At 49.4% G+C, this 56,861-nt stretch carries 55 protein-coding genes (1 of these 55 running past the window's edge); 44 read left to right on the top strand and 11 right to left on the bottom strand.

The window, feature by feature from the left end; all coding sequences use genetic code 11:
• From ACXAF9_RS13895 to ACXAF9_RS13860, 8 genes are all read left to right on the top strand, one after another.
• On the top strand, positions 1 to 278 hold the 3' portion of the coding sequence (locus ACXAF9_RS13895; protein ID WP_475075285.1) for an NADH:ubiquinone reductase (Na(+)-transporting) subunit D. It extends 388 nt beyond the left edge of the window; 278 of the gene's 666 nt are visible here — the last part of the coding sequence; its start codon lies beyond the left edge, outside the window; the stop codon is at positions 276 to 278.
• The gene (gene nqrE / locus ACXAF9_RS13890; RefSeq protein ID WP_475075284.1) at positions 278 to 886 is read left to right on the top strand and encodes an NADH:ubiquinone reductase (Na(+)-transporting) subunit E; all 609 of its coding nucleotides are present in this window, start codon (positions 278 to 280) and stop codon (positions 884 to 886) included. The genes ACXAF9_RS13895 and nqrE overlap by 1 nt, the downstream gene beginning before the upstream one ends.
• Positions 887 to 926: 40 nt before the next feature.
• A complete protein-coding gene (nqrF, locus tag ACXAF9_RS13885) occupies positions 927 to 2,156 on the top strand; it encodes an NADH:ubiquinone reductase (Na(+)-transporting) subunit F (RefSeq protein WP_475075283.1) in 1,230 nt (409 codons plus the stop codon).
• A 6-nt stretch (positions 2,157 to 2,162) separates the two neighbouring features.
• Positions 2,163 to 3,203 (top strand): FAD:protein FMN transferase, encoded by a 1,041-nt coding sequence (locus ACXAF9_RS13880; protein WP_475075282.1) that lies wholly within the window; start codon positions 2,163 to 2,165, stop codon positions 3,201 to 3,203.
• 58 nt (positions 3,204 to 3,261) lie between these two features.
• Complete coding sequence (gene nqrM / locus ACXAF9_RS13875; protein WP_475075343.1) at positions 3,262 to 3,471, top strand: (Na+)-NQR maturation NqrM; 210 nt, start codon at positions 3,262 to 3,264, stop codon at positions 3,469 to 3,471.
• 57 nt (positions 3,472 to 3,528) lie between these two features.
• Positions 3,529 to 4,929, top strand: coding sequence for a Si-specific NAD(P)(+) transhydrogenase (sthA, locus tag ACXAF9_RS13870; protein WP_475075281.1), 1,401 nt, complete (start codon positions 3,529 to 3,531; stop codon positions 4,927 to 4,929).
• A gap of 81 nt (positions 4,930 to 5,010) precedes the next feature.
• Positions 5,011 to 6,051, top strand: coding sequence for a hypothetical protein (locus ACXAF9_RS13865; RefSeq protein ID WP_475075280.1), 1,041 nt, complete (start codon positions 5,011 to 5,013; stop codon positions 6,049 to 6,051).
• Positions 6,048 to 7,457: an MBOAT family O-acyltransferase gene (locus tag ACXAF9_RS13860; RefSeq protein WP_475075279.1), complete on the top strand. Its 1,410-nt coding sequence runs from the start codon at positions 6,048 to 6,050 to the stop codon at positions 7,455 to 7,457. The genes ACXAF9_RS13865 and ACXAF9_RS13860 overlap by 4 nt, the downstream gene beginning before the upstream one ends.
• Here ACXAF9_RS13860 and ACXAF9_RS13855 read toward each other — a convergent pair.
• Together ACXAF9_RS13855 and ACXAF9_RS13850 are read right to left on the bottom strand one after the other, a co-directional pair.
• Positions 7,438 to 7,713, bottom strand: coding sequence for a hypothetical protein (locus tag ACXAF9_RS13855; protein ID WP_475075278.1), 276 nt, complete (start codon positions 7,711 to 7,713; stop codon positions 7,438 to 7,440). The two genes, ACXAF9_RS13860 and ACXAF9_RS13855, sit on opposite strands and share 20 nt — an antisense overlap.
• 4 nt (positions 7,714 to 7,717) lie before the next feature.
• The gene (locus tag ACXAF9_RS13850; RefSeq protein ID WP_475075277.1) at positions 7,718 to 8,587 is read right to left on the bottom strand and encodes a DNA replication terminus site-binding protein; all 870 of its coding nucleotides are present in this window, start codon (positions 8,585 to 8,587) and stop codon (positions 7,718 to 7,720) included.
• 142 nt (positions 8,588 to 8,729) lie between these two features.
• Between ACXAF9_RS13850 and ACXAF9_RS13845 the strand changes: the two genes are divergently transcribed.
• Positions 8,730 to 9,974, top strand: coding sequence for a lipoprotein-releasing ABC transporter permease subunit (locus ACXAF9_RS13845; RefSeq protein ID WP_475075276.1), 1,245 nt, complete (start codon positions 8,730 to 8,732; stop codon positions 9,972 to 9,974).
• Positions 9,967 to 10,656: a lipoprotein-releasing ABC transporter ATP-binding protein LolD gene (lolD, locus tag ACXAF9_RS13840; RefSeq protein ID WP_475075275.1), complete on the top strand. Its 690-nt coding sequence runs from the start codon at positions 9,967 to 9,969 to the stop codon at positions 10,654 to 10,656. Before ACXAF9_RS13845 ends, lolD begins: the two co-directional genes overlap by 8 nt.
• Before the next feature lie 19 nt (positions 10,657 to 10,675).
• Here lolD and ACXAF9_RS13835 read toward each other — a convergent pair whose 3' ends face one another.
• Positions 10,676 to 11,191, bottom strand: coding sequence for a DUF2062 domain-containing protein (locus tag ACXAF9_RS13835; protein ID WP_475075274.1), 516 nt, complete (start codon positions 11,189 to 11,191; stop codon positions 10,676 to 10,678).
• 73 nt (positions 11,192 to 11,264) lie between these two features.
• Here ACXAF9_RS13835 and ACXAF9_RS13830 point away from each other — a divergent pair, with 73 nt between their 5' ends.
• The 6 genes from ACXAF9_RS13830 to kdsB all read left to right on the top strand — a co-directional run bounded on the left by ACXAF9_RS13830 (position 11,265) and on the right by kdsB (position 16,727).
• Positions 11,265 to 13,598, top strand: coding sequence for a DNA internalization-related competence protein ComEC/Rec2 (locus ACXAF9_RS13830; RefSeq protein ID WP_475075273.1), 2,334 nt, complete (start codon positions 11,265 to 11,267; stop codon positions 13,596 to 13,598).
• A 61-nt stretch (positions 13,599 to 13,659) separates the two neighbouring features.
• On the top strand, positions 13,660 to 14,283 hold the full coding sequence (locus tag ACXAF9_RS13825; RefSeq protein WP_475075272.1) for a MotA/TolQ/ExbB proton channel family protein: 624 nt from the start codon (positions 13,660 to 13,662) through the stop codon (positions 14,281 to 14,283).
• Between the two features lie 14 nt (positions 14,284 to 14,297).
• Entirely contained in the window at positions 14,298 to 14,729 is a 432-nt protein-coding gene (locus ACXAF9_RS13820) for an ExbD/TolR family protein (RefSeq protein ID WP_475075271.1), read from the top strand.
• A complete protein-coding gene (gene lpxK, locus ACXAF9_RS13815; protein WP_475075270.1) occupies positions 14,729 to 15,742 on the top strand; it encodes a tetraacyldisaccharide 4'-kinase in 1,014 nt (337 codons plus the stop codon). Before ACXAF9_RS13820 ends, lpxK begins: the two co-directional genes overlap by 1 nt.
• Before the next feature lie 11 nt (positions 15,743 to 15,753).
• Positions 15,754 to 15,948 carry a Trm112 family protein gene (locus ACXAF9_RS13810; protein WP_475075268.1) on the top strand — a complete coding sequence of 65 codons (195 nt, stop codon included), beginning with the start codon at positions 15,754 to 15,756 and terminating at the stop codon, positions 15,946 to 15,948.
• A 20-nt stretch (positions 15,949 to 15,968) separates the two neighbouring features.
• Complete coding sequence (kdsB, locus tag ACXAF9_RS13805) at positions 15,969 to 16,727, top strand: 3-deoxy-manno-octulosonate cytidylyltransferase (RefSeq protein WP_475075266.1); 759 nt, start codon at positions 15,969 to 15,971, stop codon at positions 16,725 to 16,727.
• Position 16,728: 1 nt separating this feature from the next.
• Here kdsB and ACXAF9_RS13800 read toward each other — a convergent pair whose 3' ends face one another.
• Entirely contained in the window at positions 16,729 to 17,847 is a 1,119-nt protein-coding gene (locus ACXAF9_RS13800; protein WP_475075264.1) for a zinc-binding metallopeptidase family protein, read from the bottom strand.
• Positions 17,848 to 18,009: 162 nt separating this feature from the next.
• Between ACXAF9_RS13800 and ACXAF9_RS13795 the strand changes: the two genes are divergently transcribed.
• Positions 18,010 to 18,429 (top strand): MAPEG family protein, encoded by a 420-nt coding sequence (locus tag ACXAF9_RS13795; protein ID WP_475075261.1) that lies wholly within the window; start codon positions 18,010 to 18,012, stop codon positions 18,427 to 18,429.
• Here the strand turns inward: ACXAF9_RS13795 and ACXAF9_RS13790 are convergent.
• Entirely contained in the window at positions 18,426 to 20,783 is a 2,358-nt protein-coding gene (locus ACXAF9_RS13790) for a fatty acid cis/trans isomerase (RefSeq protein WP_475075258.1), read from the bottom strand. The two genes, ACXAF9_RS13795 and ACXAF9_RS13790, sit on opposite strands and share 4 nt — an antisense overlap.
• A gap of 186 nt (positions 20,784 to 20,969) precedes the next feature.
• Between ACXAF9_RS13790 and ACXAF9_RS13785 the strand changes: the two genes are divergently transcribed.
• The 9 genes from ACXAF9_RS13785 to ACXAF9_RS13745 all read left to right on the top strand — a co-directional run bounded on the left by ACXAF9_RS13785 (position 20,970) and on the right by ACXAF9_RS13745 (position 31,256).
• The gene (locus ACXAF9_RS13785) at positions 20,970 to 21,263 is read left to right on the top strand and encodes an encapsulin-associated ferritin-like protein (RefSeq protein WP_475075256.1); all 294 of its coding nucleotides are present in this window, start codon (positions 20,970 to 20,972) and stop codon (positions 21,261 to 21,263) included.
• 84 nt (positions 21,264 to 21,347) lie between these two features.
• A complete protein-coding gene (gene gloA2, locus ACXAF9_RS13780) occupies positions 21,348 to 21,731 on the top strand; it encodes an SMU1112c/YaeR family gloxylase I-like metalloprotein (RefSeq protein ID WP_475075254.1) in 384 nt (127 codons plus the stop codon).
• A gap of 54 nt (positions 21,732 to 21,785) precedes the next feature.
• Complete coding sequence (gene fldB, locus ACXAF9_RS13775) at positions 21,786 to 22,319, top strand: flavodoxin FldB (protein WP_475075251.1); 534 nt, start codon at positions 21,786 to 21,788, stop codon at positions 22,317 to 22,319.
• A 37-nt stretch (positions 22,320 to 22,356) separates the two neighbouring features.
• A complete protein-coding gene (locus ACXAF9_RS13770; RefSeq protein ID WP_475075249.1) occupies positions 22,357 to 22,830 on the top strand; it encodes a low molecular weight protein-tyrosine-phosphatase in 474 nt (157 codons plus the stop codon).
• Positions 22,827 to 23,864: a UDP-N-acetylmuramate dehydrogenase gene (gene murB, locus ACXAF9_RS13765; RefSeq protein ID WP_475075247.1), complete on the top strand. Its 1,038-nt coding sequence runs from the start codon at positions 22,827 to 22,829 to the stop codon at positions 23,862 to 23,864. The genes ACXAF9_RS13770 and murB overlap by 4 nt, the downstream gene beginning before the upstream one ends.
• Positions 23,865 to 23,954: 90 nt before the next feature.
• Positions 23,955 to 24,818 carry a cache domain-containing protein gene (locus tag ACXAF9_RS13760; protein WP_475075245.1) on the top strand — a complete coding sequence of 288 codons (864 nt, stop codon included), beginning with the start codon at positions 23,955 to 23,957 and terminating at the stop codon, positions 24,816 to 24,818.
• Between the two features lie 90 nt (positions 24,819 to 24,908).
• The gene (locus ACXAF9_RS13755) at positions 24,909 to 26,315 is read left to right on the top strand and encodes a sensor domain-containing diguanylate cyclase (RefSeq protein WP_475075243.1); all 1,407 of its coding nucleotides are present in this window, start codon (positions 24,909 to 24,911) and stop codon (positions 26,313 to 26,315) included.
• 9 nt (positions 26,316 to 26,324) lie between these two features.
• A complete protein-coding gene (locus ACXAF9_RS13750) occupies positions 26,325 to 28,259 on the top strand; it encodes a DNA topoisomerase III (protein ID WP_475075241.1) in 1,935 nt (644 codons plus the stop codon).
• A 165-nt stretch (positions 28,260 to 28,424) separates the two neighbouring features.
• Positions 28,425 to 31,256: a UvrD-helicase domain-containing protein gene (locus ACXAF9_RS13745; protein ID WP_475075239.1), complete on the top strand. Its 2,832-nt coding sequence runs from the start codon at positions 28,425 to 28,427 to the stop codon at positions 31,254 to 31,256.
• Here the strand turns inward: ACXAF9_RS13745 and ACXAF9_RS13740 are convergent.
• Positions 31,214 to 31,801: a DNA topoisomerase I gene (locus tag ACXAF9_RS13740; protein WP_475075236.1), complete on the bottom strand. Its 588-nt coding sequence runs from the start codon at positions 31,799 to 31,801 to the stop codon at positions 31,214 to 31,216. The two genes, ACXAF9_RS13745 and ACXAF9_RS13740, sit on opposite strands and share 43 nt — an antisense overlap.
• Positions 31,802 to 32,160: 359 nt before the next feature.
• Between ACXAF9_RS13740 and topA the strand changes: the two genes are divergently transcribed.
• Genes topA through ACXAF9_RS13725 form a run of 3 tightly spaced genes read left to right on the top strand, consistent with a single transcriptional unit; the run spans position 32,161 to position 35,638 of the window.
• Positions 32,161 to 34,800: a type I DNA topoisomerase gene (gene topA, locus ACXAF9_RS13735; RefSeq protein ID WP_475075234.1), complete on the top strand. Its 2,640-nt coding sequence runs from the start codon at positions 32,161 to 32,163 to the stop codon at positions 34,798 to 34,800.
• Between the two features lie 39 nt (positions 34,801 to 34,839).
• Positions 34,840 to 35,361 (top strand): DUF6586 family protein, encoded by a 522-nt coding sequence (locus ACXAF9_RS13730; protein ID WP_475075232.1) that lies wholly within the window; start codon positions 34,840 to 34,842, stop codon positions 35,359 to 35,361.
• Between the two features lie 10 nt (positions 35,362 to 35,371).
• Positions 35,372 to 35,638, top strand: a complete 267-nt coding sequence (locus tag ACXAF9_RS13725) for a hypothetical protein (protein WP_475075230.1) — start codon at positions 35,372 to 35,374, stop codon at positions 35,636 to 35,638.
• Positions 35,639 to 35,665: 27 nt separating this feature from the next.
• Here ACXAF9_RS13725 and ACXAF9_RS13720 read toward each other — a convergent pair whose 3' ends face one another.
• Together ACXAF9_RS13720 and lexA are read right to left on the bottom strand one after the other, a co-directional pair.
• Positions 35,666 to 36,169 carry a SulA-like leucine-rich domain-containing protein gene (locus ACXAF9_RS13720; protein WP_475075227.1) on the bottom strand — a complete coding sequence of 168 codons (504 nt, stop codon included), beginning with the start codon at positions 36,167 to 36,169 and terminating at the stop codon, positions 35,666 to 35,668.
• On the bottom strand, positions 36,169 to 36,795 hold the full coding sequence (gene lexA, locus ACXAF9_RS13715; protein ID WP_475075225.1) for a transcriptional repressor LexA: 627 nt from the start codon (positions 36,793 to 36,795) through the stop codon (positions 36,169 to 36,171). Before lexA ends, ACXAF9_RS13720 begins: the two co-directional genes overlap by 1 nt.
• 140 nt (positions 36,796 to 36,935) lie before the next feature.
• Here lexA and dinG point away from each other — a divergent pair, with 140 nt between their 5' ends.
• From dinG to ACXAF9_RS13670, 9 genes are all read left to right on the top strand, one after another.
• Positions 36,936 to 39,053 (top strand): ATP-dependent DNA helicase DinG, encoded by a 2,118-nt coding sequence (dinG, locus tag ACXAF9_RS13710; RefSeq protein ID WP_475075223.1) that lies wholly within the window; start codon positions 36,936 to 36,938, stop codon positions 39,051 to 39,053.
• A gap of 7 nt (positions 39,054 to 39,060) precedes the next feature.
• The gene (gene rhlB / locus ACXAF9_RS13705) at positions 39,061 to 40,878 is read left to right on the top strand and encodes an ATP-dependent RNA helicase RhlB (protein WP_475075219.1); all 1,818 of its coding nucleotides are present in this window, start codon (positions 39,061 to 39,063) and stop codon (positions 40,876 to 40,878) included.
• A gap of 130 nt (positions 40,879 to 41,008) precedes the next feature.
• Positions 41,009 to 42,040, top strand: a complete 1,032-nt coding sequence (locus tag ACXAF9_RS13700; protein ID WP_475075217.1) for an NAD(P)H-dependent glycerol-3-phosphate dehydrogenase — start codon at positions 41,009 to 41,011, stop codon at positions 42,038 to 42,040.
• Entirely contained in the window at positions 42,040 to 42,498 is a 459-nt protein-coding gene (gene sixA, locus ACXAF9_RS13695; RefSeq protein ID WP_475075215.1) for a phosphohistidine phosphatase SixA, read from the top strand. The genes ACXAF9_RS13700 and sixA overlap by 1 nt, the downstream gene beginning before the upstream one ends.
• A gap of 31 nt (positions 42,499 to 42,529) precedes the next feature.
• On the top strand, positions 42,530 to 43,375 hold the full coding sequence (locus ACXAF9_RS13690) for an alpha/beta hydrolase (protein WP_475075212.1): 846 nt from the start codon (positions 42,530 to 42,532) through the stop codon (positions 43,373 to 43,375).
• Positions 43,376 to 43,458: 83 nt separating this feature from the next.
• Positions 43,459 to 44,304 carry a DUF4892 domain-containing protein gene (locus ACXAF9_RS13685; protein WP_475075210.1) on the top strand — a complete coding sequence of 282 codons (846 nt, stop codon included), beginning with the start codon at positions 43,459 to 43,461 and terminating at the stop codon, positions 44,302 to 44,304.
• 10 nt (positions 44,305 to 44,314) lie between these two features.
• Positions 44,315 to 45,178 carry a patatin-like phospholipase family protein gene (locus ACXAF9_RS13680; RefSeq protein WP_475075208.1) on the top strand — a complete coding sequence of 288 codons (864 nt, stop codon included), beginning with the start codon at positions 44,315 to 44,317 and terminating at the stop codon, positions 45,176 to 45,178.
• Positions 45,179 to 45,267: 89 nt separating this feature from the next.
• A complete protein-coding gene (locus tag ACXAF9_RS13675; RefSeq protein WP_475075206.1) occupies positions 45,268 to 47,520 on the top strand; it encodes a putative bifunctional diguanylate cyclase/phosphodiesterase in 2,253 nt (750 codons plus the stop codon).
• Positions 47,521 to 47,549: 29 nt separating this feature from the next.
• Positions 47,550 to 49,544, top strand: coding sequence for a sensor histidine kinase (locus ACXAF9_RS13670; protein ID WP_475075203.1), 1,995 nt, complete (start codon positions 47,550 to 47,552; stop codon positions 49,542 to 49,544).
• A 101-nt stretch (positions 49,545 to 49,645) separates the two neighbouring features.
• Here ACXAF9_RS13670 and folE read toward each other — a convergent pair whose 3' ends face one another.
• Positions 49,646 to 50,185 carry a GTP cyclohydrolase I FolE gene (gene folE / locus ACXAF9_RS13665; RefSeq protein ID WP_475075201.1) on the bottom strand — a complete coding sequence of 180 codons (540 nt, stop codon included), beginning with the start codon at positions 50,183 to 50,185 and terminating at the stop codon, positions 49,646 to 49,648.
• Positions 50,186 to 50,264: 79 nt separating this feature from the next.
• A complete protein-coding gene (locus tag ACXAF9_RS13660; protein WP_475075199.1) occupies positions 50,265 to 50,855 on the bottom strand; it encodes a Smr/MutS family protein in 591 nt (196 codons plus the stop codon).
• Positions 50,856 to 50,942: 87 nt separating this feature from the next.
• Here ACXAF9_RS13660 and prmB point away from each other — a divergent pair, with 87 nt between their 5' ends.
• Both prmB and aroC read left to right on the top strand, forming a co-directional pair.
• Complete coding sequence (gene prmB / locus ACXAF9_RS13655; protein ID WP_475075196.1) at positions 50,943 to 51,860, top strand: 50S ribosomal protein L3 N(5)-glutamine methyltransferase; 918 nt, start codon at positions 50,943 to 50,945, stop codon at positions 51,858 to 51,860.
• A gap of 65 nt (positions 51,861 to 51,925) precedes the next feature.
• A complete protein-coding gene (gene aroC / locus ACXAF9_RS13650; protein WP_475075194.1) occupies positions 51,926 to 53,020 on the top strand; it encodes a chorismate synthase in 1,095 nt (364 codons plus the stop codon).
• Positions 53,021 to 53,085: 65 nt separating this feature from the next.
• On the opposite strand, the gene ACXAF9_RS13645 is transcribed toward aroC, so the two are convergent.
• Positions 53,086 to 54,048: an integron integrase gene (locus ACXAF9_RS13645; protein WP_475075191.1), complete on the bottom strand. Its 963-nt coding sequence runs from the start codon at positions 54,046 to 54,048 to the stop codon at positions 53,086 to 53,088.
• A 343-nt stretch (positions 54,049 to 54,391) separates the two neighbouring features.
• On the opposite strand from ACXAF9_RS13645, the gene ACXAF9_RS13640 reads away from it, so the two are divergent.
• The 4 genes from ACXAF9_RS13640 (at position 54,392) to ACXAF9_RS13625 (ending at position 56,691) form a co-directional block, all read left to right on the top strand.
• Positions 54,392 to 55,396, top strand: coding sequence for a GxxExxY protein (locus ACXAF9_RS13640; RefSeq protein WP_475075189.1), 1,005 nt, complete (start codon positions 54,392 to 54,394; stop codon positions 55,394 to 55,396).
• Positions 55,397 to 55,424: 28 nt separating this feature from the next.
• Positions 55,425 to 55,679, top strand: a complete 255-nt coding sequence (locus ACXAF9_RS13635; protein ID WP_475075187.1) for a YdeI/OmpD-associated family protein — start codon at positions 55,425 to 55,427, stop codon at positions 55,677 to 55,679.
• Positions 55,680 to 55,794: 115 nt separating this feature from the next.
• Positions 55,795 to 56,196: a hypothetical protein gene (locus tag ACXAF9_RS13630; RefSeq protein ID WP_475075185.1), complete on the top strand. Its 402-nt coding sequence runs from the start codon at positions 55,795 to 55,797 to the stop codon at positions 56,194 to 56,196.
• A 108-nt stretch (positions 56,197 to 56,304) separates the two neighbouring features.
• The gene (locus tag ACXAF9_RS13625) at positions 56,305 to 56,691 is read left to right on the top strand and encodes a hypothetical protein (protein WP_475075183.1); all 387 of its coding nucleotides are present in this window, start codon (positions 56,305 to 56,307) and stop codon (positions 56,689 to 56,691) included.
• Positions 56,692 to 56,861 lie beyond the last annotated feature (170 nt).

Here is a 56,861-nt window from a genome sequence, read left to right as displayed (position 1 = left end):
TCATGGACGGTATCGGTAACGGTCTAGGCTACGGTGCGGTACTGCTGTTTGTTGGCTTCTTCCGTGAACTGTTCGGTTCTGGCAAGTTGTTCGGCATTGAGGTGCTGCCTCTGGTCAATGATGGCGGTTGGTATCAAGCGAACGGTTTGATGTTGCTTCCTCCAAGTGCGTTCTTCGTTATCGGCCTGATGATCTGGTTGATTCGTACGTACGACAAGAAGCAAGTCGAAGAGCCTGAGTTTGAGATTGCTCCTAACAGCAAGGGAGGCCATGCGTAATGGAACAGTACATTAGCTTGTTCGTAAAAGCGGTGTTCGTTGAGAACATGGCATTGGCTTTCTTCTTGGGGATGTGTACGTTTTTGGCGATCTCCAAGAAAGTACAAACGGCGATTGGTCTGGGTATTGCGGTTATCGTAGTACTGGCGATCACTACGCCGGTTAACAACCTGTTGTACAACGGTCTGCTGCGTGAAGGCGCACTGGCTTGGGCGGGTTACCCTGAAGTTGATCTGAGCTTCTTGGGTTACATCTCGTACATCGGCGTTATCGCTGCAATGGTACAGATCCTTGAAATGGTATTGGATAAGTTCTTCCCTGCGCTTTACAACTCGCTGGGTGTCTTCCTACCATTGATCACCGTAAACTGCGCCATCATGGGTGCGGCGCTCTTCATGGTAGAGCGTGACTACAACTTCGGTGAGTCTGTTGTGTACGGCGTGGGTGCGGGTCTTGGTTGGGCGCTGGCGATTACAGCCCTGGCAGGTATCCGTGAAAAACTGAAATACAGCGACGTTCCAGCTGGACTGCGTGGCCTTGGCATTACCTTCATCACTGTTGGTTTGATGTCTCTTGGCTTCATGTCGTTCTCTGGCGTACAGCTGTAATTCTGCTCAGACATGATCAACAGAAGGATGGATTAAGCCCATGAATGCTGAAATCGTTCTCGGCGTTGTCATGTTTACCGTGGTAGTGCTTGCACTGGTCGCGGTAATTCTGGCAGCCCGCTCAAAATTGGTAAGCTCCGGTGATGTGACGATTCACATCAACGAAGATCCTGAAAAATCGATCACTGTGCCTGCAGGTGGCAAATTGCTGCAAACCCTAGCAGGTGCAGGTATCTTCGTACCGTCAGCGTGCGGTGGCGGTGGTACTTGTGCGCAGTGTAAGTGTCAGGTTCTTGACGGCGGTGGCTCTATGCTACCAACCGAAGAATCGCACTTCACAATGAAAGAAGCGAAACAAGGCTGGCGTCTGTCGTGTCAGGTTGCGGTTAAGCAAGACATGAACATCGAGCTGGAAGAAGAGATCTTTGGTGTTAAAAAGTGGGAATGTACGGTTGATTCTAACCCGAACGTTGCAACTTTCATCAAAGAACTGACGCTGCGTTTGCCTGAAGGCGAAAACGTAGACTTCCGTGCAGGTGGTTATGTTCAGCTAGAAGCGCCACCACACGAAGTACACTACAAAGATTTCGACATCGAAGAAGAGTACCGTGGCGACTGGGATAAGTTTAACCAGTGGAAGTACGTATCTAAGGTAACTGAGCCTGTTATCCGTGCTTACTCAATGGCGAACTACCCAGAAGAGAAGGGTATTGTTAAGTTCAATATCCGTATTGCGTCTCCACCTCCGGGTAAAGATCACTTGCCACCAGGTCAGATGTCTTCGTACGTCTTTAGCTTGAAGCCAGGTGATAAGATCACTGTTTACGGACCGTTTGGTGAGTTCTTCGCCAAAGATACCGATAACGAGATGGTCTTCATCGGTGGTGGTGCGGGTATGGCGCCTATGCGTTCCCACATCTTCGATCAGCTTAAGCGTCTGAAATCGACTCGTAAGATCTCTTTCTGGTACGGTGCTCGTTCTCTTCGTGAGTGTTTCTACAACGAAGAGTACGATCAACTGCAGGAAGAAAACCCGAACTTTAACTGGCACTTGGCTCTGTCCGATCCTCTGCCAGAAGATAACTGGGATGGTCTGACTGGCTTCATCCACAATGTGCTGTACGAACAGTACTTGAAAGATCACGAAGCGCCGGAAGATTGTGAGTACTACATGTGTGGGCCTCCAATGATGAACGCGGCCGTCATCCAGATGCTATTGGATCTGGGTGTTGAACGCGACAATATCTTCCTTGACGACTTCGGTGGTTAAGCCTTGATGGATACCTTTAAACGTATCCCGAATTGGCCGGCAGCTCTGCTGCTGGCCTTTTTGTTTCTGGTCGGTTGCTCTCAAGAAGCATCACAATCTCAGGAACAAATTGTAGGTGTGTCGGGGAGCACGATGGGCACAACCTACTCCGTAAAATGGGTCGATACTGACGAGTCTCGTAAAGAAGACCTTTTTCAAAAGTTTGAGCGCGAACTCAAAGCCGTTAACGCTTCAATGTCGACCTACATTCCTGATTCTGAGTTGTCTCTGTTTAATAAGATGCCAGCAGGTTCATCCATTACTGCAAGCGATGGTTTGTACGATGTTCTATCCTTAGCGCATCAAATCAGTGATCGATCTAACGGTGCGTTCGATGTGACCGTGGGTCCTTTGGTGAATCTATGGGGTTTTGGGCCAGACGGTCGTGTGGTGAAAGCGCCCGATGAGCAGACCGTTGATGCCTTAAGAGAGCGCATCGGGTATCAAAAGCTGCTTCTGAATGCCGATACACAAGAGATCACCAAGAAAGCCGATCTGTACGTCGACTTGTCCGCCATTGCGAAAGGTTACGGTGTCGATCAAGTCGCACACGTGTTGGAAAAAGAGGGAATTACTCGTTACCTCGTTGAGATTGGTGGCGAGCTTCGCGCATCAGGTCTTAAGCCCAATGGCGAAACCTGGCGTATTGCCATTGAAAGTCCTGCTTCTGTGATGCACAGCGTGCAGCAGATTGTTCATGTCAGTGATACAGGTATTGCTACTTCGGGTGATTATCGCAACTACTTTGAAGATCAAGGCGTGCGTTACTCTCATACGATTGATCCATCGACCGGAAAGCCAATAACGCATAAGCTGGCTTCGGTGACGGTGCTCAGTGATACCTGTGCTGAAGCCGATGCTTTGGCAACGGCCTTTACCGTGATGGGTGAAGAGAAAGCGATGCAATACGCAATTGAGCATAAGATTGACGCGTTTTTTATAGTAAAATCAGAGAACGGTTTCAAAGAAATGATGACCGACGGCTTCAAAGCTCGATTGGTCAAGTGAGGTTACTGTGGAGATTTTCGTTTTTGTACTGTCCGGATTATTGCTGATTGTCTTGGCGATGTCGGTCGGTGTCCTGTTGGGACGTAAACCTATTTCTGGCTCGTGTGGCGGTATGGCAGCACTGGGCATGGATACGGCATGTGATATTTGTGGTGGCGATAAAGCCATCTGTGATGATGAAGATGAAAAGCAGCGTCGTATCGAACAATTAAAACAGCAAAAAGACGGTCAAGATGCGTCTTTAGGTTACGAGCTGAAATCAAAATAAGGTCGTCTTGTACGACGAACAATAATCTGAGCAACAGAGTAGAATAAGGGGATGTGAATGGCTGTATATGAGTATGATGTGGTGGTAATCGGCTCAGGACCTGCCGGTGAAGGCGCTGCGATGAATGCCGTCAAACACGGTCGTCGAGTCGCTATCATTGAGGAGCAGGATGCCGTGGGCGGTAACTGTACCCACAAAGGAACCATCCCATCTAAAGCCCTTCGTCACTCGGTTAAGCAGATCATCGAATTCAACACGAACCCTATGTTCCGTGATATCGGTGAACCACGCTGGTTCTCATTTTCAAAAGTGTTAACCCGCGCTGAAAAGGTGATCTCTAACCAAGTTATGCTGCGTACCAACTTTTATGCGCGCAACCGTGTGGACGTGTTCTTTGGTCATGCTGAGTTCCAGGACCAAAACACCATCGTCGTTAAAGGGACCGCTTCAGGCAATGAAACCCTGAAAGCTGAAAACATTGTGATCGCGACCGGTTCCCGTCCTTACTGCCCACCGGACATCGACTTTAACCACCCGCGTATCTACAACTCCGACTCGATTCTGAAACTGAATCACACCCCGCGTACCTTAATCATCTACGGTGCCGGTGTTATCGGTTGCGAATACGCCTCTATCTTCAGTGGTTTGGGTGTAAAAGTGGATCTGATCGATACACGTGATCGCTTGCTGTCGTTCTTGGATGGTGAGATTTCCGATGCGCTGAGTTACCACTTGCGTAATACCGCGGTAAAAATCCGCCACAACGAAGAATACGAGAGCGTTGAAGGTGATGATCACGGTGTGATCTTGAACATGAAGTCGGGCAAGCGTATCCGCGCTGATGCGTTCTTGTGGTGTAACGGCCGTACTGGTAACACCGATAACCTTAATATTGAAGCGGCGGGCCTTGAAGCTAACAGCCGTGGTCAATTAGAGGTGGATGATCATTACCGCACGAAACTGCCGCACATTTATGCAGCGGGTGACGTGATTGGTTGGCCAAGCTTAGCGTCTGCGGCGCTTGACCAAGGTCGTTCTGCGGCGGCGGATCTTGTGGGGGCGGATCACTTCCGTTACATCAATGATGTACCAACGGGTATCTATACCATCCCAGAGATCAGCTCTATCGGTAAAACCGAAGAGGAGCTCACACGCGAGAAAGTCCCTTACGAAGTGGGTCAGGCGTTCTTTAAAGATACGGCGCGTGCGCAGATTTCGAGCCAGCCGGTCGGTATGCTGAAAATCCTGTTCCATCGTGAGACGTTGGCGATTTTGGGTATCCACTGCTTTGGTGACCAAGCTTCCGAGATCGTTCACATCGGTCAGGCGATTATGCGTCAAGAAGGTACGGCAAATACCATTGAGTATTTTGTCAATACGACTTTCAACTACCCTACAATGGCCGAAGCCTACCGTGTTGCAGCTATTGCAGGGCTAAATCGCATTGCCAACTTGTAAAAAGTAACTTAGCGTCAGATCATAGCGTACGACAAGGGAGCAGGATTGCTCCCTTTTGCTTAACTAACCAAGTGAAGCACTATGACCAGGATCGTCTTATGGACTTTAGGCTTCCTGCTGTGTGGGGAGCTTTTCCTTCAAGTCCGTTCTGAGATAAAGAGCGGCGTTTCGGTGATTGATCGTATTTATCAAACGCCGTCCTACCAACTTAATCCCCTTTTTGGTGTTAAAACGCTGGCCCCTCACATTGAGATCAAGGGGGGCGATGTCGTCATCCAAGCCAATAACCTAGGTCTTCGTGATCAAGACCTGCCCCAAGAGAAACCGGTTAACGAGGTTCGAATAGCCTTTATCGGTGCATCGACAGTGATGGGGGCGTATGCAAAAAACAATGAGGTAACCGCGGCCAATCTGTTGGAGCAGCAGCTTTTGGATGCCTCACCCACTCGGTTCAACATCATCAATGCTGGGATCGCCGGTTTAACATCAAAAGAGCAAGCTCGGGTTCTTGAGGTGTTAATTCGAGATTATCAATTAGATGGCGTGATCATCTACACCGGGTTGAACGAACTCAGCAGTCATTGCAAAACCTCTCGTACTGTTCGCGATCAGTTTTACCAGCTGGAGCTGCCCAGTTGGCTGATGAGTCGTGATCTTCTGATCAAAAATACAACGTTTCTTAGGGATACTCCGGCTTTGTCGATGTTGGTGGAGCCAGCGCCACGCATCAATACACAAGGTTATCAGCAGGGTCTTCAAGCCATGTTACGCCTTATTCGTGACCGTGAGTTGCCCTATATCTTGATTGAAAACGGCAAGGCTTATCGGCAAGATCAATCGGAATCCGAGCAGTTAAGCTTCTCTGAAACAGCGCGTTACTACGCGCATTGTTTTGATTTGGAGGATCTTTACTATGCCTATCAGCGCTATAACCAAGCATTAGAAGCGGAGGCCGCGCGCTGGCTCAATCATCATCTGGGTGTTGTGTTAGCGTTGGAGGATTTGATCCCAGGTGGGCGCACATTTTTTGCCGATTCGGTGCATCTGACTAAAGCCGGAGAGGTGCGTTTAGCTCGGCGTCTTCAGCAAGAAGTGTTAGCGCTCTTTAAGGAGGGGGTATGATTTTTACCTCGTTCGCGTTTATCGGTTTCTTTGCTCTGGTGCTGACATCGACCCGCTGGGTATTCAAGAGTAATCGGGCCGCCAAGATGGTGCTACTGGCGGCCAGTTACTACTTCTATGGCTGTTGGGATTACCGTTTTTGCCTTTTGATGCTCGTGATGACCTTGGGTAATGCGGTGTTAGGGCGTCGGATCGCTCACCGCCGCTCCCATGCAAAAGCGTGGATGTGGGCTTCCGTAGGGTTCAATTTGGGCATTTTAGGGGCCTTTAAATACTTTGGCTTCTTTCTCGAGAACCTGAACGCTCTATTAGAGCCGCTTGGATTCAGTGCTCACGGCTTGATGATTGAATGGATACTCCCGGTGGGCATCTCATTCTATACCTTTCAATGCTTAAGTTATTGCTTGGATGTCTACCGAGGTGATTTAAAGCCCGCCCGCTCGTTCTGGGATTTTGCGCTGTTTGTCTCTTTCTTTCCGCAATTGGTGGCAGGTCCCATTGTTCGGGCGAAGGACTTTCTGCCGCAGCTAGAGCGTCGTGCCATCGCCAGCGATCAAGAATTAATGGATGGCGCGCTGTTGTTTTTAAAAGGGGTGATCAAAAAGGTACTGTTGGCCGATCTGTTAGCCAAACATTGGGTGGACCCTGCCTTTCAACAGCCGGAGCTCTTTAGCTCGGGGTTTATCTGGATGGCGGTGATCGGCTACAGCTTGCAGATCTATCTGGATTTCTCGGCCTACACCGATATGGCGCGTGGCGTGGCTAAAATGTTGGGCTATCAACTGCCGGTGAATTTTAGACGCCCTTATCAGGCGCAATCGATCTCTGAGTTTTGGCAGCGTTGGCATATCTCGATGTCTTCTTTCTTTCGCGATTATCTATTCTTCGGTTTAGGGGGCAGTCGGAATCATCGTACTTATCGTAATTTGATGATCACCTTCATCGCGATCGGGGTTTGGCATGGAGCGGGGTGGAATTTTATTCTTTACGGTGCCTTGCACGGCGCTTTGGTTTGTTACGAGCGTTACTGTCGAGAGCATGATCGATCCCCCTATGGAGGTTTGTCTTCGCCATGGCTGAACCGATTGTATTTAACTGTGTGGGTGTTTTTGCTGGTCGTTTTATTAAGGGTTATTTTCAGAGCGCCCGAGATGGAGGCGGCCTTCGCCATTTATCAGGATTTGTTGATCTGGCAGAACGGGGCATTCCCTGTCACGGCGGTGGGTGTGATTGTCTGGTTTGTTGCCTTGTTAGGGCACTATGTACCGAATGCTTGGTTGTCGAGGCTTAAAAACCGATTGGTGCTCTGGCCTGCTTGGGTGCAAGGGGCATCCTTGTGCGGTTTTATCTATTGTGTAGCGGCGCTTTCAGAGGGGGAGGCCCCTTTTATTTATTTTCAGTTTTGACCGAATCGTTCGAATCAAAAACGGTGCCTTTAATATCCAGCGTACGCTCTAACCAGCGGTTGTAACGCGACCAAATAAAAAAGCCCGGCGCCATCAAGCATCCAATTGCGAGCATTAAAAAGGCACCCTCATACTCGGCAGGTGCGAGAGCGACAATGGCATCAAAGCCGCCTAGAGATTTGCACGCCAAAAACCAGCCGATCAGGCCACAAAAGCCAACGGCGACGCCAATGTGATGAAGTACGTTTTTGGGCATGGTCTTAGGCTCCGTTTCGGTACAAATGCACCCGAATGCTTGGCAAAAAAGGGTCTGGGTCGATGATACTATCAGAGCGCTCAGCGCGTGTCCTTTCGGGCAGTTGCTCGGGCAGTGTATTGTGGCTTGGAAACCCTTTGCTTTTGTCGATGGGAAATAAAATCGGCAATGGGCAATTACGTGCTTTTCGGTCGGGTGTGTCGCCTTGGCGATTCCACACAAAGTTGGCCCGCACGACGGGTACTTGAGTTTGTACTTGAGCAAGCTCGGTGTGAGCACGCAGGCGGTTGCATTGATCGAGCTGGATCTGAATGTGCGGGCGGCTGGTATCCAATTTGAGCAATCGGTCGATCGCATCTTGAACGGTGATCTTTCGGATGCTGCGCCCACTTGAGTACCAGCTAAATTTTACGCTGTCAGGTTGATGATCCAGGATCGGGATCTGGCGATAACACTGTTTTAAGTGCAGTCGTCCAAGCCCGGCTCGGTTCAGCGCGCGTGCCAATGTATCGCTTCGGTGCCTAAGCTGTTCTGCAACTTGGCCGGTTTCGTTCTTCATCAGCTTGCTTATCTGCTGTTTAAAGGCCGCCTTGGCTTCATTGAGTAAAACGCCTTCCGCTAATAGGGTGTCACTGACACCAATGAGTCCATACAGTTTTGCGGTAGTGCGGCCATCTTCGCCGTCCTTGTGCCAGACATCGACTAGCTGTTGTTGAAGTTGCATAAGGCTAACCGGTTCGGTTTGTGTGGGCAGTTCGGCAAAGTAGGTGGGCTTTTCGCGTAAAAAAAGATCCGAAAAAGAGAGTAGACGGGCACTTAACTGATCAAAAGCAGTCATAATGCCATCCAGTTGTTCGGTCATTAACGCTGACATGACGCACCTTGAATCTGTCTTTAGAGGTAAGGTCATCATATCGGGATACTCGTGATGAGTACACAGCATGCCGAGGTGTTCGCGGGGCTGAGTAACTGATTTTATTAGAGTATTCAAAGGAACTGTGATTTAATCCGCGATCATGTTTAAACCATTTTCTCTGTTCGTTGGCCTGCGTTATACCGCCGCCAAACGAAATAATCATTTTATCTCTTTCATCTCTTTGGTATCGATGACTGGCTTAATGCTTGGTGTCGCTGCTTTGATTGTGGTTTTGTCGGTTATGAACGGTTTTGACCGTGAGCTGAAAAACCGCATTTTAGGGATGGTCCCTCATGCAACCATCTCTGGTTACGATGCGCCGATACCTGACTGGCAGGCCTTGTCGAATCAAATCGAGAAAGACCCGCGCGTCACTGGTGTAGCCCCCTTTATACATGCTCAAGGTATGCTCACCAACGAGGGGCAGGTACGTGGTGTGATGGTTCAAGGTGTCCTACCGGAACAAGAATCCAAAGTGTCGATTGTGTCGAAGCACATGAAGGCAGGGCAGTGGGATGACCTAAAATCGGGTGAATATGGCATCATTTTAGGGGACCTTCTGGCGCGCTATTTGGGTGTTCGCATGGGTGACAAAGTCACCTTGGTTCTGCCAGAAGCATCCATCAGTGTTGCGGGTGTAACCCCGCGCTTAAAGCGTTTTACCGTGGTTGGAACCTTCTCGGTCGGTGCAGAGCTTGATAGCACCTTGGCTTACGTGCACATTGACGATGCCGCAAAATTAAAGCGAATCCCAGACGGGGTGGAAGGCGTGCGTTTAACCTTCTCGGATCTTTTTGATGCGCCGCAAGCGGTGCGTGATATTGGATCTACCTTGCAAGGTTATTACTTAGTTTCGGATTGGACGCGTACACACGGTAATCTCTTTCAGGCGATCCAAATGGAAAAGCGCATGATTGGTTTGCTGTTGTTCCTGATTGTGTTTGTAGCTGCATTTAACATTGTGTCCACGTTGGTCATGGTGGTAACCGATAAAAAGGCTGATATCGCGATTCTGCGCACGTTAGGTGCGACACCTGGCATGATCATGCGAATCTTTATGGTGCAAGGTATGTTGATTGGAATGATCGGTACCGTGCTAGGTACAGGCTTAGGTGTCCTGCTTGCACTGACGGTTTCTGATTTGGTTGCCTGGCTGGAGCGCATCTTGGGCATCGAGTTTCTCTCATCGGATGTGTACTTCATCAGCTATTTGCCATCACAACTGAACTGGGATGATGTCACTCTCATTACCAGTGCGGCGATGGCCATCAGCTTTATTGCCACTCTTTATCCTGCATGGCGTGCATCGCGCACCCAACCGGCCGAGGCGCTGCGTTATGAGTAATCAAGATGTATTAGTGTGCCAAAATGCCGGCAAAACCTACGAAGAAGCGGGCCGCTCCCTAGAAGTACTCAAAGGGGTTAGCTTTACGTTAAAAGCAGGCGACCGTGTGGCGATTGTTGGGACATCGGGTTCGGGTAAAAGTACTTTACTGAACTTGCTGGGTGGCTTAGAAAAGCCGTCGGTCGGCGAGGTCAGCGTTGGTGGTGAAAACCTCTACACGGTCAGTGAGAAAGCGCGTTCTGCGATTCGTAACCGCCAGTTGGGTTTTGTGTACCAATTCCATCATCTGTTGCCAGAATTTACCGCACTTGAAAACGTGGCCATCCCGCAAGTGTTGGCCGGTGAACCCATTAAAGTTGCCCAAGAGAAGGCGCAGCGTTTGTTGGTTCAGGTCGGCCTAGAGCAACGTGTTGATCATAAGCCAGCGCAATTGAGTGGCGGTGAGCGTCAGCGAGTGGCCATTGCTCGCGCACTGGTTAACGAGCCTGCTTGTGTCTTGATGGATGAACCCACCGGTAATTTGGATCGTCAAACGGCTGAAGAGATTCAGAACTTAATGATGGATTTGAATCAGCGTTTGAACACAGCGTTTATCGTGGTAACGCATGATCTGGAATTGGCCAGTACGATGGATCGAGTGCTGGTCTTAAAGGATGGGCAGTTACAGGAACAAGATCGCTGAGCAATACGGCTCAGTGATTTTATGATTTCTTTTTGCGGCGCAGTGACCAAGAGCGTCTAACGGAATAGATCCAGATCTGATTTACGATCAGATAGGCCAGCGTCGCAAACACCAAGCCACACACCACCGAACCGGTTAACAAAGGCCACCAGATGGCTGGCAAATCGTGCATTAAAGCTTCGATTGAAAGCTCAAGTTCGATGGGACGACCACGTGTTCCTAATAACCAGCCGCCCACGCAATAGGTGAAATAAAACACTGGCGGAATGGTAATTGGATTGGTTAGCCAAACAAGGCTGACCGAAATAGGGATATGACTTCTAAACACAATCGCCAGGAAGGCGGCAATCAGCATTTGCAAAGGGAAGGGCAAAAATGCGCAAAACACCCCCACAAAAAACGCCTTGGACACCGACTTACGCGTCAAATGCCAAAGACCTGGATCGTGCAGGTGGTCGCCCAGCCAGCTAAGGTGCTTGTGGCTCTTTAAGCTGGATTCATTGGGAAGATACTTCTTGATGAACTTACGTGGCATAGCCTGTACGACAACTGAAAAAAGTAGCCGTATTATGCACAGGGTAGCCGCGTAATCCAACCAAGGATCAAGGATGATCGGATTTATTTTAGGGATTTTTGCTGCATCACGGCTTTCGGATACTTACATTCTTTGGGGCGTGTTGGCGCTTGGGCTGAGTGTGGTGCTAGTGGGCGCGGTGATCCATACAGGTCGCACCGCCCAGGCTCATCCGGTGAAAGTCAACTCAGTACACCTTCTTTGTGCAGTGCTCGGTGCGGTTTGGTTTTTTATTCATGCCGATTGGGGGCTATCGCACCGATTAAAACTTAATCAGGTGGATGTTTGGGCTATCTCAGGTGTCGTGGATGATCTGGTGTTAATCAAGCCGGGTTATCAACGGTTTCGCTTACGAGTGGATTCGGTGTCTAAAACTGAATCCACCAAAACCCAAGCTGAGCCACCGAATCTTCGATTCATAACCCTAAATGTTTACAACACCGATCACCTCTACCACGCGGGCGACGCAATCCACGTCGTGGCAAAACTGAAACCACCGCACAGTTATCGAAACCCCAAGGCGTTTGATCTTGAACGTCACGCCTTTATTAGGCGGGTGGACGCAACGGGGTACGTAAAAGTCTTGCTCGATTTTGAACCTGCAAGCGCTGTTTCGATCAATGCCATTCGATCCCGAGTGGCCGAGTATCTCGATCGAGTCTTACCGGCAGAGGCTCCTCCACACTTGGCCGCAAAGGAGTCACTCAAAGCGCTTTGGATAGGTGACAAGCGCGGCATTAGTCCGAGTCATTGGCAAGTCCTTCAAATCACAGGTACGGCCCATTTATGGGTAGTCAGCGGTTTGCACATCGGTTTGTGTGTCTTGGCGGGCCTTATGGCTGGCCGCTTAATTGGCGGTGTGGTGGGGCTCTTTTTAAAGCGTAGGGAAGTGCGCTCGGCCCGCATCTCTTTGTTGTTAGGGGTGATCACCGCGCTTGTGCTCAGTGGTGTTTATGTCCTGCTGGCGGGAAGCTCTCTGCCCACCCAGCGCGCTTGGCTGATGGCGGCTGTGGTGCTGGGTTCATATCTATTCCAAAAAGAGATCGCGCTTTGGCAGCGCTGGCTGGTCGCACTGACCGTGGTGTTAGCCTCGGATCCACTCGCCATTTACGAAACCGGTCTTTGGCTGAGTTTTTGGGCCGTGGGTGTGCTGATGCTGTTAGGCTCTAGGCGCAAAAAAGAGGGTAAGGTACGTCAAGCTTTTCGGATGCAGGTATGGATGGGCCTTTTGATGATGCCATTGATGCTCACCCTGTTTGATGGCGTATCCTGGATATCGCCTTGGGTGAATCTTTGGGCTATCCCCCTAATGTTGATCCTGTTAGTAGCAAGCGCAGTAGCCGGTTTAATAAGCTTATTAGGCCCTTTGGCTCCCCTTGAGTGGGTGGCTTGGCTCTTGGATCAATTCTGGTCTTTGCTGGTGTGGCATTCAAACGCTTTGCCAAATGGTTTTCTGAGATGGTCGTTGCCTGAGGGCAGTAGCCTTTGGTTGATTGCCTTGATGCTCTGCTTGTTGATGAGGCATCGACTTAAGTGGGTGCTGATGATGGCCTTGTTGATCCCCTTGGTTTTGCCTGCAAAGCCGCATTTATCCGAAGGGGCGTTTGAGGCCCGTGTTTATGATGTTGGACAGGGCTCGGCTGTTTTGATCCAAACTCGTGATGCTCGCTTATTGTATGATTCGGGTGCTGTTTACCGCTCAGGAATAACCGCCTTTGAGCGTGCTGTTTGGCCGCTTTGGCAGTTCCAGAATATTGAGCGCTTAGATAAGCTCATCATCAGTCACTCGGATACCGATCATATTGGTGGCGCTTCTTTCATTCTCGACAAAACCAAGGTCGCCTCTTTGGATTACGGCTCACCTTGGATCCTACCTATTGATGCTTCAATTAAACGTCAGTCGTGCCACGATGCGCCGGCTTGGGACTGGAATGGGGTTCGGTTTGAATACATTCGCGACCCTAGGCAGCAAAGCTCCAACGATACCAATCAGCAGTCCTGTATTTTAAAGGTGCAAGGGCGGGAGTGTTCTTTGTTGCTGATGGGTGATGCCGATACCGAAGTGGAGGCGTGGTTAATGCCCAAAATTGGCCCTGTCACTTGGCTTATGGTTGGGCATCATGGCAGTAAGACCTCGACATCAAGCGCCTTGCTTGAAGTCGCACAACCGCAAGCGGCCATTATTTCGGCGGGTTTTTTAAATCGATATCGGCATCCGCACCCAACCGTGGTTGAGCGGATACGTGCTTATGACATACCGATTCATCGGACAGACCAAGCAGGGATGATCACCTTAAAAAGTGATTCACAAGGTTGCCGATTGGATACCCACCAACAGTCTCAAAAGCGACTCTGGTCAAAGGGTTAAGGCCTTACTCGTTCGATGAAAGCTATGGTAAAGTAGCCACCTCACATTAGGAGGTATGCACGTGTTTGAATTGATGACCACTGGTGGGTGGTTGATGATCCCCATCATCGCCTGTTCTGTAGTATCGCTGGCTATTTGTCTGGAGCGCATCTGGTTTTTGCGCACCGATAAAGTAACCCCTCAAGGACTAACACGAGATATCTGGACCCGATTAAACAACAAATCCCTCACGGCGGATGATTTAAAAGCGATTAAAAACGCGAGTCCTTTAGGGCGCATTATGGTGGCGGGTTTGAATAACGCCTCCCACGGTCGCGAGGTGATGAAAGAGAGCATTCAAGAAGCCGCTACCCAGGTGATTCATGAGCTGGAGCGCTTTTTAACCGCACTTGGCACCATCGCCGCCATTGCGCCGCTGCTGGGTTTGTTGGGTACCGTAATTGGTATGATCAAGGTGTTCACCATGTTGATGGCCTCAGGTACGGGTAACATGGGTTTGTTTGCAGGTGGTATTTCCGAAGCCTTGATGACCACGGCCGCAGGCCTTGTGGTGGCCATTCCTACCTTGATTGCGCACCGTCATTTGCAGCGTAAAGTCGATTCACTGGTCGTGAACATGGAGCAAGAGGCCATCAAACTGGTCGAAGTGGTTCATGGTGAGCGCTCCATCGAAACCAAAAACTGATCCCGAGGCCGGTTGTGAAATTCCAAAGACAAAAACGAGAAGAGGTCAGCGTTAACCTGACCCCTCTGATCGATGTCGTGTTCCTCCTGCTGATCTTTTTTATGGTATCCACCACCTTTACCAACGAAGCGCATCTTGAGGTAGACCTCCCGGAGGTTTCTGAGACTGAAGTCAGTAATCTTCCGGAGGACCTGATCGACATCATCATTACGGCCGATGGTAACTTCAGTGTGAATGATCAGCCTTTGATCAACGCACAAGCATCGACCTTACGTAACGCACTGATCAAAATCTTAGGCGATAACGCCAATGCCGAAGAGAAACCACCACTGGCCATTACCGCGGATGCGAAAACACCGCATCAATCCGTTGTAACCGCGATGGATGTGGCCGGTAAGCTGGGTTTCACCAAGCTGAGCATGACCACGCAGCAGGTCAGTGAATAATGAACCGATTGGAAAAGGCATGGTACAGCAACGCCTGCTGGCCAAAGGTGTTAGCACCGCTTGAGTGCCTTTTCCGCCGTCTTGCCAAGCGCAAAGCCCAGCAAGATAAAGCCAAGCAGTGGCAGCCGCCGGTACCACTTTGGGTGGTGGGTAACATCGCGGTTGGCGGTACCGGGAAAACGCCCTTTACCATCGCCTTGGTCAATGAGTTAAAACAGCTTGGTTGCAAGCCGGGTATTGTCAGTCGCGGTTACAAAGCGATGCCTGCGTCGTTTCCACATTGTGTTGATGACAGCGATACCGCCTTGATTGCTGGTGATGAGCCGTTGCTGCTTAAGCGTCGGGCTCAAGTGCCCGTTGTCATTGATCCTGATCGCTCGCGTGCTTGTCAGACGCTTCTGTCCAATTACGATTGCGATATCATCATCAGTGATGATGGCATGCAACATTACAAGATGGGGCGCACGCGTGAGATCGTCCTGATTGATAAGGCGCGTGGTTTAGGAAATGAGCACTGTTTGCCCGTGGGTCCGCTGCGTGAATCCAATTCTCGTTTGGCGGATGTGGATCTGGTGGTTTTAAACGGCCAAGGCTCATTCGAATACGCACCGTCTCTCTCCATGAGCTTGGCCTCTAGCCGAGTGATCTCCTTGATGAGCGGTCAGCCGATCACCATTGAAGAGTGCTTAGCGGCCCATCCAGAAGTGCATGCGTTGGCCGGTATTGGTCATCCAGAGCGCTTTTTTACGATGTTAGAGCAATACGGGTTCAAGATTCATCGTCACCCGTTTGGCGATCATCATGCGATAACCGAGCAAGATGTCAGCTTTGATGGGGATTTACCCATCTTAATGACCGAAAAAGACGCCGTAAAATGCGGCGCGTTTTCAACGGTGTTAAAGCAACGGCTTTTTTACTGGCCGGTTGAAGCGGCCTTTGAAACACCGTTATCATCCATCATTACCCCGTGGTTGGCACAAGATCGAGCCAGCCTTTCGGAACAACGACCTTAAAGAGTTTAAACATGGATAAGAAATTATTGGATATCTTGGTATGTCCTGTTTCCAAGGCACCTGTTGAATACAATGCAGAAACCAATGAGTTGATCTGCCGTGCCAGTGGCCTTGCATACCCGATTCGTGATGATATTCCGGTGATGCTGGAATCAGAAGCGCGTACGCTCACAGCTGAAGAGCGCGTTAAAGAATCCCGTTATTAGCACTTAAGGAAGACACGACTATGGGTTTTAGCGTTATCATCCCAGCGCGATTTGGCTCTTCTCGGTTTCCGGGTAAGCCTTTAGCCGATATTCACGGCAAGCCGATGATCCAGCACGTGTATGAGCGTGCGCTGAAAAGTGAGGCTGACCGAGTCATCATTGCCACCGACGATGAGCGTATTGAGTCCGTAGCAAAGGCGTTTGGCGCCGAAGTGTGCATGACACGAGACGACCATCCATCCGGGACCGATCGCCTTCAAGAGGTGGTGTCCCAGTTAGGTTTGGACGATGATGCGGTTGTGGTCAACGTGCAAGGTGATGAGCCATTGATCCCTGCGAGTGTGATCAATCAGGTGGCGAAGAACTTACTCAATGCACCAACGGCCAGCATAGCAACGTTATCGGAGCCGATCGAAACGCTAGAATCCTTGATGAATCCAAATGTCGTTAAGGTTGTCTCGGACGCTTACGGTATGGCGATGTACTTTAGCCGTGCGCCGATTCCTTGGCCGCGTGATGCGTTTATGAAAAATCCTGATCAAATGCCAGAAGGGTTCTCGTGGCAGCGTCATATTGGTATCTACGGTTACCGTGTCAAACTCTTGAACGATTTTGTTCAATGGCCGTCGGCTCAAGTCGAAGATACGGAGTGCTTAGAGCAGCTTCGTGCCCTTTGGAATGGGGCGAAAATTCACGTGGAAGAAGCGTGTGAATTACCGCCACCGGGTGTGGATACGCCAGAAGACCTTGAGCGCATCCGTGCGCTGTTAGGCGAATGATCTAGCGGGCTGTGTGGATCAAGCGATGAATAAACGTCAGCTTGTTCTCCACAGCCTTGTTCAGTACAAAAGGATACGCATCGGGCAATCCCATGCTGCGGTTCAGTGAGTTTAAAATCACTGAGAACCGTACCCAGGTATCCAAAATATTTCGCATCTCCGAGCGCTTACCAAATAAGGGGTCATCTTGAGGCAAATCCACCTCGCTGATCACCGGTGAGTTGTCTTGGCGAAGCTCCGCTTTTACCTGCAAGCCATAACTTTGGGCGGTTTCGAGCGTATCGACCACATGTAAATAATGGGCCCAAGTCTCTGCAAAGTCCTCCCATGGATGCATGGTCGCGTATTCCGAGATGTACTCATTTTGCCAGTTGGCTGGTGCGCCTTGTTGGTAGTGGCGATCCAGTGCCTCTTGGTAGTCGATCTGTTCATCCCCAAAGCAATCCCGGAATGCGGCCAGCCAGTGTTCATCGTCTCGGATCAAAAGATCCCAATAATAATGCCCAATCTCATGGCGAAAATGCCCTAACAGGGTACGGTAGCGCTCACCCATGGCCACGCGTGCCTGAGTGCGAGCAACATCGTCGGCTTCCGCGATGTTGATGGTGATTAAGCCATTCGCATGACCGGTAAAGACGGGGTCCAGTCCTTCAATCGGGGTTGTGAAATGATCAGAGGCGGTTTTATCCGCTAAAAACGAAAAGCTTAAGCCTTTTTCGGGGTCTTCTTGTTTGGTGATTAAAGGGAGATCCAGCGCATCTAAAGTGAACAGCGTTCGGCGTTTGGCCAGTTCCAGTTTATGCCAGAGGTTTTGGTGATGTTCGATGCTAAGGTCTGGAATGCCTTCGTTAAATTGACAAAAACGGCACAAAGGCTGTTCGGCGCTTTGCGCAAGGGGAATCATCGCATTACAGACATGATGCTGGCTATAATTGGTACACGGGGTATAGAGCTGAGTGCCGCCTGCTACTTGGTACACTCCGGCTTGATCGGTTGGGTCAAAGGCTTTAATCGCTTTTTGGTCATCAGCGTAGCCCAGTAATCGTTGGCACGCGATGCACTGGCAGCTTTCAAAGAACAGAAGGTGATCATCGCCACAGTGGCAGGTAAAAATTTTCATATCGACGACTCGAAATAAAGATACTGGGTTGGAGTGTATCTGGAGAGATCCGTTCCTTGGAATGCTTCACTCACTAGAATAGTCCGTTCCCGACAATGCCCCATCGTTTTGGGCCTCTCGTACGTACAATCTACTGTGAAGAATAGTCAAAGGTAATACAAGATGGATATTGGTTACACAGGTGCGCTCTCGGGTGTGTTTTTGGTGTTGGTCACGGTATTAGCCCAGCATGCCATCGCAAGTGCGGTGAAAGCGAAAGAGCCGGGCGCTATTCCCGGTAAAATTGATGACGCGCTCAGCCACGACTCGTTTGTGTTTCGCGCGCATCGTACGTTCTGGAATTCGATTGAGAATTTGCCGCTGTTTCTCGGGAGTGTGGCCTTGGCCATCGCCTTGGGTGTTGATTCTGGGAGCCTTGCGGTGGCCGTCTGGGTGTTTGCGTTGGCTCGTGTGGCGCACATGGGGCTTTATTACGCAATCGCCACAGAGCGTAACCCAAGCCCTCGAAGCTATGCCTTCATGATCGGCTACCTAGCCAACATTGTGATTCTTGGGCAGTGCTTGGGCGGCCTAATCGGTTAGCGATTATCCAATCGGTTGTAATCCAGTAAGCCACTGGTCAATGGCTGATCTTTCGCGTACCAAGCGTGGATGCGATCACTGATGGACCAAAATTCGGGTGCGTTACGGCGTACCCCAAATCGGTCCAATAACAACGAATACTGGGCCTCATCGACTACATTCGATAGGCTTTCTACAAAGTCTGGTATATCCGCTTCTTTTATGTGGAAGATAGCATCAGGGTAGGGGCTAATGATGCCGTGGCCTACCGTGATTTTATCCTCGTTGCGTGCTCGGCGATCATCCTCATCAAACATCGACGAGATATTAAAGTAGGCCGAATCCGAGGTCAGGCTTAACACGGTGTCATTACCTTGGTTGGTCTCGACCAAAATGAGCACGCTCTCGGGCAATAGGGTTGCGGGCGTGCCTTTCAAGTTAAAGAGCCGCTTAAGCCACTGATTTGTGTCATCGGCCAGCGGGCTTTTGCCTAGATCAAACGGGTTTGTGACCGCATCCGCTAAATGGGAGCGTAAGCTCGCTTCAAGCGCAAAAGTGTGATCTGGCCCGCGTGTTTTCACCAATGCAGGGACGCCTGCGTGTTTCAACACGTTTAAGTAAGGCTCGATGTCATCCAGTGCATCACGGTACCAAAAACGGACCTTCTCATCGCGCACCTCTTCGGGCAGCATCGATAGGTAGTTCATTTCCGATTCCATCCGCAAAAAATCCATGTACATGCGCGTCATCGCTTGATGCGAGACAGAGCCATACACATCGAAGCCTGCCACCAGCAGATAGTGAATGCGCTCCAGAATAGGGTAGTCGATCAACCAAACCGTTTTGGGGGATGTACCCACGAGGCCTTTGGATACGCTGGCACTGTCGTGATGACGGAACACCGTCAGCGCTGCATTCGGGTTGGATTGATCTCCATTCCAAACAATACCGACACCTGTTTCGGTCAATTGATCGCTTTTTGCACCCAAAAACGCCGCTTTGGCGTGTAGGTATTCTTTTTGACCTTCGGCGTAATCAAGCCAATGCGCGATCGATAAAAAGTCGCTTTCAGAGCCCGCCGGCATACTTAAGTGCGCCATCTGATCCGCCAAAAAAGCCGACGATTCTGGGGTGGAGAACTGGCCTGGGGCTGCAAAAAAGACCCAGAAGCGATCTTGAATCACATTAAGCGCCACCGCACCTCGGCAAACATTGCCTTTGATGTAATTCATGATGGTGAATTCGGCTTCGCTCAGTAAAAAGCGGTAGCGGGATTCTGGCGGAATCGCCTGAAAGGTTAAGAAAGGATTCGAGGCGTGTTCCGGCAGATAATCCGGCAAGGTCGTGACCTCAAAGTCGGGCTCCACAAACCATCTTTTCCAGTCCGCTAAGCGTTTGGCATCTAAGCGATATGGCATGTGGGTTTTGGCCAAAACGCTGTCTGGGTTATGCCATAAACGGTAATAGACCCGCTCGGTTTTCGGGTCATCAAACGGGCGTCGGGTTGCGATACGCTTTATCGGTGTGCCAGGCGGTGAGCTGGAGCGCACCAGCTTAAAATAATGGCTCTTTTGGCCGTCATCTTGGAAGTACAAGTTAGCCAGATACAGGTGCTCGTACAGGTAGCGGGCCATTAACTGACGTTTTAGATCGTCTTGGTTAAGAAACTCCTCCCACACATCCACAAACGGCCGTAGTATGGCTGGGGTGGGCTTGGCCGAGAGATACGGCGCGCCTTGTTCGATCCAACGCGTTAACACCGAATGTTCTTTATCACTGAGCTCCGGTAAGCCGTAAGGCATCCCCCAAAGAGGATAATCTTCGGCGAAGTCGTCAAATTCATCCGGTTTTGGACACTGTTGATCTCTCGCAAGGGAAAAATCAAACGAGTCTGGCAAGCGTCCATGAGTCGGTAGTGGGTTGGCTCGCTTCAGTTGCAACATGCGGGCAAAGACGCTGGTGGTTGGGTCGTTTTGTGTGGCATCTAACACGCTGTAAAAGCCTTTCGAGCGCCACGCTTCTAACGTATCAGCGTCTTGATATAAGCGTGTTAGTGGCGCTTCGCGAAGGCGCTCGCCTTCATAAACGCGTGCTTTACTGGCGCCTCGGGCTAGGCCTTCAAAGGACTCCATCTTTAGTTGGCAGGGGGCGTCGTAACAGCCATGGCACACAATGCAGCGTTGCTCTAACAATTGCTTAACATCGCGCTCGACAAATCGCTGATTAAACGAGGGTGTATCTGACTCGGCATGGGCTTGAAGACCTACTAGGCCTGCTATCACCCCCAGCAAGGTGATCGTAACTTGTGTGCGAAAAGTGGGCAGCTTATCAAGCGATGATGTGTGATGTTTAAAATCGAGTTGATGGGTGAACACCGCTAAAGCCCCGGCCAGAGAAAGGTTGGCTTACGATAACAGAAAAGGGCGTAAACCACCGATAAAAGTGTCGCTTTTTTGACTAAGGGGAATTTTGTTGAGCTTTGTCAGTCAGTTTTATGAGATCGGCTATTAAGATCGATCCGTACAGATGACAAAACAAACCGTGTAATAAAGAAGTGGCGCATGTCCAGTGAAGGCTATCATGAACCGGTAAGCGAGCTGTCCGACGAAACCCGTGATATGCACCGTGCCATTGTATCTCTGATGGAAGAGTTAGAAGCTGTCGATTGGTACAACCAGCGTATTGATGCGTGTAAGGATGAGGAGCTTAAGAAGATTCTCGCGCACAACCGCGATGAGGAGAAAGAGCACGCCGCGATGGTGATCGAGTGGATCCGTCGTAAAGATCCTAAATTTGATGGTGAACTCAAAGATTATGTCTTTACCGAGGGGGCCATTACTCATCACGAGCCATAAGCCTCGACGTCCAAACACCTAGGTTGGATCGCATGACAAGAAGCCGCATAATAGTGCGGCTTTTTTTTTGGATGCGAGGTTGGAATGCTGTTAGGAACACATCATGTGGCGATCATCTGCCAAGATTATCAACGATCCAAGGCGTTTTATGTCGACCTCCTAGGTTTAGCTGTACTGGATGAACATTACCGCGAAGCTCGGGATTCCTGGAAGTTGGATTTAGCGCTACCCGATGGAACCCAAGTGGAGTTGTTTTCTTTTCCCAGTGCGCCTAAGCGTCCAAGTTACCCCGAAGCGCAAGGCCTTCGACATCTGGCGTTTAAGGTCGCTGACCTTGATAAGGCCGTAGAGCATCTTGAGGCTCATGGTATTGTTGTGGAGCCGGTTCGGGTAGATGAGTACACCGGTAAGCGATTTACCTTTTTTGAAGATCCGGATCATCTGCCGCTGGAGCTTTACGAGGTCTAGTGACACAAGCTGAATCGAGTTTTGCGCATGGATTATCAATGTGAAGGATAGGGTATGTGTGCACTCAACATAGGTCTGTTTTACGGAAGTTCGACCTGTTACACCGAAATGACCGCTGAGAAAATACGTGATTATATCGGCGAATCGGTGGTTACTTTGTACAATGTGGCTGATTGCGATCTTAACGCTTTCGATAACCATACTTTTTTAATGTTAGGCATCCCAACGTGGGATTACGGTGCGCTCCAAGAAGACTGGGAAGAGATCTGGGATGCGCTTGAAAGCATCGACTTTGAGGGTAAGCAGATCGCATTGTTCGGATTGGGTGATCAGATTGGCTACCATCAGTGGTTTCTGGATGCGATGGGCTATCTGCATAACAAGTTGGTGGCTAAAGGGGCTGAGCCTCATGGATATTGGCCGGTAACGGGTTACGAGTTTTCTGAGTCCCAAGCACTTACAGAGGATAAGCGTCAATTTGTCGGCTTGGCGCTTGATGAAGAGAACGAATATGACTTAAGCCAAGAGCGCATAGAGACGTGGTGTGACCAAGTATTGGCTTCGTTTGAACAGGTGCCTGGATCTTAAGTCTGGTTTTATGAAAATTATATAAGTATTTGAAATAATGAAAAAAGTATTGTTTGTTTGCTTAGGTAATATCTGTCGGTCGCCCAGTGCCCATGGCATTTTTGAAACGCTCGTGGCGCAAGCTGGCGCGGACAGTTGGATTGAAGTGGATTCGGCCGGTACCGCTGCGTATCACATTGGAAAGTCACCCGACCCGCGATCGGTTCAGGCCGCCAAAAAACGGGGCTATGATTTAAGCCATCTGCGTGCGCGACAAGTGACCGAAGATGACTTTGACACTTTTGACTTCATTTTAGCGATGGATCGCGAGAACCTTGCCAATCTTCAAGCGATGCGACCAGATGGCAGTAAAGCCAAACTGCGCCTCTTCCTAGAGTACGGTCAATGCGTCGAGCAAGAGGTGCCTGACCCATACTACGGAGGGGATGCCGGCTTTGAACACGTGTTGGATCTGGTTGAAAACGCAAGCACCGGTTTGCTGATGAGTTTGGAGCGTCAAAAGCCATTATGAGCGATTCTCTAGTCATACAAACGGGTGTCGATTTAAGTCACCGCAATACACTTGGGTTTAACTCGCGCTGCGAATATTACTGTGAGCCTAAATCTGAAGCGCAAGTGGACGAGGCGCTGGCCTTTGCCAAAGAGAAAGGCCTCTGCGTTTCGGTGCTTGGTGGCGGAAGCAATATTTTAATCAGTCCACATATTGATGGCCTTGTGATCTGCCCGATGCTCAAAGAGCAATCCATCACGGAAGGTCAGGATGATGTTCAACTTCATGCAGGGGCTGGCATCGAGTGGCACTCACTGGTGGCGTGGAGCATTGAACAGGGCTTAAGTGGTCTTGAAACGCTTGCGCTTATCCCAGGGCATGTGGGTGCGGCTCCGATTCAAAATATCGGAGCGTACGGCGTTGAAGTGAAAGACCGCTTGGTCAGTGTGCGTGCATTTGATCAAGCCCAGCAACAGTGGCGTACGCTTAGCAATGCGGAATGCGATTTTGGGTATCGAGACAGTTTATTTAAACGTCATCCGGGGCGTTTTATCGTAACGAGTGTGACCTTCTCGTTAACCCGATCCAACAAAGCGCAGCCGATCCGTTACTCGGCTTTGGCCAATGCTATTGATCACCCATCCCCGAGTACAAATCACGTTTTTGATGCGGTGTGTGCGATGCGTCGATCCAAATTGCCGGACCCTGCCATCATCGGGAACGCTGGAAGCTTTTTTAAAAACCCGGTGATTGAAGCGCCGCTTTGGAAGCAGATCCAAACCCGTTACCCTGATGCGGTTGGGTTTGATGCAGAGCCAGGGTATAAAAAAATGGCCGCAGGTTGGTTAATCGACCGTTTAGGCTGGAAAGGAAAGCAGCAAGGAGCGGTGGGCGTCTACCCTAAACAGGCTTTGGTGTTAACCCATCAAGGGGGCGGCACATTGGATGAGCTTCTGGCGCTCGCCAACGAGATCCAAAGTAGCGTTCGCGATAACTTTAGTATCGATTTGGAAATAGAGCCTCAATTGTTTCCACAAAGCGACACATTAAGGTGATATTCTGCCGGTCGGCATAATAATGCTCAAGTATTTCAGGTTTTGCCTGATTAAAAGAAGAACAGCAAAGCAGATGGCATGGAGTCCGTAGTGAAGAACTTGAAAATAAAACAAAAAATGTTGATTTTGACCGCCGTACCTTTGATCTTGGCGGTTGTGATCATCACCGGTTTGTCGATCGTTCAGATCCAAGCATCGGGTGAGATGGAGAAGAACACACTTCGTACCTCGATGATGGCCGATAAAGAAACGGCGCTGAAGGATTACATGTCGATCGTTGAGACCGCGATTCGACCTATCTTAAAGGATTACCCGCAATCCTCGCTGGCGCTGCCGCGCTTGAAAGACACGCTAACCACCATTCGCTATGGGGATGAAGATGGCTACATCTTTGCATTTAGCTTTGATGGCACCACCATGGTTCATGCCGGTCAACCGCAACTGGTAGGTGAGAACCTAATCGATATGCAGGATACCGATGGCACCAAGGTGATTGCGGAGCTGATCAAAGTGGCGCGTACCGGTGGTGGTTTTGTCGAGTATCGCTGGCACAAACCTTCTGAAGATGCGGAGTTTCCAAAGCTGAGTTACGCCACCAGCATCAACGAGTTGGGTTGGATGATCGGTACCGGTTTCTACATTGATGACATCGACAAAGCGGTGGCACGTCTGGAAGCGGAAGTGGAAGCGAATATCCTGAAAACCGTGATGACCTCTTCAATTGTGGGTGGTGTCATTCTGATTGTGATGCTGATCATCAACATCATCATTGCCAACCGTACCATGGTGAATCCTATTCGTGATCTGGCCGAAAGTGCACGCCAAATGAGTTTGGGGCAGATGGATACCGAGATTAAAGTCGATTCCAAAGATGAGATTGGCGAGCTGGCCTATGCGATCAGTCGTATGCAGAAAAGCTTAAAAGTGGTCTTTAAAAAGCTGCGCCAAAAATAAACTTAATCGATGTGCGATACCCCTTAAGGCAGCTTCGGCTGCCTTTTGTGCTATAACCTAAAGACGAGGAATGTGCAGGCAGTGAGCAGGATGAAGTCATGGTTATCCAAGGTAACAACCCATAAGCCCCTTATGATGGCGGGCGGCGGGTTTCTGTGCGCTTGGGTTTTGAGTGCTTTTTTCAATTTAAACCACTTATGGGTGGGCCATTTAAACGGATTATCCGTCTTGGGTTTGGATGATCTGCCCATCGCTTTATCCCTCTCCCTAATCGTATTGGCCATCTTTGGTTATCGCTACCGCAGTCATTTTAATGAGACGGCCAATACGCTATCGGATACTATCGAGCAGCTTGAACACGAAATAGAAGAGCGTAAACACGCTGAAGAGATGGCCGAATTACTGTCGGCCACAAAAAACGAAGTTTTGCACCGAGAGACCGAGCGCTCCGAGCAATTGGAGCTGATTACCCGCATGGGCGATTACATGGCCTCGGTGTCATCTCTGGATGAACTCAAACAGATCAGCACGCGTTTTCTTAGGAAGCTTCTGCCTAACCATGCCGTTGGTGTGCTCTTTACCGATCAGCACTTCTCTAAATGGACGTTGGAAGACGCTTGGGGGGACCGGCAGGAGCTGATCCACCGTGAATTTGAAACAAATGATTGCTGGGTACTGCGCCGTGGCCAGCCGTACATCGATCACTCCAACACCCACTCAATGACCTGTAACCATGCCAATAATCAGCATGTAAAGTCTGTGGCCTGTTATCCCATCTTTTGCCGTAACTTTCAGTTTGGGGTGTTACACCTTCGCTCGGAGGCAGAGCAAGTACCCTTGTTGACGCCCGAAGAGGAAAAACTGGTGGTCGGCGTGTGTAACACCATCGGTTTGCATTTTTATAACGCCAAGTTACGTGCCGAGCTCAGTCTGGCATCGAGCCGAGACGAATTAACCGGCTTGCTGAACCGAAGGGGCTTGGGGAATACGTTAAAACGAGAAATACATGCATCATCCAATCAGGGCTATCATGTGTCGGTTGCCATGATGGATATCGATCACTTCAAACAATACAACGATACCTATGGCCACCCCGAAGGCGATAAGGCCCTTCGGTTTGTCGCTGAGCAACTCACCAAGCACCTTCGTGCGCGTGATGTCATTGCCCGGTACGGTGGTGAAGAGTTTATCGTTATTTTGCCGAATACCCGTAAAGCAGAAGCGTTTAAAAAGCTCAAAAGCCTGTTAGAGGTAATTCATAAAGCGTCGGCGGCATCACCGGAATGCCAGCGCCCGATTACCTTATCGGTCGGGTTGGCCACCAGCCCAGAGGATCAGACCGATGAAGAGCGCTTGATTAAACTGGCCGATATGGCATTGTATGGCGCGAAAAAGCGTGGGCGTAATTGCGTGGTGCCTTATTTGAATCCGGCCAAGGTGCAGGAGAAAGGGGGCGCTAAACGTACGGTCGCTCGCGCTCAGGAAGAGCAACAGTAAGCGCATTGAATGATCCTCTACATAGCCGAAAAACCCAGCCTTGGGCGAGCCATCGCCGATGTACTACCGAAACCCCATCGCAAAGAAGACGGGTGCATCCGGCTGGCCAATGGGGATGTCGTCTCTTGGTGCATAGGGCATCTATTAGAGCTTGCCGAGCCTGAGCATTACGATGAGCGCTATCAAAAATGGTGTGTGGAAGACCTGCCGATTGTACCTAGCCAGTGGGAGTGGGTACCCAAGAAGGATACGCGCAAGCAACTCACATTGCTCAGAAAGCTGATCAAAGAAGCGGACGAAATTGTTCATGCAGGCGACCCTGACCGTGAGGGGCAATTGCTGGTGGATGAAGTCATCCAATATCTAAAAGTCCCCGCCTACAAAAAAGATCAAGCCAAGCGTTTATTGATCAGCGACTTAAACCCAAGTGCGGTGAAAAAAGCCCTGCATCAGTTAAAACTCAATCGTGAATTTATACCGTTATCTACATCCGCTTTGGCCCGTTCGCGTGCCGATTGGATGTACGGGATGAACATGACAAGGCTCTGTACCGTCACTGGCCGACAAGCCGGTTACAACGGGGTTCTGTCAGTAGGGCGCGTCCAAACCCCGGTTCTTGGTTTGGTGGTCGAGCGGGATCAAACCATTGAAAACTTCGTCTCAAAGCCTTTCTATGAGGTCTGGGCGCACATTGTGACCGATGCGAGCGAGCGCTTTAAAGCCAAATGGAAGCCGAGCGAAGCCTGTCAGCCGCATCAGGATGAGGAGGGGCGTGTCCTCAATAAAAAATTGGCCGACAATGTGGTTGAGCGTATCACTGGCAAACCCGCCAAAGTCAGTCAGTTTAAAGATCAGCGAAAGAAACAAGCCCCGCCTTTGCCGTATAACTTGTCGGCATTGCAGATTGATGCGGCCAAGCGTTTTCAAATGAGCGCTAAAACGGTGTTGGATGTCTGCCAAGGCTTGTATGAAAAGCATAAGCTCATTACGTATCCGCGCTCTGATAATCGCTACCTGCCCAAGGAGCATTTTCAGGAAGCCTCCCGTGTGGTGGCCGCGATTGAGCGCTTGGCACCCCCGTTAGCACCGCATTGTCAGCAGGCTGACCTTAGTCGCAAATCCAAAGCTTGGGATGACAAGAAAGTAGGTGCGCACCATGCGATTATCCCAACGGCAAAAGCCAGCTCTGGTGCGTTAAGCCAAGCGGAAAAAAATGTTTACGAGCTGATCGCACGCCAATACCTGATCCAGTTTTTTCCGTTCTTTGAATACGATGAGCGATTCATTGAGCTGATCATTGAAGGGGGCGTGTTTCAGGCCAAAGCTCGGGTCACTGCCATCGAGGGCTGGAAAGCGCTGTTCCCGCAACGAAAATCGGACTCAGCCCCATCGGATGATGATGGCCTGACGGATTTTTTACCGAAGCTTTCGGTCGGGGATATGGCCTTATGTGAGAGGGGAGAGTCGCAAGAAAAGCACACCCAGCCCCCAAAACCCTTTACGGATGCCACACTCATGTCGGCGATGACGGGCATCTCCCGTTACGTGAAAGATGCGGATATCCGAAAGATACTGCGCGAAACTGACGGACTAGGTACCGAGGCCACGCGTGCTTCCATCTTGGAGCTCTTATTCCGGCGCAACTATTTGAATCGAGAAGGCAAAAACATACGCTCTACCGAGACCGGACGGCGGTTGATTAACAGTCTTCCTGAGATGGCGGTTAAACCTGACATGACGGCTCAGTGGGAATCGCAACTGAGTGCGATCAGTGAAAAACAGCAAAATTACCAAGCGTTTATGGGCGCTCTGATCAACACCTTGCCGGACTTGATGAGCTCGGTCGAGGTCGGTCAATTTTCAGGTTTAAAAGGGCTTGGGAAACCTGCCGTGAAACGTCGGTCTAAAAGCAGCCGAAAGCCCCGTGCTAAGAAAGCCAGTTAAAACCAGCCCGTTTGTCCCGTTCGTTAGCTTACCCAGTATAGGATGCCTCTGAAAATGGATGCTAAGCGCACCTACTCAATTTGCTTTAAGCCCCATTGGTTGATGTCGCTCTTTGGCGCAAAAACCGCCGTCTTATCGTTGGGGGCGTCTGGGTTTTAGTTGAACATGAATGGACGCATAAAGCCTGTCCGTTTGGTGTCGTTAAAGCGGGATCAATCCGTTAAAGACGGTGCCTTTTTCTCGACGATCACCTTCGCCACGGATAAGGGACGAATTGCTCTGGATGGTCTTTCAAAAAACTTTTTAGATCAATCATTTAAAGAGATAAGATCATACTACTTATCGCATTTAGTACCCGATGTAAACGCCGCGGTCGATCAGATCTCAACCATCATAGAGGGAGGGTATCTTCGCGAAGCGGATGCAAAGCAGGCGCAAACGATTGCGCAAAAGGCGTTCGAGTCCTTTGGTGAAGTGCCCGAGTTTGATGAAGAGTGCCCGATCAATCTTACCCCGTTTGAGTGGGTTGCTTACGTTGCGAATTGGCAGGCAAGTGATATCAAAGCGCTGCAACAAGCTTTTATTGATGCAGAGCTTACGCGTTACCAGTCGTTTTTTGATCGGGTCGAGTCTCAGCCGTTAACGCAAAAGCAACGTGAAGCGTGCGTTATCAATGAGGAAAACAACCTAGTACTGGCAGGCGCAGGCACAGGCAAAACCAGCATCATGGTCGGGCGTGCTGGGTATCTGATCGAAAGCGGTCAAGCAAAGCCGCAGCAGATTTTGATGCTTGCGTTTGCTAACAAAGCCGCAAAGGAGATGCAGACCCGTTTAGACGCAAAGTTAAATGCCAAAGGGATAATGGCCACAACCTTTCATAAACTTGGTAAAGAGATCATTGCCAAGGTTGAAGGCAAACAGCCATCCATTACGCCCTTTGCTGAAGACGACAAGTTACTGGCATGGCAAGTGAACGAGTGGTTTGAGGCGCTGCTAAAACAGCCCGAGTATCAAGAAACCGCGATTCGTTATTTTGCGAAGTACCTGTACCCCGATGCGAATGAGTTCGACTTTGAAAGCGAAGGTGAGTATTACGACTTTCTGCTGGCAAATGACATCCGAACCTTAAAAGGCGAGCAGGTAAAAAGCCTGGGTGAATGCTTGGTGGCCAACTACCTATTCAAGCAAGGGATCGAGTACCGATACGAACCCCCTTATCAGCACGACACGGCAACGAAGGAGTATCGACAATACCGACCAGACTTCTACCTGCCGCAACACGACGTCTACATTGAGTACATTGGCACGGAACGCAATGGGAACACCGCCCCTTACATCAATGCACAGGAGTACAACGACAGCTTGGCTTGGAAGCGCTCTGTTCATGAAGCTCAAGGGACGACGTTAATCGAGCTTTTTCATTATCAAACCCAAGAAGGGATTTTGTTCAATGCGATTGATCATGCCTTGTCTTCGCTTAGGATAAACTGCGATCCATTACCGCCTGAGGCGGTCCTTGAAACATTAAGAGAGTTCGGGGCGATCCAGGCGTTTTCATCTTTATTGACGGATCTGTTAAAGCGCTACCGTGCCAATGGCTTTGAGCCAGAGCGTTTAGTCGAGGTGATCCAAGGGGCTGAGCGGCCTCATCAAGTTTCGGCGGCTTTAAACTTGTTAAAACCCATTGTGGATGCCTACGAGTCGATGCTTAAAGCACAAGGGTTAATCGACTTTGATGACATGGTCCATAAAGCGATCGAATATGTGAAATCGGGGCGGTTTGTCAGTCCTTGGACTTTTATATTGGTCGATGAGTTTCAGGACATCTCGGAGCCAAGGGCACGATTGATACAGCTTTTGAAAACCTCTGTCCCCGGGGCGACCTTGTTTGGTGTAGGGGATGACTGGCAGGCGATCTACCGATTTACCGGTAGTGATCTTACTTTAACCACCCAGTTTGAGAGCGTGTTTGGGCCAACCCGAATCACGCCGCTGGATTTAACTTTCCGCTTTAACAACCGCATCAGTAATGTGGCCACACGGTTTGTACTTGAAAACCCAAGTCAGCTTGCCAAAGAGTTAACGACGCAAAGCGTGGTGAATAAACCGTCGGTATCTGTGCTTAGGGCGGATAATCGCGATCAGCACGGTCCTATTACCGAGAGCCGTTTGGCGCGAGTGTTGGATAACATCGCGACGATGGCAAGCGAGGGTGCCAGTGTGCTTGTGCTCAGTCGTTTTGGGTTTTATCTTCCGGATCACTCCGAGCGTCGGGTATTGGAAGCGCGTTACCCAAACTTAACGCTTAGCGCTATGACCATCCATGCCTCCAAAGGCAAAGAGGCGGATTACGTAGTTTTGCTGGGGCTTGAAACCGGGAAGTTTGGGTTCCCGTCAAAAAAGCAGACGCACCCACTGCTGGACGCTTTTTTACCCAACGCAGAAACATTTGAATTTTCCGAGGAGCGCAGACTCTTTTATGTGGCGCTTACGCGTGCTAGACATCGAGCCTATTTGATTGCTGATATGGCAGTGGCCTCTGAGTTTGTTATCGAGCTGATTAAAGGCAAATACGATATCGAGTTGGCGGAGTTTGATACGAATCTGACTCAACACCTGTTTCATTTAATGAAGTGTGTCCGCTGTAAAACAGGAACGCTGGTTCGGCGTACCAGTCAGCATGGTTCGTTTTTGGGGTGCAGTAAATACCCGCTTTGCCAACACAAAGAACGTGTCTGTCAAAAGTGCTCTAGCCCAATGGTGCGTCAGGGGCGGTTCAAGGTGTGTTTGGATGCCTCATGTGCGCACACGGTGCCTATCTGTCCACAGTGCGGGGCAGAAATGGTGAAGCGCCGTGGTCAATATGGCGAGTTTTGGGGGTGCCGCAATTATGGTAACTCGCAATCGCCGTGCACCCATACGGAAAATACAATCGACGTTCGACTGAACGAGCCTCATCCAGCGTCGGAAACTTTATCCCCAAGTGTGCCTTCGTAAACCGTCTTCTTGGGTTCAAGTTCTTTAATCAGCGGTTGGATCTCGTCGAGTTTCGGCTGCTTTTTGGTCTGCGAAACCATAGAGCGGACCAACACCGCTTTGGCATGTTTCAGGTGGGAATAGGCCATTAAACGCTCACCATTATTTAAAAGCTGGTGGGCTTGTTGAATGTGAGCTTCAGCTACGACAAGGATGCTGAGCCAGTACAATTCCTGACCGTAACCTTTCGCTTGAGAGGGCGAAATTTTGTTTTGGTCGAGCATCTTTTTTAGCAGCTTTTCGGTGTAGTTGATGTAAATTTGGAACCGTTTGAGATCTTTATCATTGGTGAACTTGGCTTGCCCTGGCAGAGTTCGGTCGACCGACTCCTTTTGATTATTTACCTGAGTCATTAAATCCGAATCGGGCGCCAACAGGGTGATCTCTTCGATCAGCGATAGGGCGTGCTGATTGAGTCGATCTAAGATGTCATCTCGACAACCGGCTGATTTTAAAGCGGCGATGGTATCCAGAATATAAAAGGTTTGGGTTCGTAATTCGCGCAAACGATCCCCCTTGACTTCTGCGGCGTGTTCACGTCTTGATATAAAATAATTCAAGCCAATGGCACATAAGCCGATGAAGCCAATGAGTAAAAGATAATAGATGTATTCAGTTTGCAAGAACGGCTGCCTCTTTTTCTGAACGCTGTTGGAATGAAACAGACGGACATTAACGGTATGTTTGTAAACGCATCGTGCCAAGTTCGGAACACGCCTAAAGTATAGGATGTCCGAGGCTTTGTTGTTTTATTGAATTATAGTGATTACAGCTTTTTTTGGTAGAGTTGCTTGACCCTGTAATGTTAAGCACTTATATATGCACGCTGTTTTTTGCCGCCACCAATTTGAGGATACACAGACTGATGGGTAAGTCGCTCGTAATTGTAGAGTCTCCTGCCAAAGCCAAAACCATAAATAAGTACTTGGGGAACGACTACATCGTTAAATCGAGCGTAGGTCATATTCGAGATCTGCCAACCAGTGGTAGCGCTCAGAAAACCGACCCGAAAGAACGTGCTAAACAGGCGGCGCTGACACGCAAAATGTCGCCTGATGAAAAAGCAGAGTACAAGGCGCGCAAATCAAAAGAGCAGCTGATCAACCGCATGGGTGTTAATCCTGAGAACGGTTGGGAAGCGCATTATGAGATCCTCCCCGGCAAAGAAAAAGTGGTAGATGAGCTCAAAAAGCTCGCTAAAAATGCCGACACCATCTATCTCGCGACCGATTTGGACCGTGAAGGGGAAGCCATCGCGTGGCACTTGAAAGAGTCCATTGGCGGTGAAGATGACAAGTTTCGTCGTGTTGTCTTTAACGAGATCACCAAAAAAGCGATTACCTCGGCGTTTGATGATCCAAGCCAGTTAGACATCAGTCGCGTCAACGCCCAGCAAGCGCGTCGATTCCTCGACCGTGTTGTAGGTTACATGTTATCGCCCCTACTGTGGGAAAAGGTCGCGCGTGGTCTGTCTGCAGGGCGTGTTCAATCGGTTGCCGTAAAACTGGTTGTAGAGCGTGAAAAAGAGATTCGCGCGTTTATCCCGGAAGAGTACTGGGAAGTACACGCCGATACCGTAGCAATCCCAGATACTGACCTGCGCTTACAAGTCTCTAAAGCGGCTGGCAAAGCCTTTCGACCTGAATCAGAAAGCGAAACGCAAAAGCACCTGGATGCGCTGAAATCCTCAGATTTCAAAGTGCTCAACCGCGAAGATAAGCCGACCACCAGTAAGCCTTCGGCACCGTTTATTACCTCGACGCTGCAGCAGGCGGCGAGTACCCGCTTAGGCTTTGGTGTGAAGAAAACCATGATGTTAGCCCAGCGCCTATACGAGGCCGGTTACATCACCTATATGCGTACGGACTCGACCAACCTGTCTGATGAGGCAGTGGCGTCGTGCCGTGAGTACATTGAGTCCAATTACGGCGCTAAATACTTACCAGAGCAGCCTATTCGCTATTCCAGCAAAGAGGGCGCTCAAGAGGCTCACGAAGCGATCCGTCCATCGGATGTTGAACGTGAATCCACTCAACTGACCGGGATGGAACGCGACGCAGAGCGCTTGTACGATCTTATTCGTCGTCAATTCTTGGCGTGTCAGATGACACCGGCGCAGTACACCAGCTCTCGTATTTTTGTAAAAGCGGGCGATTATGAGCTGACCACCAAAGGCCGCATTTTGCGCTTTGATGGTTACACTCGTGTTATGCCAAGCAAGGGCAAAGGCGATGAGGATGTGATCCTCCCGGATGTGAAAGCCGGTGAAGTCTTGGCTCTTAAAGCGCTGGACCCTAAACAGCATTTTACCAAGCCAACAGCGCGTTTTACCGAAGCCAGCTTGGTTAAAGAGCTTGAAAAGCGCGGTATTGGCCGTCCATCCACTTACGCATCGATCATCTCGACCATTCAAGATCGTGGTTATGTTGAGGTTCAAAACCGCCGCTTTTACGCCTGTAAAATGGGCGATATTGTGACCGAACGTCTCAACGAGAACTTTACCGACTTGATGGATTACAGCTTCACTGCGCGCATGGAAGATGCGCTCGATGAGATCGCCGATGGTGAAGCAGATTGGAAAGTCCTGCTGGATCGCTTCTATCAAGGCTTTACCCGCAAGTTGACCGAAGCTCAGGATACTGAGCACGGTATGCGTCCAAACTCACCAACGGAAACGGATATTCCATGTCCTGCGTGTGGGCGTCCGATGATGATTCGTACCGGCAGCACCGGCGTATTCTTAGGGTGCTCCGGTTATGCACTGCCGCCGAAAGAGCGCTGCAAAGAGACCATCAACCTGATTCCAGGGGATGAGGTCGTCAGCGCGGAAGCGGACGAAGAGGAAGAATCACGCATTTTGCGTAATAAGCACCGTTGTCCGCTGTGCGACAGCGCCATGGACAGCTACCTGATTGACCAAAACCGTAAGTTGCACATCTGTGGTAACAACCCAGATTGCCCAGGTTTTGAAGTCGAGCAAGGCAGCTATCGCATCAAGGGGTATGATGGCCCTGTGATTGAGTGCGATAAATGCGGTTCGGACATGCAGCTAAAAAATGGCCGATTTGGTAAATATTTTGGCTGTACCAGTGAGTCGTGTAAAAACACTCGTAAGCTCTTGAAAAACGGTGAGCCTGCGCCACCAAAAATGAACCCGGTACCGATGCCGGAACTTGCCTGCGAGAAAGTCGAAGACACTTACATCCTACGTGATGGTGCCAGCGGTCTGTTCCTTGCGGCAAGCCAGTTCCCGAAAAACCGGGAGACGCGTGCGCCGAAAATCATTGAGCTTTTGCCGCACGAAAAAGAGATCGACCCTAAATACGCTTTCTTGTTCAGTGCGCCAACGCATGACAATGAAGGCAACGAGACGATCGTTCGTTACAGCCGTAAAACCAAAGAGCAGTACGTCATGACTGAGGTTGAAGGTAAGGCAACGGGTTGGAAGGCTTTCTTTGAGGGCGGCAAGTGGGCCATTGAAGAGCCCAAAGCCAAGAAGAAGTAACTCGCTTACACCCATTGGCACAGTCAGGCGGAGGGCGCGATGAGCCAAGTATATTTAGTGCGAACTAACCAGAAGGTTAACTTTGCGCGAATTCAGTTAGATATGCTTGAAGATGCGCACGACGAAAATGGCTGGGATAAACACGCCAAGATTGAGGCGTTACACGAAAGCATTCTGTTTTTAATGGCATCGGCACTGGATGCCTACTACAAAGAGATTGCCGAAAAGTATCGCTTTAATCCGGCGGCTGTTAAGGCCTTCGATGACTTAGAACAGATGGTTGAGGCCTCTGTGCAAGAGTCGCCAGAGGTTCAAGAGATTCGCCAGCTACTCTCGATTCGGGGCAGTTGGTTGAATCGTTTGATGTCCGCTTATCAGGCTTGTTGGCGTGCAGCCGATGGGGTTGTTGAGCCAAAGTCGATGAGTGTTTCAGAGATACACGTGGTGCAAATCAACCCAGATCATAAGCAAGATAAAGACTTGCTGATCGAGCTGAAAGGTTGGTTAAACGAGATACGACGTTTGCTGGAAGCGCAGCGTTCGTCGTTCCAAGAGTGGTAATGTGTAAACGATGGACGAAGTAGTGTTAGAAATCGTACGTTTGCCATCTGGCGAATATGTTATGCGCCGGTCAGGCGATGAAGAGGCCTTGATGACATTAACAGTGTCGGAAGAGGTCAGTGATAATCTGTTAGAAAAAACCGAAGAGCTCGCCCGAATGATGTTAGTAGCCGGAGCACACATGCTGTCGGACCTAAGTGGTGAGATGCCGCTTGAAGGCGAGCAGGTAGAGCAAGAGATCGATATCGAAACGATTCGCCCATCGGTTATTCACTGACCGAAGGTGCTTGCCGCGGCCGCACTGTCAGTGGGCGGCACGGCAACGAATCAACATCGCATCACTCCCACCGCGTTGAGCCGCATTAACGAGCGCATCGTAACTTTGATTGCTCAGCTCGCCATCCCAATTGATCACCACATTGCAGTTGCCGATTTTAAGGGCCATATTGGCCAAACGCTCGGTACTGAAATGCTCATCAGAACGCAGAATCATCACCTTATTCAAATCGATACCCGCTTCAAGCAGAAGGGCTTTAGGCAATGTTTTAGGTGGATCAATCCAAGTGAGCCAACGGTTAGTATGACTGAGTTTTGCCAGCACAGGCAGGAGGAGATCAAGCTCTTCCAGGGCTAAACTGTGGCTAACAATCTCAGTCACATGACCACCGCTATGATTCTGTTTGGGTTTTACCGCGATTGCGGCGTGTGTTCGTGGTGTTGCAGGGCGAATCCTACCTAAAGTTTCTAGGCCAGCAGGCTGTTCGGATGTCGCCGTATGGGGTAAAAACTCAGGAAAGACCATCTGCATTAGGGTTCACTCCCTTGACGGATAACGCCAACACCTAGACCTTCGATGGTGAACTCGTCGTGTCGAAGATCAACCACAATCGGCGCGAACTCCTCGTTCTCGGCAATCAGCTCAACTTTGTGACCGGTTTTTTGGAAGCGTTTTACCGTGACTTCCTCGCCGATGCGGGCAACGATGATCTGTCCATTACGCGCTTCGCTGGTTTGGTGAACGGCCAGAAGGTCACCATCCATGATGCCGATGTTCTTCATGCTGGTGCCGTGGACACGCAAAAGATAGTTGGCAGGCGGATGAAAGAAGTTGGCTGAAATCGTGCAGTGCTCTTCGATGTGTTCCTGAGCCAGCACAGGGTTACCTGCAGCCACGCGGCCAATCAAAGGTAAACCTTCGGGTTCTGCTTCGTTTTTCGCTTCTTCCAAATCGGGAATGCGAATGCCGCGCGAGGTGCCGGGGATCATTTCGATCGCACCTTTGCGGGCCAAAGCTTTAAGGTGCTCTTCAGCTGCATTGGCCGATTTAAAACCCAAGGTACGCGCAATATCTGCACGGGTGGGCGGATAGCCGGTTTCAAGAATGTGATCTCGAACGCAGGCGAGAACTTCCGTTTGACGCTGTGTCAGTTTCATACGCTTACCCCTGTAAGGTGACTGTTTTTATATACAGTACATGTGATTATATACAGGAGCGTCGCGCTGTAAAGAGATTTTCTGTTTAAATATCCAGTATCTTGGTATGATCCCCGCCCGAACAACTAAGAGGCCACTTTGTGCTCAGCGACGCGTTAAAAAAATCGATCCAAGAAGCCTATCGACAGTTCTTAAGTCTGCATGATTTAAAGCCGCGATATGGGCAAAAGATGATGATCGCTCAAATCGCCCGAACCCTCGGTAATATCGAGGTGAACGAAAAAGGTGAGCGAAAAGGGCAGGATCACATCTGTTTGATCGAAGCGGGCACAGGCACCGGTAAAACCATGGCGTATCTGATTGGCGCGATTCCGATCGCCAAAAGCCAAGGTAAAACGCTGGTCATCTCGACAGCAACGGTTGCTCTTCAGGAGCAGCTTCTGCATAAAGACCTCCCTGAAGCTTCGCGCTTAATGGAAACGCCGGTCACCTATATGTTGGCCAAAGGCCGTGGTCGTTACTTCTGCATTCAGCACGCTGAAAAGATCTTAGAAGGCCAAGGTCAATTAGGACAAATGGCCCTTTATGAAGATGAATATGAGCATAAGATGGACCCAGCATCGGTGCAGCTCTATTCCGAATTGTTGGATCAATTTGCCTCGGGTCAGTGGGATGGCGACCGTGATAGCTTAAAAGATGAGCTGGATGAGGACCTTTGGCAGCCACTGACCAGTGATCACACCCGCTGCACCAATCGTCGTTGCATGCACTTTAATGTGTGTCCTTTTTTTAAGTCGCGTGATTCGCTGGATAAAGCCGATGTGGTGGTTGCAAACCATGACCTTGTCTTGGCCGACTTATCGCTTGGGGGCGGTGCTATTTTGCCGGACCCAGTTCAATCGGTGTACGTGTTTGATGAGGCACACCACTTATCGGCCAAAACCACAGGGCACTTCGCTTACAACCTGCGTGTAAAAAGTACCGATCGTTGGTTAAAGACGATCACTCGCCAGCTTGATCACCTCATCGATGACTGTGATAGTCAGCCAGTCATGATGCAGTACATTGAAAAAATCGCTCCGGCGGCAAGCGAGATGCATCAGCAGTTAGAGCTTTTAAACTTACAGTTGTCGGCGATGATCTCCCCAGAGGATATCCAAAAGGATCGTTTTCGATTCCCGCAGGGGGTGTTGCCTGAGTCTTTAATGGAGCCCTGCAAAGGCCTTGCCCAAGCGGCGGAGCGATGGAGTCTTAAGGCCGAGCAGATTGTTGATCTCTTAAAAGAAGCGCTGGATGGCGGGATTCCTGAAATCAAACGTGAAGTGGCCGAGCGTTGGTACCCTAAGATGGGTCAGGCGTGGTCGCGTGCGCAGTCCATTTATTGGTTGGCCCGAAGTTACGCCAAGGCCGATGTGCCTGGTGTTGCACCAACTGCGCGATGGATCAACTTGGTTGAGTCCTCCGACGGGCTTGATTATGAATGTCGCAGCAGCCCTGTTTCGGCTGCGGATACCTTGGAAGAACACTTGTGGAAGCCCGCCTTTGGTGTGGTGCTGACCTCGGCAACCTTAACGGCGCTCGGTCGTTTTGATCGCATTAAGGGTGATCTTGGATTGCCCCTTGAAACGGTGTCAGAACAACTGCCAAGTCCGTTCGATTATGCCCGTTGTGGTGTCCTAAAAGTGCCAAAAATGCACTCGGACCCTGGTAAACCGGATGAGCATTCGGATGAAGTAGCGACTTTTTTGAAGCAGGCACTCGGTAAAGCGACGGCAACACTGGTATTATTCAGCTCTTGGCGGCAGATGTTATCAATTAAAGATCAATTGAGTGGTACACTGTCCGACCGATTGCTGGTGCAAGGTGATTTAACCAAAAATGAGATCATCAAAAAGCACAAAGAGCGAATCGATCAAGGTAAAGCCAGCATCATCTGGGGCTTAGCCTCATTTGCAGAAGGTGTGGATTTACCCGGTGATTACTTAAAACAAGTCATCATCACCAAACTGCCATTTGGCGTCCCGGATGATCCGGTGGATGCGACCATGGCGGAATGGATAGAAGCCAAAGGCGGGAACGCCTTTATGGAATGGACCGTCCCCGAGGCTTCCATTCGACTGACTCAGGCTGTTGGGCGTTTATTGCGTAGCGAACAAGATGCCGGAGAGGTCATTTTATTGGACCGTCGCGTCGTGACCCGACGTTACGGCCGACAACTTTTGGATGCGCTGCCTCCATTTAGAAGAGACATCGAGTAGAGCGAGAATGACATTGGAAACCACGTCAAACGAAGTTCAGAAGTCCGCTGAGCAGAACGATCAGCCAAAGAAGCCACGTAATGATAAGCGTCGTACTTCTTCGCGTAATCGTAAGCCGAAAAAAGACAATCGCTGGACACCTGCACAATACGTTGTAGCCAAGGCCGAAGGTAAGAAACGCTTTCTGGATTTTGATCTGCCCGATGTTGTCCTTCACGGCATTCAAGATTTGGGCTTCGAATACTGCACCCCGATTCAGGCCGAAACGATCGTGCCTGCGTTAGCGGGTAAAGACATCATTGGTAAAGCACAAACCGGTACCGGTAAAACCGCTGCTTTCTTGGTGGGTTTGATCACCGATTTGGTGGATTACTCCCTTGAGACGGACCTTCGTAAAGGCGAGCCTCGTGCACTTATCATTGCACCAACGCGAGAGCTTGCTCAGCAGATCGCGGAAGATGCGAAAGCCTTGTGTAAGTACACCGATTTGAACGTGGTTACCCTCGTTGGCGGTATGGATTACGACAAACAGCGTAAGCAGATCGCATCGGGTACAACGGATATTTTGGTGGCAACGCCGGGCCGTTTGATCGACTTTGTTCGCTCCAAAGAGGTGGATCTGCACAACGTTGAAGTACTGGTACTGGATGAAGCGGACCGTATGCTCAGCATGGGCTTTATCCCAGATGTGCGTACCATCATTCGTCAAACACCGCGTAAAGGTCAGGACCGTCAGACGCTTTTGTACAGTGCAACCTTTACCGACGAGATTATGAACCTTGCGCGTCAGTGGACGGTTGATCCGGTTCAGATCGAGATCGAATCCGAACGTCAAACGACCGACAACGTTTCGCAAAAAGTCTTCTTGGTGTCCAGCCAAGAGAAGTACAAGTTGCTGCGTAACTACATTCGTGTGAATGAGATTGAACGTGTCATCGTGTTCTGTAACCGTCGTGGCGAAACCCGTTCATTGGCCGAGAAACTGCGTAAAGATGGCTTTAAAGCGGCGTTGATGTCGGGCGAAATTCCACAGAACAAACGTAACCGCACATTGGAAGATTTCCGAAGCGGTAAGATCAGCGTATTGGTCGCAACCGATGTGGCTGGCCGTGGTATTCACATTGATGGCGTTACACACGTTGTAAACTATCAATTACCCGAAGATGCCGATGATTACGTTCACCGTATTGGTCGAACCGGTCGTGCAGGTGCCACCGGTACTTCCATCTGCTTCGCGTGTGAAAATGACTCCTTCTTGATTCCGGAAATCGAGCAAGAAACCGGTGTTAAGCTTGAGTGTATCCACCCAAGTGAAGAGTTGTTGCAAGATATCGCTCAAGTTGCTGAAGTTGAAGCAGCGGCCAGTGAAAACGCGCAAAGTGCAGAGCCAGAAGTAGAAGCAGCACCTGAAGCCTCAACGGTTGCAGATGACGCTGAATCAGAAACCGAAAAGCAAGCGGTCGAAGCAGCACAGGCTACTGAAGCGACGGAAGTGGCTGATGAACAAGCACCCGAGACGAAACCTGTGGTGGTTGAGGCTGAAAAAGCTGACGATACTATTGAGAGCACTGAGTCAGCTGAATCGGTTACAGAGCCTGCCGCTGAAGAAACCGCAAAGCCTGTGACAGATACTACATCTCAGTCAGCAACACCTGTGACCGAAGATATGTTTGATGCCACATCGTCAGAGCCAGAGGCACCCAGTGACGCATCAGCAGCCGGGTCTTCTTCTGAAAAAGCGGATGATTCTTCACAAGAAGAGAGCGCTTTAGCGGAACAAGACAATGATGAATCCATCAAAGAGCGTGAAGAACCAAAGCCTTAATTAACAGGCTTTGGCTTTTCAAACACCCAGCGTGCTCAAATAGCAGCAGTGCGCTGGGTGGGATTGTGGCATGGGTTATCGTGTTAAGAGCCCGTGTTTAAATGATCGCTAACAGAAGGTTTCATTCGTTATGACACAGCAGCCACGTAAAGTCGCTGTCTTAGGCGGGGGCAGTTTCGGTACCGTCATTGCAAACATCATGGCCGAGAAGGGCATCCAAGTCAGTCAATGGATGCGCGATCAGGATCGTGCACGCGAGATCAACGAGCAGCATGAAAACCTTCGCTACCTACCTGGTTATACCCTTTCCGAATCTTTAATCGCGACGAACGACATCGAATCAGCCATTCAAGGTGCCGAACTGATTTTTGTTGCGATTCCAAGCCCAAGCTTTCGAAGCGTGGTGCAGCAGATTAAAACGCTGGTTACGCCAGAGCATGGCGTTATCAGCACGACAAAAGGGATTGAAGGTGCGACTTTCAGCCTGATGAGTCAAATCCTCAAAGAGGAACTTCCGGGGGCGCGAGTGGGTGTGCTATCTGGCCCTAATCTGGCTAAAGAGGTTGCACAACATCATTTAACGGCCACGGTGATTGCCAGCGACGATGAGCAGCTTAGAGCGGATGTTCAGTCGGCGCTTCATCAAAGTTATTTCCGAGTGTATGCAAGCTCCGATATGTACGGTGTGGAACTTGGCGGCACGTTGAAAAACATCTATGCCATTGCGGCCGGTTTAAGTGCGGCGCTCGGCATGGGTGAAAACACCAAAAGCATGTTGTTAACCCGAAGCTTGGCTGAGATGAGCCGTTTTGCGGTCAGTATGGGAGCTAACCCAATGACTTTTTTAGGGTTGGCAGGTGTTGGCGATTTGATCGTGACCTGTATGTCACCGCTCAGTCGTAACTACCGCGTCGGTCATGCCTTAGGCAAAGGGCAGAACTTAGAAGAAGCCGTCGAAGCTTTAGGTGAGGTCGCTGAAGGTGTGAACACGATTCGCATCATTAAAGAGAAGGCCGACGAGATGGGCATTTACATGCCGTTGGTGTCGGGCCTGTACGAAGTGGTCTTTAACGGCGCACACGTTCAAGAGGTCGCCAAAACCATGATGACCAACGAACAAAGCACCGACGTTGAATTTGTTCTGCCGCGCGAGGGGCAATAATGCTGTTTTTGATGCGCCACGGAGAGGCTGGGTGGGCTGCGCTTACCGACGAGTCTCGAACGTTAACCGACCGTGGCGTCGCGTTTGTTCTTCAGCAAGCGGCGACCTATCAAAAGCCGCTTGAAAGCGTGGTACGCATTGTTGCAAGCCCATTCACGCGTACTCAGCAGACCGCCAAATTGATGCAAGAGTGTTTGTCTCAGTCAGTCGAGATCATCACCGATGCGCGCATTACCCCTGACAGTAGTATTCCCGATGCGGTAACAGCATTAGAGGAAAACTGGCCAAAAGAGGATAATAAGTCCCTTTTGGTGATCACTCATCAGCCGTTGATCGGCTTGTTGACCAGTCACTTTGTAAACGGCCATATTTTCAATCCGTTTCCTTACGACCCAGGCCAACTAAACACAATTGATATGCTCTGGCCGGGTTCGGCTTCGGGTATAATCCAACCGTAATTTCTGTTTTCATTTTTGGGTAGCTCTTGTCATGCATGAAGTGACCTATGCATTAGATCACATCACTCTTAAGGCGGTAGAATCCGGGCAAGGAGCCCCTAAAACCCTGATTGCGCTTCATGGATGGCTGGATAACGCCAACTCATTCCATCAATTGCGCACGCATTTTGATCAATACCATTTTGTGGCGCTCGACTTGGCTGGGCATGGCCATTCGGATCATAGGCCGCCGGGTGATACCTATTACATCTGGGAAAACGTCAGTGACCTTCTTAACCTGTTAGACCTTCACGGGTATGGCAAGGTCAGCATCATTGGTCACTCCATGGGAGCATCGGTGGCGAGTCTCTTTGCGGCGTTGTTTCCGGAACGTGTTGAGCAGCTCTTTTTAATCGAAGGGTTAGCGCCGTTAACCTACCCAGAGAACGACCTTCCCAAATTGATGGCCGATGCGATCATTAAGCAAAAACGATTGCAGCGCCGTACGCTTCGCCCTTATCCGGATGTCGAAACCGCCATCGAGGTACGCATGAGCAGTCGCTGGCCAGTAGGGCGCCAAGCCGCTGAATGGTTGATTGAGCGTGGTATTGGTAAAGTCGAGGGTGGTTATACTTGGTGCAGCGATCACCGCTTAATGCTTCCTTCTATTAATCGCATGACCGAGAAGCAAGTGCTGGCGATGCTCCGATCCATCAAATGCCCCGTAAACGTGTATTTAGGGCACGACGGTATTGATGCTTCAGACTGGCAGAATCGGATGGATCAGGTCACGGATTTAGACGTGATGCGCTTATCTGGCAACCACCATTTGCACATGGAGCCAGAGCCTGCTGAAAAGATCGCTACGCATATCCTTGGTGTGTTAGCAAAAAGCTAAAGTATTGTTTTCGTTCGTGATCCCTATATGATCGGTCTATACTGAGTGTATGGCTCATTGAATAACGGCAAAACGGGATTCGAATGAAGATAACAAGAAAGATCGTACTCGCGGGTCTTCTCGCGTGTTCAGTCACTACAGCCTTGGCACAAACGGATGTGCGCGGCGCAAAAGACCCGGAAGTGCTTGAGCGCTACGCGGGTTCTTGGATTGTGCGCTTCAAAGAGCAACCGCAAGAGCGTTACACCTTGGCATTGGGTGGCATCGAAACCGTTAATGGTATCGAGCGCCCTGAACGCTCTGAAACCCTCACCGGCGAGTTGGTGCGTCTCACGTATGAGATGCCCCAAAGCACTCGTACCCGCGATGTCTATCGCGCTTTTAAAGATCAAATTTCCTCACGTGATGCCACGGTTCGTTTCGAATGCAATGGTCGAAGCTGTGGCAGCAGCAGTGTATGGGCTAACGAGATCTATAACGAATCTAAACTCTATGGCTTGGTCGATTCCCAATACGTTGTGAATGCGCAATTGCCGGGTCAAACCTTGTCGCTTTATATCGTAGAGCGGGGCAATAGACGGGTTTACGCACACTTAGATGTAGTTGAAACCGACCCTGCCGCGCGTCTCTCGGCCGAAGCACTGACCGAAGGTTATGCGGTAATAGCGGTCGATGAGCTGCCTGATCCCTCCGTTTTATCCTCGGTGATCGAGCAATTAAGTGCCAAAGGGTTGAGTCCCACGCTTGTGGTGCACCATCAAGGTGTGAGCTTTGATGGCGCGGTAAAACAAGCTTCAGCACTGGCTAATCAACTCAAAGAGTCTTTATCGGCTCTGCCTTCTGTACAAGTGCAAAGCCTTGGGGCGTACGCCCCTTCGGTACTGAAAGATCATGTTTCTGTGATCGTGATGGTGGTACAGCGCCCCTAGGAGGTGATGTATGACGACGGTTTCACTGGTGCTCGGTAGCGGTGGTGCACGTGGGTACGCTCACATCGGTGTCATTAAGGCGCTCGAAGCGCGCGGTTATCAGGTGGATTGCATCGCGGGCAGCTCTATGGGCGCCTTGATCGGTGGCGTGTACGCCGCAGGGCGCTTGGATGATTACACCCAATGGGTCAAAACACTGTCGCGGTTTAATGTCATTGCGCTTTTGGACATCACCTTTAAAATGGGCGCCATCCGAGGGGATAAGCTCTTTGGCCGCCTAAAAGATCTCATTGGTGACCCCAATATAGAGGATCTGTCTATACCCTTCACAGCCGTTGCAACCGACCTTGTGCATCAAAAAGAGGTTTGGTTTCAGCGTGGTTCTTTGCAATCTGCCATTCGCGCCTCCATTGCCGTACCAGGCGTATTTACACCTGTGATCGAGCGCAATCGTATCCTTGTGGATGGTGGTGTGCTGAACCCACTCCCAATTATTCCGGTAGTGGCTGCGCATTCTGATCTGATCATTGCTGTTGATCTTAACGCGCAACGACAAGTCCCGCAGTTTGAGGTGCCCCAGCCCTCCTGTTGGTTGGATCACCCGATGTCCGATTACGCGTTGGATGATCAAAACTGCCAAGAACCGGAACCGGTTAAGCCAAAATTTGATGGCAATATAGACTTGGTGATGGGGGCGGTCGAGGTGATGCAGGGCGCTTTGTCCCAGTACAAGATAGCGGGTTACCCGCCGGATGTGTTGATCTCGGTCCCCGCAGATACCTGTCGCTTTCACGACTTCCATCGTGCCAGCGAAGTGATCGATCGGGGTTTTGCGTGTGCTAATGACGCGCTAAGTGCTCTAGAGCGTCGCTAAACCAACAAAAGTCTGACTTGATTAGGTGAATTTCCTGACTATCATCTATTCTTAACAGTAGGTGAACAATTTGGGTGATAAGGACTGTCATGAATCAATTCAAGCCATGGGAAAATTCTGAAAAGAATGATAGCGACGCTGGCAATTGGCTCGCCACGGAAGAGTTTACACACTGGCGCGTACTGTCGGTCGATGATGACTCGGATTTTCAAGACTCCATTCAATTCGCTTTGATGGATGCCGAAGTTCTTGGCAAACCCATCCATTTGGAGCGCGTAGGCTCATTTGCAGAAGCATCGACTCTTTTGGCACAACGAAACGATTTTGCCGTCGTGTTGGTCGATGTGGTTATGGAAACCGAGGATGCCGGGCTTCGCTTGATTAATGCGGTTCGGGACATACTGGGCGTTACTGAAACACGATTCATTTTGCTTACAGGTCAGCCAGGTCGTGCGCCAATCGACCGTGTGATGCAGGAATATGACCTTTCCGATTACTGTCTCAAATCAGACCTAATGCACCGTGGCCTTGTCAATATTTTAACCGGTGCCATTCGCAATTATCACAATTTGATGACCCTTGCGGTTGCGCGAAAGGGTTTGCAGTTGATCATCGAGTCCAGCAGTCGCTTGCAGGGGATGCGAAAGCTGCAAGACATTGCTATCGCAACCCTTGAAGAGATCGCAAAACTGATCCATGTCCCCAATGAGGGCTTGGTGTGTGTTAAACAAACCAAAAATTTAAGCATCGCTGCAAACGGCCAATCTCGAGGACCAATAATCATTGGCGCATGTGGGCGTTTATCGGGCTTCGTTAACAAAACTGTTTATGAATTACCGATTGAGCCGATTAAAGAGACCGTGTTGCAGTCCATTGAACAGAGACGCAATATCAGCTCGGATGAGTTTCAAGTTCTGTATTTTCCAGAGTCAGCATCCCTGGCCGAATTTGCGGTTTATGTAGAAACCAAGCGTCAACTGAGCGATACCGAAAAAGGCTTGCTACAGGTGTTTGCGGCCAATGCCTCGAAAGGCTTTGGTAATGTGGCGTTGGTCAGTAAGCTGGATAAAGTCGCGTATGAAGATGAGCTTTTGCACATCCCCAACCGCAGCGCACTGCTGCGTGAAATTGGGCTTTATCGAAAGCTCGGTAACGCCCGTCATAGCCAGTTGGTGCTATTAGACCTAGATGGCTTTTCCGTTTTGAATAATTTATTTGGCTCTGGCTTTGGCAATCAAGTGCTTGAAGCGGTAGCGAAGCGGTTATTAAAGAACTTTAGTCCTTACAACATGGTCGCGCGTTTGCAGTCGGATGTCTTTGCTATTGTTGGCTCAAACGATGATGTCAGCGTTGGCAAAGTACGCGCATTATTTAAAGAGAACTTCGAGATTGACCAAAGCTTCCACCATTTGGGTGCCTGCTTTACCGAGATTTCGCTGTCAAACAGCAGCTATTCGCCAGCGGATCTTGTACGTGCTGGGTTAGCGGCATTGCGTTGTGCAAAAACGATGGGGCCAAACAGTGTTTTTGATTACTCCCCCGAGGTTGAGAGTCTTGCGGTTAAGCGCTACGAGACCTTAAGCGCATTAGAAAACGCCATCAGTCATGACCAGCTGGAAGTTCATTTTCAGCCGGTGATGTTGCTGGATACGGGCGAGATTTATGGCGCTGAGGCGTTGATTCGCTGGCCAACTGATGAAGGCTATATTCCGCCCGATGAGTTTATACCGCTGGCGGAAGAGTCCTCCCATATACATGGTATCGGTGAACGTGTGACACACCGTGTGGTGCAGGCGCTTTGTCAGCTTAAAGCGCTTAAGTTGGATCACTTTGTGGTGTCCATCAACTTATCGGCGCGACAGCTTGAATCCGCAAATGCCGTTGAAACACTGATCGAGGTGATGCAAGCCTCCAAGGTAGACATGCGCCGCGTGGCTTTGGAGGTCACTGAAACCTCGGTTATGAAGTCCTTCTCGAAAGCGAAGACGGTTTTGTCACAGTTTCGTGAAGTTGGGGGCTTAGTCTCGATCGATGATTTTGGAACGGGGCTTTCCTCTTTAGCTTATCTTTTTGAACTGCCCGCCGATCATTTAAAGATAGATCGTATGTTTGTGCGAGATTTGGAAACCAGTCAACAAAGCCGAGCCATGGCTCAGGTGATCATTGAGCTGGCACGCCGTGTCGGTATGACCGTCGTTGCAGAAGGTGTTGAGACCGCATCCCAGATCGAGTGGCTGAAAGCCCATGGCTGTCAGTATGCACAAGGCTGGTACTACGCAAAAGCAATGCCTTTAGATGAATTTTTCGAGTGGTCAAAGCGCTTTCAAAAAAGTGAATCTTGACCGCTCCTTTCGGTGGCGGACGGTAGTAAATGAGCGCAAACAAAGAACAAAAAAGAAAGCGAAAACGATACGCTACCTTGGCTCTGTATGTGCTGCCGTGGTGGTTGATCATCCCGTTAGGGACATTGCTATTAATCAATCAGTCTTATCAGCAGAATTTATTGGAAGTCGAGAAAAAGCTTGCTGGTGATGTGTATGTTCAAAGTAACTTTTTACATCAATCACTGCAAAAGTTGATCGACCATATCCGTTATATCCGTGATATGACGGTGGCGGAATACATTAAATCAGGTAACACACCCGACACACGCACCAAGCGCTTAGAGGATCTCTATTTCAGCTTTGGCGTGGCCCATACCCAGTATTTTCAGATTCGCTTGATCAATACAAAAGGGATTGAAGAGATCCGTATCGATCGAAATGTGGATGGCATTACCATCAATCAAGATCTGCAAAATAAAGGTAATCGGTTTTACGTAGAGCAGGGGCAAAAACTAAGAACGCATGAGATCTACCTTACGCCGATGGACCTTAATGTTGAAAAAGGTCTGATTGAGGTGCCATATCGCCCTACGATTCGGGCGGTTGCGCCGGTCTATGTTGGGCGGGAGCGCATCGGTACAGTGGTGCTTAATTTAGATGGCAGCGCCATGCTAGGCCATTTGAGATTGACGGAATCCCTAGAGCTGATCAACCAGGACAGCTATTGGCTTGAAAGCCGAGACCCGGATAAAACGTGGGGCTTTATGTTCGACAATAAAACCTTGCGGTTTAATGCTGAATTCCCCAATGAGTGGCAACGTATGAGCCAGATGACATCGATTGATGATCATTTTATTAACGATAACGGGCTTTGGTTGATCCACAAGATTGATTTTGAAACAGACCCTGCCGTCGTTGAATCCATTAATTGGTATTTATTGGCCCATAAAAACGATTTACCATCCCTGTTTTGGGTCGCTGCTAAAAAGTACGGTCCGATTGGTTCGGTTATTTTAATCTTAGTTACTTTCTTTGCTTACCTGTTAGCTAAGAGTCGTATTTCACTGCAGCAGAGCCGACGATTACTGATCGATCAAAATCGGAAAATTCAGGATGCGTATAGCAATTTACAACTGGCCCAAGATGAGTTGGTGCAAAAAGAAAAACTCTCCTCTTTAGGGTTAATGGTTGCGGGTATCGCACATGAGTTAAACACCCCGTTAGGTTCGTCGATGTTGTGTGTAAGGGCGATGCACGACCGTGTTCTGGAACATCAAAAAGGGCAGCGCAACCCGCCTGCCAATGAGCAAGAATGGCAGTTGTTTTTAAATTATCAGTTAGATGGCTTTAAAATCTGTGAGCGTGGGCTTGAGCGAGCCGCAACGCTTGTGAAGCAGTTTAAACAGGTGGCCGCTGACCGCGCGAGCATGGATCAGCGTGAGTTTAGCCTAGTGCGTGAAGTACATGACGTATTGGCTTTGATGAAAAACCTGCTCAAAAATACTCCGCATCAGCTGAAAATAGAGCTCCAAGAGGAGATCACTATGATCAGCTACCCAGGGCCTGTAGGGCAAGTGGTTCAGAACCTTGTGCAAAATGCGATGCTGCACGCCTACAAAGATGGCAACAGCGGCGAGATCCGTTTAACCACCGCGTTGGTGGGTGATGGCGAGGTACTGATTCAAGTGGAAGATGATGGGTTAGGCATCTCGGAAGAGCAAAAGCCTTATATTTTTGATCCTTTCTACACCACGCTTAAAAACCAAGGTGGCACAGGGCTTGGGTTAAACATTGTGTATCATTTAGTTACTCAGGTGTTAGGTGGGCGGATAGAAGTCACCGATACCCACGAAGGTGTTGCTGCTCATGGTGCGCGGTTCAGTGCTTATCTGCCTTGTGTATTGCCTTTTGATGGGGAGCAAGTCCCAGATGCTCATGTTAATGTTGAGCACCCTTCGAAATCGATCCTAAAAGGAAAAGGCCTCGATTCAGAAGATGAAGACGACGAAGATATGGATCACGCTGTGAGTCGATCACATTAATCCTGCCTGCAAAGCATTAATACCCACACCTACGAAAAAGCCCGATCATTGCAGATCGGGCTTTTTGTTCTTGTTAAACACGGATGTGTTCAGCAAAAAGTTTATTTAAGCAGGGCTAAAAACTCAGCGCGGGTTTCTGGGTTGGTTCGGAATGAACCCAACATCATCGAGGTTTTCATCGAACCGTTTTGCTTTTCAACACCGCGCATCATCATGCACATGTGCTTGGCTTCGATCACAACGCCCACGCCTTTTGCACCGGTTACCGATTCAATCGCTTCGGCGATCTCTTTGGTCATGTTCTCTTGGATTTGCAAACGACGCGCAAACATATCCACGATGCGAGCAATCTTGGATAGGCCAACAACTTTGCCATCGGGAATGTACGCTACGTGTGCTTTGCCAATGAAAGGCAGCAAGTGGTGTTCGCACAGGGAGTACAGCTCGATGTCTTTTACCAAGACCATTTCGCTGTTATCCGATGGGAATAGAGCACCGTTGACGACTTCCTCCAGTGATTGATCGTACCCTTTGGTCAGATACTTCATCGCTTTTGCAGCGCGTGCTGGCGTATCAACCAACCCTTCGCGGGTTAAGTCCTCGCCAAGTTGCTCGATGATCGTGGCGTACGCTTTTTCCATCACTGGGGAATACCTCAACTGGTTGTAAAAGGGGCCTTAAGTTACGTGAACATGACAGTATCGTAAAGAGAATAACAGACTATTTTGCTCTGTTTTGTTTTAAAAGCACGTACAGCGCGCCGGTGCCGCCTTCCTGAGGTTGGGCCGATACAAAAGCGATCACATAGGGTAGCTGCTTAAGCCAATCGTTCACGTAGGATTTTAAGACAGGCTCACGTCCAGAACCTGAGTAGGACTTACCGTGGATCACCAACACACAGCGCAAACTTTGGCGGGTAGCATCGCGCATAAATTGACTGAACTCATCGCGGGCGGTATCGACAGTCATACCATGCAGATCGATGCCGGCCTCCCAGTGGATATGGCCTTTTTTCAGGCGTTTAAGGGTACTCATTTGCACGCCTTGGCTGGCAAATAATAGCTCTTCTTCGGAATCGACGATATCGACCGCCTCGCTGGAGAGGCCATCAATGATGCGCTCTTCCTCTTTGCTGGCTTGCTCGCGGTGGTAATCCAAACCAATGCCTTTGCGTAGTAGCTCCCGACGGGTTGGGTTTTTGCGCTCGACCTTATCGCTTTTTATACGCACCACATCCTGCATCATATCGGTAAACGACAGATCCTGATCAGAATCGAGTTCAGGTGCATTCGGTGGCGTTGGTTTTGGCATTGCGTCGGTCTCTAATCGTGGCGAAAGCAGGGGAAACTCATTAAACTGTGTGGCCCTGTACAGTTTTTAACTATTATCCCGAACCCTATGAGCCAAGATCAAGCACACATCACCGATCAACTGCACACGCTGCGCGATTTTATCCGTTTTACCTGTTCCTACATGAACGAGCATCGTGTGTATTTGGGACACGGCCATGTTTCTACGTGGGATGAAGCCTCCCAATTGGTGTTAAGTGCCGTGCACCTTCCATGGGACAGTGACCCTGCGGTGTTAGATGCCAAACTTTTGATCAGCGAAAAAGAGCGCGTGTTGGATTTTGTTCACGAGCGTGTGATCGAGCGCCGTCCTTTGCCTTACATTACCGGTGAGGCGTGGTTTATGGGGATGCCCTTTAAAGTCGATGAGCGCGTGTTAATCCCGCGCTCGCCGATTGCGCAGCTGATTGAAACCGAATTTTCACCTTTTTTGCGCCCAGGCCCTGTCACACGTGTACTGGACTTGTGCACCGGTAGCGGTTGCATCGGGATTGCTTGCGCTTACGCCTTTGAAGAGGCGGAGGTCGATTTAGTCGATATCTCCACCGATGCCCTGCAAGTGACCGAGGAGAACATCGCCGAGCACGAGATAACCGAGCGGGTCTTCCCGATTGAAAGTGATGTCTTTAACGCTTTGCCTGGGCAAACCTATGATCTGATCGTCTCGAACCCACCGTATGTAGATCAGGAAGACTTCGATTCCATGCCTGATGAGTATCAACACGAGCCTGAGCTTGCGTTGACCTCCGGCGTGGATGGGTTAGACATCACCAAACGCATCCTTCGCGAAGCGTGTGATCATCTAAACGACGGCGGCTTGCTGGTGGTCGAAGTGGGTAACAGCGAAGTCCACTTAATGGAGCAATACCCCGACGTACCGCTGATTTGGGTGGACTTACCCAACGGCGGTAATGGCGTGTTTGCCATCACCAAAGAGGACTTGATGCCCCATCGGGATCGATTCTGACAACGCCTGCGAAACACAGTATAATTTGCGCCTTTAAAACGCAGTGAATAAGAGAGCCTTACACGATGTCCGGTAACAGCTACGGAAAACTCTTCACCATTACCACCTTTGGCGAAAGCCATGGCCCGGCACTGGGTTGTATCATTGATGGCTGCCCTCCGGGGATTGAACTGACCGAAGCCGATCTGCAAGCGGATTTAGACCGCCGTAAACCGGGCACATCGCGCCACACGACTCAGCGTCGCGAAGCGGACGAGGTGCAAATCTTATCCGGTGTGTTTGAGGGTAAAACCACAGGGACCTCGATTGGTTTATTAATCCAAAACACCGATCAGCGTTCTAAAGATTACTCCAACATTGCGGATACCTTCCGTCCTGCACATGCGGATTACGTTTATACCCATAAATACGGTTTTCGCGATTATCGAGGCGGCGGCCGCTCATCCGCACGCGAAACCGCCATGCGTGTAGCGGCAGGTGGTATCGCTAAAAAATTCTTAGCGAGCAAAGGCATTACGGTTCGCGGATACCTATCCCAATTAGGCCCACTGAAAGTGGACGACAACAACTTTGATTGGGATCAAGTCAACCAGAACCCGTTTTTCTCGCCAGATGCGGCTATCGTTCCCGAAATGGAAAGCTACATGGATGCGCTGCGCAAAGAGGGCGACTCCATTGGCGCAAAGATCACCGTGGTCGCCGAAGGTGTACCGGTCGGTTTAGGCGAGCCGATTTTTGATCGCTTAGATGCCGAACTTGCCCACGCACTGATGAGCATTAACGCGGTAAAAGGCATCGAGATTGGCGATGGCTTTGCGGTTGTCGAGCAAAAAGGCACCACGCACCGTGACGAGATGACTCCAGAAGGTTTCTGCTCTAACCACGCTGGTGGTATCTTAGGGGGGATCTCCACAGGACAGGCGATTACAGCCAGCATCGCGCTGAAACCGACATCGAGCCTGCGCTTACCTGGCCGCAGCATCAACGCCAAAGGCGAACCCATCGAAGTCGTCACCAAAGGCCGCCACGACCCATGCGTCGGCATCCGCGCCACACCGATTGCCGAAGCAATGATGGCGATTGTCCTGATGGATCACTTCCTAAGACACCGTGCACAAAACGCCGATGTCGTGTGCGATACACCGGTGATTAAAGGATAAGCTAGCTTTGTGAAAACAGAAACCACCATCGTTGAGAGGCGTTGGTGGTTTTTTTGTGTTTAATTTTACTGCATCAATTCCAATGGGCTTACAGTACCACTGAAATGCGTACCCAAAACATGGGTATAGATCTGCGTGGTTTTTAAATCACTATGGCCTAGCAACTCTTGTACAGTGCGTATATCACGGCCACTAGCTAGTAAATGCGTGGCAAAGGAGTGTCGGAAAGTATGACAAGAAACAAATCTGTCTTCTAAACCAACGCTTTTAAGAGTGCGCTTTAAAATCTTTCGAGGAACAGAGTCGTGTAAATGATGACGACACAGTTCACCTGTTACAGGGTGAGGGCAGATGCTGGTTGAAGGGAACAAAAACATCCAATTGGACTGCTTTATCGCTTGTGGGTACTTCTTGGTTAATTGATAAGGTAAGGATGGGCCAAAACCTTGCTGATTATCAGCGCGTTGTATTGCTATAGCCCGATGGATTTGCTCCTTAAGTAATCCGTCTAATGATGCGCTTAATATCGTCGTCCGATCCTTACCGCCCTTACCATCGCGAATCGTTAAGATATGTCTATCTAAGTCAATGTCCTTTATGCGCAAGCGGAGACATTCAGAAATACGTAAACCACTGCCATATAGAAGCGAGAAGATGAGTAGGTCTCGTCCAGATAAGGCTTTCAAAATTAGTGATACTTCGGACGGTGTAAGTACCGAGGGTAAATGGCGAGGTTTAGTCGCATTTCGAAAGGGCAGCTCCCCCAGAGGTTGATTAAGGTATTTGTTATAAAGAAATGATAGGGCGTTTAAGGCTGTTTTTTGGGTGTTGATTGAGACACCAGCCTCCGAGGCGAGGTAAGTCAAAAATTGTGTAACCTCGCTTGGCCCCATCTCGGAAGGGTGCTTTAAATTGTGGAACCGAATAAAGCGACGAATCCAGATCAGATAAGTCTTTTCTGTTCTTAGGCTATAGCCATTGAGACGCATGTTCCGTTGGATAGATTGAATGAAAGGGCTCTGACTCATCCGACGCTCCTTGTGGATAGAAATCAACTAAATACTGTGTTTTTATACAGTATATTTTGTGTTCAGGCAAGTTATGGCACGATTTGTCGTTAAGCTATGCGCGATTTCTGTACTGGACAACCCTAGGTTAGTCTGTAGAATCAAAAAGATAGAGTTATGCACAAGGTAGATATCGTGCCAGTGATGGAAGGAATATGCGCATGCACGTTTTTGTTCCCATTATGATTATTGTTTTTTCTTTAAATCCAATAATATCAAAGTGTTATGTTATTTTCTGACTTTTGGGTAAGGAATGATATCGCGCATGCACATGAATAAACTGTTAAGTCTCTGAGGGAGTATCGTGGACTTATTGAAATTACTAAAAGATAAGGCTGAATATTTTTCTACATCCGAAGATGATAGAGGAGTATCAAGTGTGGTCAGCCATATTGAAATTGCGGAAAGACACTATGAAAATGGTAAGTCTGGAGATGACTATCTATTCAATGACGCTATCTATAGAAGCAACCAAGCCTTCGAAGGCGCTCTAAAAGAAGCGTACAGAATAATTACTGGAAGCAATCCAAATAGAATTACGCCTCATAAGATTGAAAAATACTTTGAAGAAAATGACGTTTTAAAAGAACGAGTTCTCCAGTTATTTACAAACTACCGAACAGAGTGGAGAAATAAGTCTACCCACGATTATAAACTCTACTTCTCAGAGCAAGAGGCTTTCCTAGCAATAGTTAATATATCTGCATTTATAAATATACTGCTAGATCAAATGGCTCAAAAACGAGCCTATGATAAAGAGGATAATGAACTTAAGACCTCACCTCCTACTAAAGATGAAAGTGCAAAAAGCAAGCCTCTAATAGATCGGGTTGTTGAACTTCTATTTTCATTTTCGAAAGAAGTACCTGATAAAACATCAGGATCTACAATTCCAAGGATCACAGAGATCGAGTTGATTGGCTCCTTAACAGCTTTTCTTAATAACCTCGCTGAAGATATAAATGTATTTCCAGAATATTCAATTTCGAGGAAACAAAATGGTCGAAATTATTATGCGGACTTTTTCCTACAGAGAGATAAAGAAAAGCTGGTCATTGAAATCAAGAACCCGAGCCATGGTGTCTCGCGAATTCTTAGTAGTGGAACTGAGCAGTTGTTAAACTATCTCACGGCGTCAGGGGTTACAGACGGTGTTCTCTACATACCTCCATTAATAAAGAATGAAGAGTTGGAAATGTCGAGGGTATCTAAAGTAATTGGTGAGATTACCTATAATTTAATTCAAATATATCCCAAGAAAAGACTTAACAAGTCAATCCAGCCGACCGCTAACGCGGCGGCTGATTGAAGCGTTATGCGCAATGAAGAATTGAACAATGGCGAAAGACTTTTCTAAATTACAGCGAGATCGACATCCAATGCCTCCATTTGTGAAAGAGGCATTAGAGGAGAATGAGCTGATGAAAGATTACCATGACCGGCCTGCCTACCAACAAAATGATTACATTGGCTGGATCAACCAGGCAAAGCAAAAAGCCACAAAACAAAAACGGCTAAACCAGATGCTAGCCGAGCTTAACCAAGGTGGTGTCTATATGAAAATGGCACACCCTGCCTCAGCCAAAAAATAATGCCAGTGCATACGTATCAAAAATCGCATAACAAGGCGCTGTTGTCGCCGCTATCGCGGCTGGGACAGCCTACACTGCGTTCCGGCTGCCCCAAAGCTTGGCGTTAGGAATAGATATGAAAAAATCATTTAGAAATATCGTTCTTGTATTTTCAATCTGTGTAACAGGCGCTTCGGCTGCTGAAGTCAGAGAGCTACCCTTTTCGGAGATTCCGGCTCAGCATACAGCGGCAATTTCGCTCTCGGCATTATTCTATTGTGGCTTGGAGCGATGGCCTGCCAGTATTCATGAGCTACAAGAATTTCAGAAAATCAATCAAATTCCGATAGGGGTGGAGCCAAATTGGGATTGGCTGTCCGGTGAGCAAGCCGTGTTCACTGCTGGAGAAGGAATGACTTTAGTATCAACCAGCTCCCACGAGGAGGAAGGTGAGGTTGTAGTTAGTTCGGGTCAGGCAGAGCCTTCATGTAAAAAAGGTGAAACTGAGCTAAACGGAGCTTTCGTCAATATTGAATAACTTGCAGAGCTATATTCCTAACAAGCGGTTCAAGTTCGTGTCAACCTGCGGTTGCCACCGGACGCAGCGCTTCGCGCTTCGCCGCTTAACTGGGCGTTAGCACTACACATGAATGAAGAGCATATACCTTACGAAGAACGGACGGGAAGGCAACCTGATTTCGTAGTTGAGTATGAAATAGATTTGGCTGAGGAAATTCAGAATGCCAAACCGGGTCAAGGAATGAGGGTGGATTTCCTCTACGATGGTGATAATCCCCAGGTTGAAGGTATACATATGATTTGGCCTGAAATACTCGATAGTAAAGGTCAGGTTATTCGGGACACCACGCCTGGTAATATACCGAAAAAAGGTTTTGCCAACATGTGGATTCTAGATACGGGGCGCAGAGAGTATCACTACAATAGGCTTAAAATTGGTACTAAAGGTACATGGTGGCGCGGTGGTCGTGTTGCTTATGTGGCTGTAGTTCAGGTCAATATATCCAAGTGCTAACAAGGCAGTCAAATTGACGTCTATTCCGTCGCTTGTTTTGGTGGCGGTCGCTACGCTGCCACAAAAACAATCAACTACATAGTCGCCCCTGAAAAAAACGTAACCGTATGATTTATAGTGGTTTATAATGCGGTTCGAATATGGAAAACCCGCTTTTTTTGCCCTTCAGG

The organism is Neptunomonas sp. ABH4_499 (genome assembly GCF_056160565.1).
The sequence above is the reverse complement of the archived record's forward strand: the minus strand, read 5'-3'. Positions and strand labels throughout refer to the sequence as shown.

Bases quoted from the DNA above. Each gene is read 5' to 3' on its own strand.
- nqrE (WP_475075284.1), top strand. From the start codon at position 278: ATGGAACAGTACATTAGCTTGTTCGTAAAAGCGGTGTTCGTTGAGAAC.
- nqrF (WP_475075283.1), top strand. From the start codon at position 927: ATGAATGCTGAAATCGTTCTCGGCGTTGTCATGTTTACCGTGGTAGTG.
- ACXAF9_RS13880 (WP_475075282.1), top strand. From the start codon at position 2,163: ATGGATACCTTTAAACGTATCCCGAATTGGCCGGCAGCTCTGCTGCTG.
- nqrM (WP_475075343.1), top strand. From the start codon at position 3,262: ATGTCGGTCGGTGTCCTGTTGGGACGTAAACCTATTTCTGGCTCGTGT.
- sthA (WP_475075281.1), top strand. From the start codon at position 3,529: ATGGCTGTATATGAGTATGATGTGGTGGTAATCGGCTCAGGACCTGCC.
- ACXAF9_RS13865 (WP_475075280.1), top strand. From the start codon at position 5,011: ATGACCAGGATCGTCTTATGGACTTTAGGCTTCCTGCTGTGTGGGGAG.
- ACXAF9_RS13860 (WP_475075279.1), top strand. From the start codon at position 6,048: ATGATTTTTACCTCGTTCGCGTTTATCGGTTTCTTTGCTCTGGTGCTG.
- ACXAF9_RS13855 (WP_475075278.1), bottom strand. From the start codon at position 7,713: ATGCCCAAAAACGTACTTCATCACATTGGCGTCGCCGTTGGCTTTTGT.
- ACXAF9_RS13850 (WP_475075277.1), bottom strand. From the start codon at position 8,587: ATGTCAGCGTTAATGACCGAACAACTGGATGGCATTATGACTGCTTTT.
- ACXAF9_RS13845 (WP_475075276.1), top strand. From the start codon at position 8,730: ATGTTTAAACCATTTTCTCTGTTCGTTGGCCTGCGTTATACCGCCGCC.
- lolD (WP_475075275.1), top strand. From the start codon at position 9,967: ATGAGTAATCAAGATGTATTAGTGTGCCAAAATGCCGGCAAAACCTAC.
- ACXAF9_RS13835 (WP_475075274.1), bottom strand. From the start codon at position 11,191: ATGCCACGTAAGTTCATCAAGAAGTATCTTCCCAATGAATCCAGCTTA.
- ACXAF9_RS13830 (WP_475075273.1), top strand. From the start codon at position 11,265: ATGATCGGATTTATTTTAGGGATTTTTGCTGCATCACGGCTTTCGGAT.
- lpxK (WP_475075270.1), top strand. From the start codon at position 14,729: ATGAACCGATTGGAAAAGGCATGGTACAGCAACGCCTGCTGGCCAAAG.
- ACXAF9_RS13810 (WP_475075268.1), top strand. From the start codon at position 15,754: ATGGATAAGAAATTATTGGATATCTTGGTATGTCCTGTTTCCAAGGCA.
- kdsB (WP_475075266.1), top strand. From the start codon at position 15,969: ATGGGTTTTAGCGTTATCATCCCAGCGCGATTTGGCTCTTCTCGGTTT.
- ACXAF9_RS13800 (WP_475075264.1), bottom strand. From the start codon at position 17,847: ATGAAAATTTTTACCTGCCACTGTGGCGATGATCACCTTCTGTTCTTT.
- ACXAF9_RS13795 (WP_475075261.1), top strand. From the start codon at position 18,010: ATGGATATTGGTTACACAGGTGCGCTCTCGGGTGTGTTTTTGGTGTTG.
- ACXAF9_RS13785 (WP_475075256.1), top strand. From the start codon at position 20,970: ATGTCCAGTGAAGGCTATCATGAACCGGTAAGCGAGCTGTCCGACGAA.
- gloA2 (WP_475075254.1), top strand. From the start codon at position 21,348: ATGCTGTTAGGAACACATCATGTGGCGATCATCTGCCAAGATTATCAA.
- fldB (WP_475075251.1), top strand. From the start codon at position 21,786: ATGTGTGCACTCAACATAGGTCTGTTTTACGGAAGTTCGACCTGTTAC.
- ACXAF9_RS13770 (WP_475075249.1), top strand. From the start codon at position 22,357: ATGAAAAAAGTATTGTTTGTTTGCTTAGGTAATATCTGTCGGTCGCCC.
- murB (WP_475075247.1), top strand. From the start codon at position 22,827: ATGAGCGATTCTCTAGTCATACAAACGGGTGTCGATTTAAGTCACCGC.
- ACXAF9_RS13755 (WP_475075243.1), top strand. From the start codon at position 24,909: ATGAAGTCATGGTTATCCAAGGTAACAACCCATAAGCCCCTTATGATG.
- ACXAF9_RS13750 (WP_475075241.1), top strand. From the start codon at position 26,325: ATGATCCTCTACATAGCCGAAAAACCCAGCCTTGGGCGAGCCATCGCC.
- ACXAF9_RS13745 (WP_475075239.1), top strand. From the start codon at position 28,425: ATGAATGGACGCATAAAGCCTGTCCGTTTGGTGTCGTTAAAGCGGGAT.
- topA (WP_475075234.1), top strand. From the start codon at position 32,161: ATGGGTAAGTCGCTCGTAATTGTAGAGTCTCCTGCCAAAGCCAAAACC.
- ACXAF9_RS13730 (WP_475075232.1), top strand. From the start codon at position 34,840: ATGAGCCAAGTATATTTAGTGCGAACTAACCAGAAGGTTAACTTTGCG.
- ACXAF9_RS13725 (WP_475075230.1), top strand. From the start codon at position 35,372: ATGGACGAAGTAGTGTTAGAAATCGTACGTTTGCCATCTGGCGAATAT.
- ACXAF9_RS13720 (WP_475075227.1), bottom strand. From the start codon at position 36,169: ATGCAGATGGTCTTTCCTGAGTTTTTACCCCATACGGCGACATCCGAA.
- lexA (WP_475075225.1), bottom strand. From the start codon at position 36,795: ATGAAACTGACACAGCGTCAAACGGAAGTTCTCGCCTGCGTTCGAGAT.
- rhlB (WP_475075219.1), top strand. From the start codon at position 39,061: ATGACATTGGAAACCACGTCAAACGAAGTTCAGAAGTCCGCTGAGCAG.
- ACXAF9_RS13700 (WP_475075217.1), top strand. From the start codon at position 41,009: ATGACACAGCAGCCACGTAAAGTCGCTGTCTTAGGCGGGGGCAGTTTC.
- sixA (WP_475075215.1), top strand. From the start codon at position 42,040: ATGCTGTTTTTGATGCGCCACGGAGAGGCTGGGTGGGCTGCGCTTACC.
- ACXAF9_RS13690 (WP_475075212.1), top strand. From the start codon at position 42,530: ATGCATGAAGTGACCTATGCATTAGATCACATCACTCTTAAGGCGGTA.
- ACXAF9_RS13685 (WP_475075210.1), top strand. From the start codon at position 43,459: ATGAAGATAACAAGAAAGATCGTACTCGCGGGTCTTCTCGCGTGTTCA.
- ACXAF9_RS13680 (WP_475075208.1), top strand. From the start codon at position 44,315: ATGACGACGGTTTCACTGGTGCTCGGTAGCGGTGGTGCACGTGGGTAC.
- ACXAF9_RS13675 (WP_475075206.1), top strand. From the start codon at position 45,268: ATGAATCAATTCAAGCCATGGGAAAATTCTGAAAAGAATGATAGCGAC.
- ACXAF9_RS13670 (WP_475075203.1), top strand. From the start codon at position 47,550: ATGAGCGCAAACAAAGAACAAAAAAGAAAGCGAAAACGATACGCTACC.
- folE (WP_475075201.1), bottom strand. From the start codon at position 50,185: ATGGAAAAAGCGTACGCCACGATCATCGAGCAACTTGGCGAGGACTTA.
- ACXAF9_RS13660 (WP_475075199.1), bottom strand. From the start codon at position 50,855: ATGCCAAAACCAACGCCACCGAATGCACCTGAACTCGATTCTGATCAG.
- prmB (WP_475075196.1), top strand. From the start codon at position 50,943: ATGAGCCAAGATCAAGCACACATCACCGATCAACTGCACACGCTGCGC.
- aroC (WP_475075194.1), top strand. From the start codon at position 51,926: ATGTCCGGTAACAGCTACGGAAAACTCTTCACCATTACCACCTTTGGC.
- ACXAF9_RS13645 (WP_475075191.1), bottom strand. From the start codon at position 54,048: ATGAGTCAGAGCCCTTTCATTCAATCTATCCAACGGAACATGCGTCTC.
- ACXAF9_RS13635 (WP_475075187.1), top strand. From the start codon at position 55,425: ATGGCGAAAGACTTTTCTAAATTACAGCGAGATCGACATCCAATGCCT.
- ACXAF9_RS13630 (WP_475075185.1), top strand. From the start codon at position 55,795: ATGAAAAAATCATTTAGAAATATCGTTCTTGTATTTTCAATCTGTGTA.
- ACXAF9_RS13625 (WP_475075183.1), top strand. From the start codon at position 56,305: ATGAATGAAGAGCATATACCTTACGAAGAACGGACGGGAAGGCAACCT.